Below are 57,200 nucleotides of genomic sequence, written 5' to 3'. Positions count from 1 at the left end.
TGCTGCTCGGTGCCTGAGTCGCGAATCGCCCGGACCGTACGCGCTATCGGATCGACGGCCCCCGCGGCGCTGCGCTCGACCGGACCGAGCAGCGAGGCTGCGGTCTTCCGGGCGCCGTTCAGCGGGGAGGTCTCGCCACCCTTGATGTCCACGGTGATCAGGGCGAAGGCGACGGCCACCAGCAGGACGAGCAGCAGGCGGCTCTCTTTGGTGTCCCTCACGGTGCTGCAGCTGCCCCTTCTGGAAGTCTGCGGTTTGGCGGGTCCGTCGGGCTTAACGACGCGGTTGGGCGTCCAGTACCTGCTGCAGTGCCTCGAACTCCTCGACGCAGCGGCCGGCGCCGAGCGCGACCGAGTCCAGCGGGTTCTCGGCGATGTGGATCGGCATGCCGGTCTCCCGGCGCAGCCGCTCGTCCAGCCCGCGCAGCAGCGCGCCGCCGCCGGTGAGCACCACGCCGCGGTCCATCACGTCGCCGGCGAGCTCGGGCGGGCACTGGTCCAGCGTGGTCTTGACGGCGTCGATGATCGAGTTGACCGGCTCGTCGATCGCCTCGCGGACCTCGGCGGCCGAGATCACCACGGTCTTCGGCAGGCCGCTGACCAGGTCGCGGCCACGGATCTCGGCGTGCTCGTCCTTCTCGCTCTCCGAGCCGTACGCGGAGCCGATGCTCATCTTGATCTGCTCGGCACTGCGCTCGCCGAGCAGCAGCGAGTACTCCTTCTTGATGTGCTGGACGATCGCGTTGTCCAGCTCGTCGCCGGCCACCCGGATGGACTGCGCGGTGACGATGCCGCCCAGCGAGATCACCGCGACCTCGGTGGTGCCGCCGCCGATGTCCACCACCATGTTGCCGGTAGCCTCGTGCACCGGGAGCCCGGCGCCGATCGCGGCGGCCATCGGCTCCTCGATGATGTGCACCTGGCGCGCGCCGGCCAGGTGGCTGGCCTCCACGACGGCGCGCCGCTCCACTCCGGTGATCCCGCTCGGCACGCAGACCACGACCCGCGGGCGGGCCAGGTAGCGGCGGCGGTGGATCTTCTGGATGAAGTAGCGCAGCATCCGCTGGGTGATCTCGAAGTCGGCGATCACACCGTCCTTGAGCGGGCGGATCGCGATGATGTTGCCGGGCGTGCGCCCGATCATCTTCTTCGCCTCGGACCCCACGGCGAGGATGCCGCCGGTGTTGGTGTTGACCGCCACGACTGACGGTTCGTTCAGGACGATGCCCTTGCCCCTGACGTACACCAGCGTGTTGGCAGTGCCGAGGTCGATCGCCAGGTCACGGCCGATGAACGACAGGTTGTTGGCCATGGGGTGTCGAATGCCTTCCCGAACTGGACGTCATGGGCGGGGAGTTGAGGCTCGCGCAGAAGCCCGCGCAGCGGCATAGGGACTGCACGGCGGGCTGGTGGGCCCGCGGGTCGCCTCCATCGTAGCCACGCCCGGCGAACTGGTCGGCGGGGTGTGCTCGGCGTCCATTCTCCGTCGGAGGATCGCTTCTCTCGGCATTGGGACGCCGTGTCGGCGCACCCAGTTCCATATTTGAGGATGATTCCCACGATTGGCTGAGCCGGCTTCTGCCCGCCGGGTCGACCGTGGACGGAGAGTCGGCTCAGCCAATGGACGGAGGTCGTTCCGCGCTCGGTGGATCAGGCCTGGCCGGGGAAGAAGATCTTGATCTCGCGCTCGGCCGAGGCCTCGGAGTCGGACGCGTGGATCAGGTTCTCCCGGGTGATCGTCGCGTAGTCGCCGCGGATCGTGCCGGCGCCGGCCTCCAGCGGGTTGGTCGCGCCGGCCAGCATCCGGATGCCCGGAACCACGTTCTCGCCCTCGACGATCAGCGCGATCGACGGACCGGCGGTCATGAAGGCCAGCAGTGGCTCGTAGAAGTCACGGCCGACGTGCTCGGCGTAGTGCTGCTCCAGCGTCTCCCGGTCGAACGTGCGCAGCTCGACGGCGGCCAGCTGCCAGCCCGCCTTGCGCTCGATCCGGCTGATGATCTCGCCGGCCAGACCGCGGCGGACGGCGTCGGGCTTGAGCAGGACGAGAGTGCGCTGCGTCACGGTGCGGCTCCAATGGGTTCGGGGCGGAATGGTGTATGCCACCGCCCCCGAGGTTACCTTGCGTGAGCGGCCGGTCAGGCCATGCCTTCGGCTTCGCCGACGGCCGCCTCGGCCTGTGCCTTGCTGCGCAGTTCCTTGATCACATCGATCTTGCGCCCGTAGTGCACCGAGCACCACCAGAGCCCGGCGAAGATGGCGCCGAGTGCGTACATGCTCGGCACCAGCAGGCCGCTGGCGATCAGCCCGATCTGGAGGGCCCAGCCGGCGGCGACCCCGCCCGGGCGGCTGAGCATGCCGCAGAGCAGCACGCAGAGCAGCATCGCCACACCACTGAGGATCCAGAGCGTGGCGGCCGAGACGTCGGTCATCCGGCTCGCGACACAGGCCGCGAGGAGGATCACCATGGCCTCGCCGATCAGCGTCGAGGAACAGAGCGTACGCATGGTCACTTCCTCCCGAGCAGCAGGCGGGCCTCGCCCACGGTGATGACCGAGCCGGTGACCAGCACCCCGGTGCCGCTGAGGTCACCGTCCTCCTCGGCCAGGGTGACGGCGGCCTCGATCGCGTCGTCCAGTCGCGGTTCGACGACCACCCGGTCCTCGCCGAAGATCTCGACGGCCTGGGCCGCCAGGGTGTCCACCGACATCGCGCGGTGGGTCGAGTTCTGGGTGACGACCACCTCGGCCAGCACCGGCTCGAACGCCTCCAGCATGCCGGTGACGTCCTTGTCGCCACTGGCGCCGATCACGCCGATCAGCCGGGTGAAGCCGAAGGACTCGCTGATCGCGGCGGCGGTCACCTCGGCGCCGGCCGGGTTGTGCGCGGCGTCCAGCAGGATCGTGGGGCTGCGCCGGACCACTTCGAGGCGGCCGGGCGAGGAGACGCCGGAGAACGCGAGGCGGACCTTGTCCAGGTCCAGCCCGCCCTCGCGGGCGCCGCCGACGCCGAAGAAGGCCTCGACCGCGGCGAGCGCCATCGAGGCGTTGTGCGCCTGGTGCTCGCCGTGCAGCGGGATGAAGACGTCGGGGTACTCGGTGCCGGCCAGGCCGCGCAGCGTGACCAGCTGGCCGCCGACCGCGAGCTCCCGGGCGAGCACGCCGAACTCCAGGCCCTCGCGGGCGACCGTCGCCTCGACCTCGACCGCGCGCGCCAGGATCGCCTGCGCGGCGTCCAGCGGCTGCTGGGCGACGACCGCGACCCCGTTCGGCTTGATGATCCCGGACTTCTCCTTGGCGATCTCACCGGTGGTGCCGCCGAGGTAGTTCGTGTGGTCGAGCGAGATCGGGGTGATCAGCGAGACGGCGGCGTCGATCACGTTCGTGGCGTCCCAGGTGCCGCCCATGCCGACCTCGACCACGGCGACGTCGATCGGCGCGTCCGCGAAGGCCGCGTAGGCCATGGCGGTCAGCACCTCGAAGAAGGAGAGGGCGACGGGCTGGGCCTCGTCGACCATCCGCAGGTACGGCTCGATGTCCTGGAACGTCTCGACGAACTTCTCGGGGCTGATCGGCTGGCCGTCCAGGCTGATCCGCTCGGTCACCGACTCGACGTGCGGGCTGGTGTAGCGGCCGGTGCGCAGGTCGAAGGTGTTGAGCAGCTGCTCCACCATCCGGGCTGTGGAGGTCTTGCCGTTGGTGCCGGTGATGTGGATCGAGGGGTAGGAGCGCTGCGGATCGCCCAGGATGTCCATCAGGGCCTGGATCCGGTCCAGCGAGGGTTCGAGCTTGGTCTCCGGCCAGCGCTTGGCCAGCTCGGCCTCGACGTCACGGAGCCCGAAGGGCTGGTCGGCCTGCTCCGCGCCGGGGCGGACGGTGTACGGGTTCTGCTCCGCGCTGCTGCTCACGCGCCCAGTCTACGGAGTGCGTGACGCACCGGCCGCACCGCTCCCGTCGCGCCGGGCCGCCCGGCCCCGGGCTCGCAACGGGCCCGCAGGTCGGCGCCGCTCAGCAGGCGGCCGGCACCGCCGCTTGACGCAGCCTCAGCTCCTCGACCACGTGGCCGACCTCCTCCTCGGGCACCAGCGGCAACAGCATCGCCACGCCCTGCAACAGACCGCCGACCAGGAAGGTGGTGTCGGCGGTCGCGGCGACCAGTTCCCGGACCGCCTCCACCTCACCGCGCTGGACGGCTTCGATCAGCCGCGCGGCGTCGGCCGACTCCTCGTCGATCGCCACCGGGATCTCGCCGTGCGGCGCCCGGCGGGCCAGCGAGCGCAGCACCTTGTCACCGACCTCGGGCGCGTAGGCCTTGCGCACCGCCTCGGCGGCGATCCAGGCCATCAGCGTCAGCACGACCCGCTCGTCGGCGTCCGCCAGCAGCCGGTCGAGCGCCCGGTCGAAGGCGAGCTGGTTGCCGTGCCGGAAGGCCAGGAGCAGGGTCGCGGCCCGGCCCTTGGCCTCCTCGACCCGCTGTGCGGGGAGTTCGCCGGCCAATGTCTGCGCTGCGCTCATGCCATGCCTTCCCGTCTCCGCCCCCGATACCGGAACTGCAGAACACCGTATACGGCGCACCATCAGAGGTCACCGGACATGGCCGCAGTAAGTACCGAAAGAATGCGGAAGCTGATCGGTTTTGGCTATCCGGGGAATTCACCGGCTTATCCGGTCGGCGGAGAATCCGCGGCCCGGAAGACGCGTGCGCCCCCTGGACCGGTTCGGTCCAGGGGGCGCATTCACTCGATCGCCGCACGGGCGGCGGCGGGCTCAGCCGGCGGGCAGCGCCGCCAGCTGGGCGGTGATCCGCGCGATGTCGGCCTCGGCGGCCTCCTGGCGCGCCCGGATCTTCACCACGACGTCGTCCGGCGCCTTGGCCAGGAAGCCCTCGTTGCCGAGCTTGGCGGCCGTCTGGGTCTTCTCCTTCTCCGCCACCGCGAGGTCCTTCTGCAGGCGCTTGCGCTCGGCGGCGACATCGATCGTGCCGGACAGGTCGAGCGCGACGACGGCGCCGGCCACCGGCAGCGAGGCGGTCGGCGCGAAGCCGTCCTCCGGCAGGGTCAGGCGCAGCAGCGAGCGGATCGCGTCCTCGTGCGCGGCCAGCACGGTGCCGGCCAGCTCCAGGCTCGCGGGCACCTTCTGGCCCGGCTTCAGGCCCTGGTCCGAGCGGAACCGGCGGACCTCGGTGACCACCTGCTGCAGCGTGGCGATCTCGGCCTCGGCCTCGGCGTCCCGGAACGAGCTGTCCTTCGGCCACTCGGCGATCACCAGCGACTCGGCGCCGGTCAGCGTGGTCCACAGCGCGTCGGTGACGAACGGGACGATCGGGTGCAGCAGCCGCAGCGTCACGTCCAGCACCTCGCCGAGCACCCGGCGGGCGGCGTCGGCCTGCGGGCCGCCCTTGGCCAGGGTGGTCTTGGAGAGCTCGACGTACCAGTCGAAGACCTCGTCCCAGGCGAAGTGGAAGAGCGTGTCGGAGGCCTTGGCGAACTGGTAGTCGTCGTAGAGCGCGTCCACCTGGGCGACGGTCGCGTTCAGCCGGGACAGGATCCAGCGGTCGGCGGCGGTCATCGCCTCGGGGGCCGGCAGCGGGCCCTCGACCGTCGCGCCGTTCATCAGCGCGAAGCGGGTGGCGTTCCAGATCTTGTTGCAGAAGTTGCGCGAGCCCTTGACCCAGTCCTCGCCGATCGGCACGTCGGCGCCGGGGTTGGCGCCGCTGGCCAGGGTGAAGCGGACGGCGTCGGCACCGTACTCGTCCATCCAGTCCAGCGGGTCCACCGCGTTCGGGTTCGACTTGGACATCTTCTTGCCGAACTGGTCACGGACCAGGCCGGTCAGCGCGATGGTGTGGAACGGCGCCTGACCGTCCATCGCGTACAGGCCGAACATCATCATCCGGGCGACCCAGAAGAAGATGATGTCGTGGCCGGTGAGCAGCACGTCGGTGGCGTAGAACTTCTCCAGGTCCGGGGTCTGCTCGGGCCAGCCCAGCGTGGAGAACGGCCACAGGCCGCTGGAGAACCAGGTGTCCAGCACGTCCTGGTCCTGGGTCCAGCCCTCGCCGGTGGGCGCCTCGTCGTTCGGGCCGACGCAGACCACCTCGCCGTCCGGGCCGTACCAGACCGGGATCCGGTGGCCCCACCAGAGCTGGCGGGAGATGCACCAGTCGTGCATGTTGTCGACCCAGGCGAAGTAGCGGCCTTCCATCTCCTTCGGGTGGATCTGCACCCGGCCGTCGCGCACCGCGTCGCCGGCGGCCTGGGCCAGCGGGTCGACCTTGACCCACCACTGGAGCGACAGCCGCGGCTCGACGATGGTGTGGCAGCGCGAGCAGTGGCCCACCGCGTGCATGTAGGGGCGCTTCTCCTCGACGATCCGCCCCTGCTCGCGCAGCTCGCCGACCACGGCCGAGCGCGCCTCCAGGCGGTCCAGGCCGAGGAACGGGCCGTGCACGGTGATCACGCCGTGCTCGTCCATCACGGTCAGGTTGGGCAGGTCGTGCCGCTGGCCGATCGCGAAGTCGTTGGGGTCGTGCGCCGGGGTCACCTTGACGGCGCCGGTGCCGAACTCCGGGTCGACGTGCGCGTCGGCGACGACCGGGATCCGACGGTCGGTCAGCGGCAGCGCGATGGTGCGGCCGATCAGGTGGGCGTAGCGCTCGTCGTCCGGGTGGACCGCGACCGCGGTGTCGCCGAGCAGCGTCTCGGCCCGGGTGGTCGCGACGACGATCGACTCGTCACCGTCGCCGTAGCGGATCGAGACCAGCTCGCCGGGGCTGTCCTCGTGCTCGACCTCGATGTCGGAGAGCGCGGTCAGGCAGCGCGGGCACCAGTTGATGATGCGCTCGGCGCGGTAGATCAGACCGTCGTCGAAGAGCTTCTTGAAGATGGTCTGGACGGCCTGCGAGAGGCCCTCGTCCATGGTGAAGCGCTCGCGGCTCCAGTCCACGCCGTCGCCGAGGCGGCGCATCTGACCCAGGATCTGGCCGCCGTAGTTCTCCTTCCACTCCCAGACCTTCTCGACGAAGGCCTCCCGGCCCAGGTCGTGGCGGGACAGGCCGGAGGCGGCGAGCTGCTGCTCGACCCGGTTCTGGGTGGCGATGCCGGCGTGGTCCATGCCGGGCAGCCAGAGCGCCTCGTAGCCCTGCATCCGCTTACGGCGGGTCAGGGCGTCCATCAGGGTGTGCTGGAAGGCGTGGCCCAGGTGCAGCGCACCGGTGACGTTCGGCGGCGGGATCACGATGGTGTAGGCGGGCTTGTCGCTCTTCGCGTCCGCGGTGAAGTAACCGCGCGATACCCAGCGCTCGTACAGCTCGCCCTCTACCTCGCCGGGGGCGTAGGTGGTCGGGAGGGCTGCTGCATTGTCCCCGGACGCGTGGTCGGTGGGGCGCTGGTTCGTCATGTCGGTCACGACACACAGTTTACGTAACTTGAGCGGCCGTTCCGCCCGCCGTCCACGGGTGGCGGCGGCACGCGCGAACGGCCCCGCACCGGGAGACCGGTGCGGGGCCGTTGGACGAGCGAGAAGGTCAGGCGCTCTTGTCGCGCCGCTCGCGCTTGATCATGTCGCGCGGGACCAGCGTCGGGATCGCGTGCTTGGAGACGACGTCCCCGGTGACCACGACGCGGGCGACGTCCTGACGCGAGGGAACCTCGTACATCACGGACATCAGCACCTCCTCCATGATCGCTCGCAGGCCGCGCGCTCCGGTGCCGCGCAGGATCGCCTGGTCGGCGATCGCCTCCAGCGCGTCCCGGCTGAACTCCAGCTCCACGCCGTCGAGTTCGAAGAGCTTGCGGTACTGCTTGACCAACGCGTTCTTCGGCTCGGTGAGGATCTGCAGCAGCGCCTCACGGTCCAGGTTGTGCACGCTGGTGATCACCGGCAGCCGGCCGATGAACTCGGGGATCATGCCGAACTTGACCAGGTCCTCCGGCATCACCTGACGGAAGTGGTCGCTCGCGTCCATCTCCCGCTTGGACCGGATGGTCGCGCCGAAGCCGATGCCCTTGGCGCCCGAGCGGCCCTCGATGATCCGCTCCAGGCCGGCGAACGCGCCGCCCACGATGAACAGCACGTTCGTCGTGTCGATCTGGATGAACTCCTGGTGCGGGTGCTTGCGCCCGCCCTGCGGCGGCACCGAGGCGGTGGTGCCCTCCAGGATCTTCAGCAGCGCCTGCTGGACGCCCTCGCCCGAGACGTCACGGGTGATCGACGGGTTCTCGCTCTTGCGGGCGACCTTGTCGATCTCATCGATGTAGATGATCCCGGTCTCGGCCTTCTTGACGTCGTAGTCGGCCGCCTGGATGAGCTTGAGCAGGATGTTCTCGACGTCCTCGCCGACGTAGCCGGCCTCGGTCAGCGCCGTGGCGTCCGCGATCGCGAACGGCACGTTCAGCATCCGGGCCAGGGTCTGCGCGAGCAGCGTCTTGCCGGAGCCGGTCGGGCCCAGCAGCAGGATGTTGGACTTGGCGAGCTCGATCGCGTCCTCGCGGCCGTTGCCACCGCTGCGCCCGGCCTCGCCGGCCTGCACCCGCTTGTAGTGGTTGTAGACCGCGACCGAGAGCGCCTTCTTCGCGAGGTCCTGGCCGACCACGTACTGGTCGAGGAACTCGTAGATCTCGCGCGGCTTCGGGAGCTCCTCGAAGCGGACCTCGGAGGTCTCGGCGAGTTCCTCCTCGATGATCTCGTTGCACAGGTCGATGCACTCGTCGCAGATGTACACGCCTGGGCCGGCGATCAGCTTCTTCACCTGCTTCTGCGACTTGCCGCAGAACGAGCACTTGAGCAGGTCGCCACCGTCTCCGATGCGTGCCACGAGGTGCTTCCCCTTCGCCAGGGGCCCCGCGGGGGTCCGGGGCCTGGTGCTGTGGACCGCGGCCGCCACTGTCAGCGGTCAGGTCTCGGTATCCGACGGTACTCTGCCAACTCGCAGAATCCGCCGCCTTCGACAGCTCTGCCGTACGCCCTGGGCGAATTGATACCGAACAGACGCCGGCGGTGCCCTCCAGGGTACGGGCCCGAGCCCGCGGAGCGGAGGCGTACCGACTGGTAGGCCCCCGCTCCGGTCACCCGGTGTTGCTCAGTTGTTGAACGAGGCCTTGCGGGAGGAGATGATCTGGTCGATCAGCCCGTACTCCAGCGCCTCCTCGGCGGTGAGGATCTTGTCGCGCTCGATGTCCTCGCGGACCTGCTCGACGTCCTTGTTCGAGTGCTTCGCCAGCATGGTCTCCAGCTGCTCGCGCATCCGGAAGATCTCCTTGGCCTGGATCTCCAGGTCGGAGACCTGGCCACGGCCGGTCTCGGTGTACGGCTGGTGGATCAGGATACGGGCGTTCGGCAGCGCCATCCGCTTGCCGGGGGTGCCGGCGGCCAGCAGGACGGCGGCGGCCGAGGCGGCCTGGCCCATGCAGACGGTCTGGATGTCGGGCTTCACGAACTGCATGGTGTCGTAGATCGCGGTCAGCGCCGTGAACGAACCGCCAGGCGAGTTGATGTACATCTGGATCTCGCGGTCCGGGTCCATCGACTCCAGGCAGAGCAGCTGGGCCATGATGTCGTTCGCCGAGACGTCGTCCACCTGGGAGCCCAGGAAGATGATCCGCTCCTCGAAGAGCTTCGCGTACGGGTCGTACTCACGGATGCCCTGCGAGGTGCGCTCGACGAAGCGCGGGACGATGTAACGGCCCTCAGCGCGGGCGCCGTAGTACTCGCCGCGGGGGGTGTTGGGAAGGTTCATTGCGGGTCTGTCCTCCGGGAAGCGTTCCGACGTGTCTGGGGTGCGGGGAGCGGCGCTCAGGCGCCGGTGCCACCGCCGCCGGGGACGTCCGCGGCGCTGTGCATGATGTCGTCGATCAGGCCGTACTCCTTGGCCTGCTCGGCGGTGAACCAGCGGTCCCGGTCGGAGTCCTTGGTGATCTGCTCGAAGGTCTGGCCGCTGTGGCTGGCGATCAGCTCGGACATCCGCTGCTTGGTGCGCAGCAGCTGCTCGGCCTGGATCCGGATGTCGGTGGCCGAGCCGCCGAGACCGGCGGACGGCTGGTGCATCAGGATGTTGGCGTTCGGCAGCGAGAAGCGCTTGCCCGGGGTGCCGGCGGTGAGCAGGAACTGGCCCATCGAGGCCGCCATGCCCATCGCGATGGTCACCACGTCGTTCTTGATGTACTGCATGGTGTCGTAGATCGCCATGCCGGCCGTGATCGAGCCGCCCGGGGAGTTGATGTACAGGTAGATGTCCTTCTCCGGCTCGGCGGCCAGGAGGAGGAGCTGGGCGGTGATCTTGTTGGCGATGTCGTCGTCGACCTGCTGGCCGAGGAAGATGATGCGCTCGTTGAGGAGCCGGTTGTAGACCTGGTCACCCAGACCGCCGAGCACGTCACCACCAGCCGCGCGCGGCGTCATCAGGCCAGGCATCTGCATCTGCGGGAACGTCACTTAGCCACCTGCTCAGTCGATTCGGACGGTCCGTCTGGTTCGACCGTCACTACGTCACGCTTGCTTCATTTGACCCTAACGCGCAGGCCCGGCCCGACCATCCCCCACGCAGAACTGTTCGCTGTGAGCGCAGGGTGCGCACTGTGCTCGGACGGGAACAGGCGGGACCGGGGGGGGGGGTTGGGTCCGGGGCCTCCCCGGAGGGTTTCACCCACCGATTCGCCGTGATGGCGCTCGGGCCCGCCCGGGAGTGTTCAACCGACGGGCTGTCAGGCCTCGGTGGTCTCCGCGGCCTCGGCGGCGGCCTCGTCCGTGGCGGCCTCGGCGGCGACGGTCTCGCCGGCCTCCTCGGTCTCGTCCTCGTCGAAGTCGATGACCTTGCCGGTGGTGTCCTTGACCGTGGCGGCCTCGACGACGGTGGCCAGCGCCTTGCCGCGGGCCACCTCACCGACGAGCAGCGGAACCTGGTTGCCCTCGACGATGCGCTGGGCGAACTGGTCCGGGCTCATGCCCGAGCCCGAGGCACGGCGGATCAGGTGCTCGGTCAGCTCCTGCTGGTCGACACCGATCTCCTCCTTCGCCACGATCTCGTCCAGGACGAACTGGGTCTTGATGCCCTTCTTCGCCTGGTCCGCGGTCTCCTCGTCGAAGGCCTCGCGGGTCTTGTCCTGGGTCGCCAGGTAGGCGTCCAGGTTCAGGCCCATCGGCTCCAGCTGGTGGTGCTCCAGGTTGTGCGTGCGGGTCTGGATCTCGTCCGCGAGCAGCTTCTCGGGGTACTCGATCTCGATCATGCCGAGCAGGGCGTCCAGCACGCGCTCCTGCGCCTGGGTGGCCTGGTCGAACTCCTTCATCCGCTCGAGGCGCTTGAGGGAGTCGGCCTTCAGCTCCTCCAGGGTGTCGAACTCGCTGGCCAGCTGGGCGAACTCGTCGTCCAGCTCGGGCAGCTCCTTCTCCTGGACGGCGGTGACGGTGACGGTCACCTCGGAGCTCTTGCCGGTCTGGGTGCCACCCTTGAGCTCGGTGGTGAAGGTCTTCGACTCGCCGGCGGACAGGCCGATGACGGCCTCGTCGATGCCGTCGAGGAGCCGGCCGGAGCCGATCTCGTAGCTCACGCCGGTGGCGGTGCCGTCCTCCGGGACCTCACCGTCGACCTTGGCTTCGAGGTCGATCACCACGATGTCGCTCGCGGTGGCCGCGCGCTCGACGTCCTTGACCGAGGAGAAGCGCTCGCGCAGCTGCTCCAGGGACTTCGCGACGTCCTCGTCGGTGACCTCGATCGGGTCGACCTCGACCTCGATGGTGGAGAAGTCCGGCAGGGTGATCTCCGGACGCACGTCCACCTCGGCGGTGAAGGTCAGGCCGGCGGCGGCGAGGTCCTCCACACCCTTGATGTCGGTGATGTCGGGCTGGCCGAGGACCTCGATCTTGCCCTCGTCGACGGCCTGCGTGTAGAAGCGCGGCAGGGCGTCGTTCACAGCCTCTTCGAGCACCGCGGCGCGGCCGAAGCGCTGGTCGATGACCCGCTGCGGGATCTTGCCCTTGCGGAAGCCGGGAACCGTGACCTGCTGGTTGATCTTCTTGTACGCCGCGTCGAGGCTGGGCTTGAGCTCCTCGAAGGGCACCTCGACGGTGAGTCGAACCCGGGTCGGGTTCAGAGTCTCGACGGCGCTCTTCACGGTTTGGTCTCCTATGGGGCTTGCGGTCGGCTTGTCTGACTCCGGACCGGCAGCCCTTGCGGGCAGCGGAACCGGGCAGACGGGTGATGAGCCACCTGTGTGCGGCATCTCCCGTATGGGGTGGACGGCGAGCGGCCCGTTCCTCGACTGGACTGCCGTTGAGGAGGGGCGGTGGCTCTTCCGCCAGCGGCCCATCCTACCGGGTACCACAAAGCCACATCGCAGGATGGCCGTGATGGTGATGGTCGGGGTGACCGGATTCGAACCGACGGCCTTCCGCTCCCAAAGCGGACGCGCTACCAAACTGCGCCACACCCCGCACTTCGCGAGAGGAAGCGTACACGGCTCGAATCGTCGGCTCGCCGGAATATCGCGGATTGATCACCCGGGCAGCCGTGGCGCGGCACGGCGGTGGCGCCGGCCCCGGCCACACACCCCGGCCCCGGCCGGAAGTCGCGTGCGAGCCGGCCGTCCGACCAGGTACGCTGTTCCCGTTCCGCACCGACCCGTGAGGTCGGCGGGGGGCATGTGCGGGCGTAGCTCAATGGTAGAGCCCTAGTCTTCCAAACTAGTCACGCGAGTTCGATTCTCGTCGCCCGCTCCGAAGGTACGGCCCCGGCTCAGCGAGCCGGGGCCGTACCGCGTTCCGGGGCCGAAGCGCCCCGCGGCGCCGTTCGACGCGCCGCCCGTTCGCCGTGCCGACCGTTCGCCGCGCCGGGCACTCGGCGCGCCGACCGCCGCCGTGCCACCCACCCGCTCGCTCGCTCGCCGGACCCGACCACCCGTCAGCGACGGGCGTGGTGGCTGACGACCCGGCAACCCCGATAGCCTCGAACGACGTTCGAAGAGGAGGGCAGTGTGGGTCCCGAGCAGCGGCTGGCGGTCATTCAGCGTGGGGTGGTCCGCGAAATGGCCCGTTACGGCCGGGAGTTCACCATCGACGGCGCCGTGGTGCGGGGGCCGGGCAGCACCGCCGTGGCGGTCCGCGAGCACGCCGGCCAGGACGGCGCGGCCGACCACGTGGACCTCGGCTTCGTGCTGCGGCTCGGCAGCGCGCAGGCGCCGGTGGTCTGGGACTGCACGGCGGGCCTGGGCACCACCGAGGAGGAGAAGCTGGACAGCGCGGTCCGGATGTGGGCCGCCACCACCGCCGCCACCGTGATCGAGCTGCTGGAGCACGAGGGCCGCTACGGCGACCACCGGCAGCCGGCCGCACTGCCCGGCTGGCACGCGGTGCAGAGCCCGGCGACGGTCTTCGGCTTCGGCAGCGCCGAGCTGTCCGGCTGGCTGGGCGAGCACGAGTTGCTGCCCGAGCTCGGCCCGGCACTGGCGCCGGTGCTCACCGACCCCCGGCTGAACGGCGTGAAGCTCTTCTTCGGCGGCCGGGCGGGCGACGAGGTGGCCGAGGTCCGGGTGAACGGCACGGTGGCGACCGAGGCCTCCCGGGCGCTGGCCGCGCTGGACTGGCCGCGCGGCCGGCGGTTCTGCTGGGCACGGCTGTTCGTCCTGCTGGCGGCCGAGGAGGGCGGTCTGACGGCGCTGCGGCAGGCCGAGGCCGCGCCGGTGGCGACAGTGGCCCCCGGGCCGCGGCAGCCGGAGCTGCTGGCGGCCCGGGGCGGGCGGATCAGCCGCTGGTGGCAGGCCCTTCGCGCCGGGCAGTGAGCCTGCTGGGCCAGGTCAGTTCGTCAGGTTGCCAATGGTCTTGGCCAGCGACGTGAGGAAGTCCTGGATGGGCTGGTGCAGTTGCGTCGACTGGTTCAGCATGAAGCCGAACAGCACGGCCACGATCGCGTGCGGCAGCTTGATCTGCTTGCCGCGGATGAAGATCAGCAGAACGACGCCGAACAGGACCAGCGCGGAGACGGAGAGTGCCACTCGGACTCACTTCCTCATGTCGTGGCGAAGCGGACCACGGCCTGCCCGAAGGTCCCCGGCGGCACCCGCCCCCCTCTTCCCCCGAGTCTCCCCCGAGTTCCGGCCAGTCCCGCCCCGGACTCAGTGTGGTCGACCGTGCTGACTGCGTAAAGGACTTGCCACTGACCCATGCCGAAGATTTGCGATGTGAGACGAGTTTCCGCCGACCGAGACCCTAGCCCAGGCCACCTGACGGACCGTCGGCGGGGGCGGTCAGCCGGGCCGTTCGCACACCATGCAGCCAACTGCCGCAGGAAGCGGATTTGGCCGAAGATCACTGTTGCGGAAAACCCGCGATTGACAGCGCTACTCGCGCCACACCAGCAGCACCGCGCGGTCGTCGTTGATGTCCTTGGCCACCGTCTCGATCAGCCGCACCGCCGCTCCCCCGGTGCTGCGGCCGAGTTGGGCGCCGGCCACCAGCCGGTCGGCCTCGCCCATCAGCCGGTCCATGCCCTCCGAGAGGTCCCGGCCGGGCTGCTCGACCATGCCGTCGGTGCAGAGCATCAGGACGTCGCCGGGGCCCAACCGCCCGCGCACGCCCTCGAACTTGGCGCCGTCGTAGAGACCGAGCAGCGGACCCTCGTCGGCCTCCTTGACCTCCCAGCGGCCGGCGCCGGCGAGCCGCTGCATGCCGGGCAGGTGGCCGGCCGAGAGCAGCTCGTACTCCCCGCTGTCCAGGTCGAGCGCGAGGTGCACGGCGCTGGCGAAGCCCTCCTCCCAGTCCTGGCGCAGCAGGTAGCCGTTGGCCGCGGGCAGGAACTCGTGCGGCGGCAGCGAGCCGAGCAGCCCGCCGAAGGCACCGGAGAGCAGCAGCGCGCGCGAGCCGGCGTCCATGCCCTTGCCCGAGACGTCGGCCAGCACGACTTCCAGCATCCGGCGGCCGGGCCCGGTGCGGGCGGCCACCACGAAGTCGCCGGAGAAGGACTGGCCGCCGGCCGGGCGCAGCCCCATGTCGGCGTGCCAGCCCGCGGGCAGCTCGGGCACCCGGCTCTGCACCTTGAGCCGCTCGCGCAGGTCGAAGAGCATCGAGCCGCCGCCGCGCCACGGCACGCCGACCCGGCTGCGGAACTGGGCCAGCAGCAGGCCGGCCACCCCGACCGCGCCGACCACCAGCGCGGCGCCCGGGGTGACGCCGAAGACGTAGGTGTCCGGGTGGTCGCTGGCCACCCGCTCGCCGGTGTGGATCACCGACTCGGTGGACAGGCCCAGCGCCGCCGTCGCGTACAGCAGCACCAGCGAGACCGGGCGCAGCAGCAGTGAGCCGGCCAGGATCGGCAGCACCAGCGCGGTCGGCGGGACCCAGGCCGGGATCCACACGTTCAGCGCGACCAGCAGCGGGACGAGCAGCAGCAGCACCGCGAAGGCGAGCCAGTCCGCGGCGTCGCCGCGGAAGTAGTCCACCCCGGTCCGGCGCAGCGTCCGGCGGGCCCGGTAGAGGCGCTTGCGCAACCGGGCCGTCAGGGGATCCGTGGCCGCCGTGGCGGCGGTCCCCGTCGCAGTCGTCTGGGGCGGTGTGCCCGGCATGCTGCCAGCCATGGGGGTTGACCCTATCCACCGGGAGCGTCCCGCGTCGACGGGCGTTCGGCGCCGGACCGTCCTGACGCTCGATTTCGGCCGGGCGGGCCGGCCGGCATCGAGCCCGCCGTCGAGCCCGGGAGCGGGCCCGGCCGAGCCGCCCAGGGGGCGCCCTGAAGCGGGCCAGGGCGCGGTAGGACGGGTGCGCGCGGGCCTGCGGCGGATCGCGCCGGGCGCGGCGAACTGCAGTTCGGTAGCCGGGTGCGCGCCCGGGTGATAGCTGTGGCACATGACACAGCCCGCGCTCCCCCACCGGGTGCTCGCCCTGCACGAGCTTGAGGCCGACTCCTGGGAGGCCTGGTACGACACGCTGGTCGTCTCCTTCGGCGGCGCCACGGAGTCCCCCGAGCGGCGCGAGCTGTGGCGCTCGCTGACCGAGCTGGACCGCTCGCTCAGCGTCTGGGACGAGGACGCGCCGGTCGGCGGCGCCGGCGCCTTCACGTTCCGGATGACAGTGCCCGGCGGCGCGGTGCTGCCGACCGCCGGCGTGACCATGGTCGGTGTGCTGCCGACCCACCGGCGGCGCGGCGTGCTGACCGCGCTGATGCGCCACCAGCTGGACGACATCCACGAGCGCGGCGAGTCGCTCGCCGTGCTGACCGCCTCCGAGCCGGCCATCTACGGGCGGTACGGCTACGGCCTGGGCAGCTGGCAGCTGGGGGTGCGGATCGAGCGAGCCCGGGTGACCGTGCGCCAGACCGGCCTGGGCGGCCCGGACAGTCCGGACGGCCGGGTCCGGCTGCGGCTGGCCGACCCGGTCGCCGGCCTGGCCGACTGCGAGCGGCTCTACGACACACAGGTGCCGCTGCGCCCGGCGATGCTCGCGCGGCGCCCCGGCTGGGAGCGCCGGGTGCTGCTGGACCCGCCGAGCGAGCGCAAGGGCCACTCACCCTTGCAGTGCGTGCTCGCCGAGGACCGGGAGAGCGGCGAGCTGCTCGGCTACGCGCGCTACTCGGTCGGCATGGAGTGGGAGCACGGCGGGGCGGCCGGCGAGGTGCTGGTCCGCGAGGTGACGGCGGCGGCGCCCGCCGCGCACGCGGCGCTCTGGGCGTTCCTGCTCGACCTGGACCTGACCGACACCGTGCTCGCGGAGAACCTGCCGGTGGACGATCCACTGCTGCACCTGGTCTCCGACCCGCGCCGGCTCCAGGCACGGATCCGCGACGCGCTCTTCGTGCGGCTGGTCGAGGTCGGTGACGCGCTCAGCTCGCGCGGCTACGCGGCGCCGCTGGACCTGGTGCTGGAGGTCACGGACGAGTTCTGTCCGTGGAACGCCGGGCGCTGGCACCTGCACAGCGCCGGCCCCGGGCACGGGGCGAGCTGCGAGCCGACCGAGGCGGCGGCCGACCTGGCGCTCTCGGCGCGCGAGCTGGGCTCGGCCTATCTGGGCGGCACCCGGCTGACCGCGCTGGCGGCGGCCGGGCTGGTCCGCGAGTTGCGGCCGGGGGCGCTCGCCGAGGCCGCGCACGCCTTCGGATGGCACACGGCGCCCTGGCTGCCGCACGGCTTCTGAGAGCCGTGCCGGGCGGCCGGGGCGCCGATCGGTCAGTACTGGTGGATCACTGCGGGCGGATCACTACCGGCGGACTGGTGCCGGCGGATCAGGCCTGCGGGTGGTGCGCCGGGATCGCCGGGAGCTCGCCGGTCGCCTCGTAGCGCTCCAGCATCTCGATCCGGCGGGTGTGCCGGGCCTCGCCGCTGTACGGGGTGGCGAGGAAGATCTCGACGAACCTGGTCGCCTCCTCGACGGTGTGCATCCGGCCGCCGATGCTGATCACGTTGGCGTTGTTGTGCTCGCGGCCCAGCTGAGCGGTCTGCTCGCTCCAGGCCAGCGCCGCGCGGACGCCCTTGACCTTGTTCGCGGCGATCTGCTCGCCGTTGCCCGAACCGCCGATCACGATGCCGAGTGCCTCGGCGTCGGCGGCGGTGCGCTCGGCCGCCCGCAGGCAGAACGGCGGGTAGTCGTCCTCGGCGTCGTAGATGTGCGGACCGCAGTCGATCGGCTCATGGCCGGCCTTCTGCAGCCACTCGACGAGGTGGTTCTTCAGTTCGTATCCGGCGTGGTCGGAGCCCAGGTAGACGCGCATGCGTATGAGTGTGGCATGCGCGCCTCCCAGGGTCGCCCAAGGGCCGGTACGTCGTCAGGTCCGGTGTCAGGGTGCGCGTCAGGCCCGCTGTCAGGTCCCGGCGTCAGGTCCGGTTGCCGAGCAGCTTCCAGGCCAGCGGCAGCGCGCCCATCGCGACCAGCAGCTTCAGGCCGTCGCCGACCAGGTACGGGTAGAGCCCCAGCTGGGCGGCCTTGGCGAGCGGCACGTGCACCGCGGCGGCCAGGTACGGAACGCCGACCGCGTAGATCGCCAGGTTGCCGAGCACCATCGCGCCCGCGGTGCGCAGCGGGCTGCGGTCGGCGCCGCGCCGGGCCAGCAGGCCGGTGAGCGCGGCGGCCAGCACGAAGCCGAGCACGTAGCCCAGGCTCGGCATCGCCCAGCCGGAGCTGCCGGCCGCGAACCACGGCATGCCGGCCACGCCGGCGAGGAGGTAGACGGCGAGCGAGGCGGCGCCGCGCCGGGCGCCGAGCGCGGTGCCGACCAGCAGCGCGGCGAAGGTCTGCCCGGTGACCGGGACCGGCGAGCCGGGCACGTTCACCGAGAGCTGGGCGGCCAGACCGGTCAGCCCGGCGCCGCCGAGCACCAGCGCGAGCTCGCGCGCTCCGGCACCGAGCCGGGTTCCGGCGGCGGGCAGCAGGTCGGCCAGGACGGCGCGGGACGGTATCGGTGTGGCGAAGGCCATCGGGTCCTCCATGATGATCAGTCGGATGTACGGGTGCGAACGTACCCCAGCACGGAGCGTCACGGCCCGTTCCGGATGGTGAGCGCAGCGGCCGAAGGCTTGGCGGTCTCAACTGACGCACCGGATAGTGAGACGGGTCGTCCGCACAACGAACGTCTGGATCACCCGCATGCCCACCCCCACCGCCCCACCGGTCCACTCCGGCACGGCTGCTTCGTCCACGACTGCTTCATCCACGGATGGCACCTCGGCGCCCGGCCCGCAGCTCGGCCACGGCCTCAAGCAGCGCCACCTGTCGATGATCGCGCTCGGCGGTGTGATCGGCGCCGGGCTCTTCGTCGGCTCGGGCGCGGGCATCGCGGCGGCCGGCCCGGCGATCATCCTGGCCTTCACGCTCTCCGGTCTGCTGGTGATGCTGGTGATGCGGATGCTCGGCGAGATGTCCGCCGCGCACCCGTCCTCCGGCTCCTTCTCGGTGCACGCCGAGCGCGAGATCGGCCCGTGGGCCGGTGTGACGGCCGGCTGGATGTACTGGGTGATGCTCTGCTGCGGCGTCGCGGCCGAGGCGACCGCGGCCGGCGCGATCATGAACTCCTGGCTGCCCGGGGTGCCCGGCTGGGCCTGGGTCGGCGTCTTCATGGCGTTCTTCTGTGCCAGCAACCTGACCGCGGTGAAGAACTTCGGCGAGTTCGAGTTCTGGTTCGCCGCGATCAAGATCGCCGCGATCGTCGCGTTCCTGGTGCTCGGCGTGCTCGCCGTGACCGGGGTGATCGGCTCGGCGCCCGGCACCACGAACCTGACCGGGCACGGCGGCTTCCTGCCGCACGGCACCAGCGGGCTGATCACCGGCCTGCTCGCCTCGGTCTTCGCCTACGGCGGCCTGGAGACGGTGACCATCGCCGCCGCCGAGTCGGACGACCCGCGGCGCAACGTGGCCAACGCGGTGCGCACCGCGGTGTGGCGGATCGCGATCTTCTACATCGGCTCGATGGCGCTGGTGGTCACGCTGGTGCCGTGGAACGACCCCGCTGTGGTGACGCAGGGCCCGTACGTGACGGTGCTCCAGCACCTGGCCGTGCCCGGCGCGGCCGTCGCGCTGAAGGCCGTGGTGCTGATCGCGCTGCTGAGCGCGATGAACGCCAACATCTACGGCTCCTCCCGGATGGCCTACTCGCTGGTCTCCCGCGGCCAGGGCCCCAAGGCACTGGCTCGGGTCAGCGGCGGCGTGCCGCGGCTCGCGGTGCTGGCCTCCTGCGGCTTCGGCTTCGCCGCGGTGCTGGCCGGCTACTGGTGGCCGGACACCGTCTTCACCTGGCTGATGAACACCACCGGGGTGGCGATCCTGGTGGTCTGGCTCTTCATCGGCGTCGCCCAGCTGCGGATGCGCCGGCGGCTGGAGCGCGAGGCGCCCGAGCAGCTGACCGTGCGGATGTGGGCCTTCCCGTACCTGACCTGGGTCGCCCTGGCCGGCGTGGTCGGCGTGCTGGCACTGATGACCACCACGGCGGGCGACCGCGACCAGCTGTACGCGGCCGGCGTCCTGGTCGCGGCGCTGAGCGCCGCCGGCTACTGGCGCCAGCGGCGCGCGGCGACCGGCCGGTAGACGTCCGGCCGTAGGTAAGGAGTGCTACCCCGGGGTGCCCGTGAAAAGATGCCCCGGGGCAGGTCCTGCCCCGTCACCTGCACAGAGCCGTGCGTGTCGGACAAAGGAGTACCGCAGTGCCGGGCAAGAACCTCAGCCGGGACGAAGCACAGCAGCGCGCCGGGATCCTCAGCGTGGACGGCTACGAGGTACACCTCGACGTCACCAGCGCGCCGGACACCTCCGCTGCGACCTTCCGTTCCAGCACCACGATCCGCTTCCGCTGCGCCGAACCCGGCGCCGCCTCGTTCGCGGACCTGCTGGCCCCCTCGGTGCGGGCCGTCACCCTGAACGGCCGGGCCCTCGACCCGGCGGCCGTCTTCGACGGCTCCCGCGTCGCGCTCGACGCACTCGCCGCCGAGAACGTCCTGGTGGTCGATGCCGACTGCGCGTACAGCCGGACCGGTGAGGGTCTGCACCGCTTCGTGGACCCGGTGGACGGCGAGACGTACCTCTACAGCCACTTCGAGCCCGCCGAAGCGCGCCGGATGTTCGCCAACTTCGAGCAGCCGGACCTGAAGGCGCCCTACGTCTTCACCGTGACCGCGCCGGCCGGCTGGGACGTCTACTCCAACTCGGCCGCGCAGCAGGTCGTCGAGGACGGCGCCGCGAAGACCTGGCACTTCCTGGCGACCCAGCCGATCTCCACCTACCTGACCGCGGTGGTGGCCGGGCCGTACCACGTCGAGCGTGACCGGTGGAGCCGCGAACTGGCCGACGGCAGCGTGCTGGAGATCCCGCTCGCCGCCACCTGCCGCAAGTCGCTGGCCCGTTACTTCGACGCGGACGAGATCTTCACGGTCACCAAGCAGGGCCTGGACTTCTTCCACGACGAGTTCGACTACCCGTACCCGTTCGGCAAGTACGACCAGTGCTTCGTGCCCGAGTACAACATCGGCGCGATGGAGAACCCGGGCTGTGTGACGTTCCGGGAGGACTTCGTCTTCCGCTCGAAGGTCACCGAGGCCGCGTACGAGAGCCGGGCCAACGTCATCCTGCACGAGATGGCGCACATGTGGTTCGGCGACCTGGTCACCATGAAGTGGTGGGACGACCTCTGGCTGAAGGAGTCGTTCGCCGACTTCATGGGCTCGTTCAGCCTGCAGGAGGCGACCAAGTACCAGTCCTCCTGGGTCACCTTCGCCAACCAGCGCAAGGCCTGGGCCTACCGGCAGGACCAGTACCCGACCACGCACCCGATCACCGCGGACATCCGCGACGTCGAGGACGCCAAGCTCAACTTCGACGGCATCACCTACGCCAAGGGCGCCTCGGTGCTCAAGCAGCTGGTCGCGTACGCCGGCCGGGACGCGTTCTTCGAGGGCGCCCGCCGCTACTTCAAGCAGCACGCCTTCGGGAACACCGTGCTCGGCGACCTGCTGGAGGTGCTCGCCGTCACCTCCGGGCGCGGCGAGCGGGCGATGGCCGACTGGTCGGCGGCCTGGCTGCAGACCGCCGGGGTCAACTCGCTCACCCCCGAGCTCACCGTGGACGCCGAGGGCCGGATCACCGAGCTGGCGGTCCGCCAGGACGGCGACACGCTGCGCCCGCACCGGATCGCGGTCGGCCTCTACGACCGCGAGGCGGACGGCTCGCTGGTGCGCACCGCCCGGGCCGAGCTGGACATCGCCGGCCCGCGGACCGTCGTCGAGGAGCTGGCCGGCCGGCCGCGCCCGGCGCTGGTGCTCGTCAACGACGACGACCTGACGTACTGCAAGATCCGCTTCGACGCCGACTCGCTGGCCACGCTGCGCGACTCGCTCGGCGACATCCAGGACACCCTGTCCCGCGCGCTGGCCTGGTCGGCCTGCTGGAACCTGACCCGCGACGGCCTGCTGCCGGCGCGCGACTACGTCGCCCTGGTGCTGCGGTTCGCCGGCCAGGAGTCCGAGATCGGCGTGCTGCAGTCGCTGCACGCGCAGGCCAAGGGCGCGGTGGACCTGTTCGCCGACCCGGCCTGGCGCGCCGAGGGCAGCGGGCTGCTCGCCGAGTGCGCGCTGACCGAGCTGCGCGCGGCGGCGCCCGGCAGCGACCAGCAGCTCGCCTGGGCCCGCTTCGCGGCCGCCACCGCGCAGACGGCCGAGCAGCTCCAGCTGCTGGAGGGCCTACTGGCCGGCACCGCCCGGATCGACGGCCTCGACGTGGACCAGGACCTGCGCTGGTCGTTCTGGATCGCGCTGGCCGCGGCCGGCCGGGCCACCGTCGAACAGCTGGACGCCGAGCTGAAGCGGGACAACACCGCGAGCGGCAGCCAGAAGGCCACCCAGGCGCTGGCCGCCCGGCCGACCGCCGAGGCCAAGGCTGCCGCCTGGTCGGCGGTCGCCGACTCCGACCTGCTGCCGAACGCGATGGTCGGCGCGCAGACCGCGGGCTTCTCCCAGCCCGGGCAGCGCGAGCTGACGGCGCCGTACACCGCGCGCTACTTCGAGCTGCTGGAGAGCATCTGGGCGGAGCGCAGCATCGAGATCGCGATGCGGTTCGTCGGCGGCTTCTTCCCGCGGCTGCAGACCGACGACGCGACGCTGGCGGCGACCGACGCGTGGCTGACGGCGCATCAGGACGCTGCGCCGGCGCTGCGCCGACTGGTGCTGGAGTGCCGCGACGAGCTGGCGCGAGCGCTGCGCGCCCAGGCGGCCGACCGGGGCTGACGGTACGTCGAACGGCCCGCTCCCCGACTGGGGGGCGGGCCGTTCGACGTACGTGGGACTGACACAGGCGGGACGGCCGCGGGCGGGACGGCCGCCCGGGCGTGGCTACTTGAGAGTGGCCGAGGTCAGACCCGCCTGCACCTGCTTCTGGAAGGACAGGTAGACCACCAGCACCGGCAGCATGGCGATCGTCATACCGGCGAACAGGCCGGGGAAGTCGCTCGCGTAACCGCTCTGCTGCGCCAGGTTGAGCAGGCCCTGGGCGAGCATCGAGCGGTCCGGGTCGCCGCCCCTCTGCTGCTGCATCAGGGTCACCGGGAGCAGGTACTGGTTCCACTGGCCGAGCACGTTGAAGATCCCGACGCTGATCAGGCCGGACTTCGCCATCGGCACCATGATCTGGAAGAACGCACGGCTGTGCGAGCAGCCGTCGATCATCGCCGCCTCGTGCACCGCGGTGGGCAGCGAGCGGAAGAACGAGTACATGAAGAAGACGGTGAACGGCAGCGAGTACGCCACGTACACCAGGATCAGGCCCGCGTACTGGTTCAGGCCGAGCCACGGGACGACCTGCCCGAGGTTCTTCACCATGAAGAAGAGCGGGACCAGGGCCAGGTAGACCGGGAACATCGCGCCGGCCACGAAGAAGTAGTAGATGACCCGGTTGCCCGGGAACTCGTAGCGGGCCAGCACGTAGGCCGCCATCGCGCCGAGCAGCATCGTCAGCGTCACCGAACCGACCAGCACGATCAGGGTGTTGGCGAAGAAGCTGCCGATCCCCTTGTCCCAGGCCCGGGTGAACGCGTCGAAGTGCCAGTGCGAGGGCCAGGTCCAGGCGCTGCCGCCGATCTGGCCGTCGGTCTTGAAGGAGCCGAGCACGATCCAGATCAGCGGTGCGATGATCATCAGCGCCCAGAGCGCCAGGAAGCCGTGCGAGAAGACGTTGAGGACGCCGCCGCCGTCCGCGAACCGCTGCTCCTTGCGGGGCTTTTGAACGGCCGGGGCACCGTCGCGCGGGGCCGGGACCTTGGTGGTCTGGTCAGTCTTGGTGGTCATCGCCGGCCCCGCTCAGTACTCGATCCGCTCGCGCCGGGTGACCCGCAGCGAGACGACGGACAGGATCATGGTGATGAAGAAGATCACCACACCCATGGCGCAGGCGTAGCCGGCCTTGCCGTAGGTGATGAAGTTGCGCATCAGCAAGGTCGCCATGATCTCGCTGTGGTGGTCGGGGCCACCGCCGTAGTACGCGCCGGGCGTCATGGTGGAGACCAGCGCGAACGCGTCCATGGCCGCGATCGCCAGGTAGACCCACGCGGTCTGCACGGTCTCCCAGAGCAGCGGCAGGGTGATCTTGAAGAAGGTCTGGGTGCGCGCGGCGCCGTCCAGCAGCGCGGCCTCGTAGATGTCCTTCGGGATCGACTGCATGGCAGCCGAGAAGAGCACCAGGTAGAAGCCGACACCCGACCAGACCAGCACGCCGACCACGCACCACAGGCCGATGTTCGGGTCGGCCAGCCACTGCCACGGGTTGGCCGCGTCCTCGATGCCGAGCTTGATCAGCACGCCGTTCAACAGGCCGCCCTGGTCGGTGCGGTAGACGGCCTGGAAGAGCACCGAGAGGATCGCGACCGAGAGCACCTGCGGGAAGAAGAAGATCACCTTGTAGAAGGCCGCGCCGCGCACGCCCTGCACGCCGCCGGTGCCGCCGCGGCCGCCGACGTTGAGCATGAAGGCGAAGAACAGCGCCAGCAGGATCGTGACGATCGGCAGCACGATCAGCAGGAGCATGTTGTGCTCCAGTGCCGTGATGAAGACGCTGTCGCCGAACAGCTGGGTGTAGTTGCGCAGTCCGACGAAGTTCATCGTCTGCGAGGCCCCGGACCAGTCGGTCAGGGAGTAGCCGAAGGTCTGCAGGTACGGCCAGATGACCAGCACCACGTACAGCACGACCGGGATGATGAGGAACCCCAGGATGAAGGGGTACTTGCGGTGACGCATGCGCCTGCTCCTGTCCGCCACAGCCTGCGTCAGACAGGCTTGCTGCTGCGGTATCGCGTGGAAGCACCGGGGCCCGAGACGGGCCCCGGTGTCCGAAGAGACCTGTCCTGCGAGCGGCCGTCAGACCTTCTTGGAGGTCGCGGCCTTGGCCCGGGCAATCCACTGCTGCGGAGTGATCCGGCTGTTGACCAGCTCGTTGGTGGCGTTCTGCAGCTCGGTGTCGAACGCGGTCTGCAGGTCCGGGTAGTTGAAGTTGAAGGTGTCGTTGCCGGCGGCGGTGACCGCGGCGGCCGAGGACTTGGTGCCCGGCTTGAGCACCACGTCGGGGCCGATGCCGTCCTTCAGCACGGTCAGCGAGTTGGCGGCTGCGGCGAACTTGCCGGAGCCCTCCTTCGTCAGCATGATCCGCAGGAACTCCAGGCCGCCGTTGCGGTTCTTCGCCTTCGACGGGACGATGAACGGCTCACCCGCGCCGGCCCGCACCGCGGTCTGCGGCAGCTTGTCGCCGGGGAGCGAGGGCACCGGCAGGAACGCCATGTCGAAGTCGGCCGGCGTGATCTTGATCATCTCGTTCTCCAGCCAGGAGCCGGACGGGATGAACGCGGCCTTGCCCTGGCACCACGCGGTCTGCGACTCGGTGTGGGTCATGCCGTTCGTACCGGGCAGCAGGTAGTCCTTCTGCATGATCTCGAAGAAGGCGGTGACACCGGCGAGCGCGGCCGGGTCGTCCCACGCCGTCGGGTCGCAGGCGTCGATCTTCGTGATCAGGTCGAGGCCGCCCTGCTTCCCGATCAGGTCCAGGATCAGGTAGTTGACGTAGTAGGGGTACTTGCCCTGGTGGGCGAAGGGCGCGATGCCGGCGGCCTTGATCGTGCCGCAGAGCGTGATGAAGTCGTCCCAGGTCTTCGGCGGGGCCCAGCCCTTGTCCTTGAACAGCTTGTTGGAGTACCAGAGGCCGTAGACGGTGTAGACGTAGTTCAGCGAGTACATCTTGCCGTCGATGGTGCCCTGTTCGATGGTGCCGGGCAGCAGGACGTCGCGGACCTTCTTCGACGGGTCGTCAAGGTACGGCGCGTCGAGCAGCACGGTGAGGTCGGTCAGCTGGTCGGCCTTCTCCAGCACGTCGATCTTCATCTGCTGGGCGCCCGAGTCGTCGATGACGTCCGGCGGGTTGCCCGCGTTGAACCGCGGCTGGAGCTTGCCGCTGATCTCCTGGGTGCCCAGGTGGGTGATGCTGGCGCCGGTGTACGTCTTCTTGTACATGTCCTCGAAGGCGCGGGCGTAGTCGTCGCCGTAGCCGCCCTTGAAGATGACCACGTCGAGCGGGTCACCGGACTTGACCCCGAACGGGTTGGTGGCGCTGCCGCTGCTTGACGGGCCGCTGTTGCTGCTGGAGCTGCCGGTGCCGCCGGCGCAGGCCGCGAGCAGCGAGGAGCCGCCGGCCGCCAGAACGGTGATGGCGGCCGCGCGCTTGAAGATGTCGCGGCGGTTGTACTGCGTTGCAGAGCCCATGAGTGCCCTAACCCCTCAGTGTCCAGATGGTGCCACGGTGCGGTGAACTCCGCGCCGAGCGCATGCAGTTGTGCAGTTGGCTCGCGCGGGCGGAAAAGTGCTGGGTCGACCGACGGTCCCGCAGATCACTGACGGACAGATCGCTGATGGGACGTCAACTGGCTTCCCTTGACCGTGCCTTAACCGTGCCTCGCGGCGAAGGTGCCGGTCAGAAGGGGTTTTGTCGATGCGCAAAGGTATAGTCCACTGTTCATCCGGCGGCAATAGTCTCCTCATCGGTTACAACCCGCAGCACTCAAAGCGTTGTCGGCGGTGCAGCATGTGCAATGTTCAGGAAGCCTGCGTATTTCAGCCGCTCCGCGCGGGCGCCGCCGCCCGGGCATCCCGGGGCACGCCTGGAGCGCGTCCTGGGCACTGCCTGGACGCCGCGTGAGCATCGCCCGTGGCTGGAGAATCTAGCGCGATTCTGCTCGGTTGAACATAGAAATGCGCAGCTTCGAGCACCCGGCTGAATGGGGCGTCAGTGCCTGGGCATCCGCCCGTTGAGCACGGAGACGCCGTCGCCGGTGAGCCCGTCCAGGCCCGCCGGGCGGCCGGTGATCGCCAGCAGCAGCCCGAGCAGCGGACCGCTCACCTCGGGGCCCTGCTCCCCCGCCGACCAGTCGGCGTCGGTCGCCTTCAGGCGCAGGCCGGCGACCCGCTTCTTGCCGCCGATCAGCAGGTTGGAGCCGCGGTAGAAGTCGGCGCAGGTGATCAGCGCCTCGACCGGGTACTCGTGGGCGATGCCGAGCGGGTGCCGGATGTCCTCGGCGTGCACCACGGTCTCGCCCAGCCAGCTCTCCACCGGGCCCGGTGGGTGCGCGACGGAGTCCAGCTGTTCGGCGAAGGCCTCCACCGTGGTCTGCGGCCGGCCCCGGGTCAGCTCGCGGATCTCGCGGTCGGTCATCACGTCGAAGCGGAAGCGGGCCTTGGCCAGCTTGCGGAAGAAGTCCGGCGGAGTCATCCGGGCGGTGGCGGTCATGTGCGCCAGGGTGTCGCGGACCGTGCGTCCCGCACTGAGCGAGAAGACGGTCCACTGCTCGGGGGCCAGCTGCTGCACGTCGGCGAGCAGTGCGCGCCGCTCGGCGTGGATCAGCGACCACGGATCGGAACGCGTCGCCATAACTCCGTAATAACACAGGCCGCGTAATAACACAGGCCGCGCCCCTCCACCGGAGGAGCGCGGCCTGCGCGTGTACTACTGGGTCGTGCCAGGTGCTACTAGCCGATCAGCGAGCGCAGCACGTACTGCAGGATGCCGCCGTTGCGGTAGTAGTCCGCCTCACCGGGGGTGTCGATGCGGACGACCGCGTCGAACTCGACGGTTCCGGCGGCGCCGACGGCCGTGACCTTGACGGTCTTCGGCGTGCGGCCCTCGTTCAGCTCGGTCACACCGGCGAAGGAGAAGGTCTCCTCGCCGGTCAGGCCCAGGCTGTCGGCGTTCTGGCCGGCCGGGAACTGCAGCGGCAGCACGCCCATGCCGATCAGGTTGGAGCGGTGGATGCGCTCGTAGGACTCGGCGATGACGGCCTTGACGCCGAGCAGCGCGGTGCCCTTGGCCGCCCAGTCACGGGACGAGCCCGAGCCGTACTCCTTGCCGGCCAGCACGACCAGCGGGGTGCCGGCGGCCTGGTAGTTCTGCGAGGCGTCGTAGATGAACGACACCGGCGCGTCGGCCTGGGTGAAGTCGCGGGTGTAGCCGCCCTCGGTGCCCGGCGCGATCTGGTTGCGCAGGCGGATGTTGGCGAAGGTGCCGCGGATCATCACCTCGTGGTTGCCACGGCGCGAGCCGTACGAGTTGAAGTCGCGCTTCTCCACGCCGTGCTCGGTGAGGTACTGAGCGGCGGGCGTACCGGCCTTGATGTTGCCGGCCGGGGAGATGTGGTCGGTGGTGACCGAGTCGCCCAGCTTGGCCAGCACCCGGGCGCCGGCGATGTCGGTCACCGGGCTCGGCGTCTTGGCCATGCCCTCGAAGTACGGGGGCTTGCGGACGTAGGTGGACTCGGTGTCCCACTCGAAGGTGTTGCCGGTCGGGATCGGCAGCGACTGCCAGCGGTGGTCACCGGCGAAGACGTCCGCGTAGTCCTTGGCGAACATCTCCTGGTCGATGGAGCTGGCGACCACATCGGCCACCTCCAGCTCGGACGGCCAGATGTCGGCGAGGAAGACGTCGTTGCCGTCGGCGTCCTGGCCCAGCGAGTCGCGGGTGATGTCGATGTTCATGTTGCCGGCCAGGGCGTAGGCGACCACCAGCGGCGGGGACGCCAGGTAGTTCATCTTCACGTCCGGGTTGATCCGGCCCTCGAAGTTGCGGTTGCCGGAGAGCACCGACACCACGGCGAGGTCGGCGTCGTTGACGGCCTTCGAGACCTCCTCGGGCAGCGGGCCCGAGTTGCCGATGCAGGTGACGCAGCCGTAGCCGACCAGGTTGAAGCCCAGCTTCTCCATGTACGGGAGCAGGCCGGCCTTCTCGTAGTAGTCCATGACGACCTTGGACCCGGGGGCCAGGGTGGTCTTGACCCACGGCTTGACGTGCAGGCCCTTCTCCACGGCCTTCTTCGCCAGCAGGGCGGCGCCCAGCATGACGGAGGGGTTGGAGGTGTTGGTGCAGGAGGTGATCGAGGCGATCACGACCGCGCCGTTGTCGATCTCGTACGACGAGCCGTCAGGGGCGGAGACGACGGTCGGCTTCGAGGCCTCGGCGGCGTAGGACGGCAGCACCTCGGCGAACTTCTGCGCGGCCTCGGCCAGGATGACGCGGTCCTGCGGGCGCTTCGGGCCGGCGATCGAGGGGACGACCGTGGCCAGGTCCAGCTCCAGGTACTCGGAGTAGACCGGCTCGACCGACGGGTCGTGCCACAGGCCCTGCTCCTTGGCGTACGCCTCGACCAGGGCGAGCTGCTGCTCGCTGCGGCCGGTCAGGCGCAGGTAGTGCAGGGTCTCGTCGTCGATCGGGAAGATCGCGCAGGTCGAGCCGAACTCCGGCGACATGTTGCCGATGGTGGCGCGGTTGGCCAGCGGGATCGCGGTGACGCCGGCGCCGTAGAACTCGACGAACTTGCCGACCACACCGTGCTTACGCAGCATCTCGGTGATGGTGAGCACCAGGTCGGTGGCGGTCGCGCCGGCCGGCAGCTGGCCGTTCAGCTTGAAGCCGACCACGCGCGGGATCAGCATGGAGACCGGCTGGCCGAGCATGGCCGCCTCGGCCTCGATGCCGCCGACGCCCCAGCCCAGCACGCCCAGGCCGTTGACCATGGTGGTGTGCGAGTCGGTGCCGACGCAGGTGTCGGGGTACGCCTGGCCGCCGCGGACCATGATGGTGCGGGCCAGGTGCTCGATGTTCACCTGGTGGACGATGCCGGTGCCCGGGGGGACGACCTTGAACTCGTCGAACGCGGTCTGGCCCCAGCGCAGGAACTGGTAGCGCTCCTTGTTGCGGCCGTACTCGATCTCGACGTTCTGGGTGAACGCGTCCTTGGTGCCGAACTTGTCGGCGATGACCGAGTGGTCGATGACCAGCTCGGCCGGGGCCAGCGGGTTGATCTTGGCCGGGTCGCCGCCCAGCTCCTTCACGGCCTCGCGCATGGTGGCGAGGTCCACCACGCACGGCACGCCGGTGAAGTCCTGCATGATCACGCGGGCCGGCGTGAACTGGATCTCCTGGCTCGGCTCGGCGTTCTGGTCCCAGCCGCCGAGGGCACGGATGTGGTCGGCGGTGATGTTCGCGCCGTCCTCCGTGCGAAGCAGGTTCTCCAGCAGCACCTTGAGGCTGTACGGCAGCCGCTCGGAACCCTCGACGGCGGAGAGCTTGAAGATCTCGTACGACTCGTCGCCCACCTGCAGCGAGCTGCGGGCGTCGAAGCTGTTCGCGGACACGACTGACTCCTTCTGGATCCACCCGGTGATAAGGTAAGCCTTGCCTAAGTTGGGCGAGACCCACCGCCGATGATGGAAGGCGTACGCCTCTCGGCAAGTATCTTGATATCGAGATACATCGTAGCGCGAAGTTATCTCGATGTCGAGATAAACCATAGTGCATGGGTGGACTGGGAGTGACGTCAGGCACCCCTGTGGCGCGTCCGCATGCCCGGCACCGCTGTGGGCCTCCCACGGACCCTCGCGCGGAGCTCCCGTGGACTCCCTGAGCTCCGCCTTGGACTCCTCTCTGAGCTCCGCCCTGAGCTCCTCCCGAAGAATCTCGATTCCGACCGTAACGCGCCTGCCGGGCTCAGGCGTCCAATCCCGTGCACGGACGATCGGACGGTGCGGACGCCTCGGGCGTCGAGGGCGGGAACGGGGAGAGCGAGTGATCGGGAAGCTGCGGGGCGGTGCGGCTCCAGCGGGGTTCGAGGAGTTCGCACTCACCAGAGGGCGCCACCTGTTCCGCACGGCGCTGTTGCTGTGCGGCGACTGGCACCTCGCCGAGGACCTCACCCAGATCGCCCTGGCGAAGATCTACGCCTCCTGGGGCCGGGTGCAGCGGGCGGACAGTCAGGACGCCTATACGCGCAGCGTGCTGGTCCGGACGTACCTGTCGCACCGTCGGCTGCGGCGCAGCGCGGAGCGGCCGGCGTACGGCGAGCTACCGGAGGACGTGGCGCCCGGCGGTGATCCGGCGCTGCGGATGACGCTGCTCGCCGCGCTGGGCGAGCTCTCGCCGCGGGACCGGGCGGTGCTGGTGCTGCGGTACTGGGAGGACCGCAGCGTCGAGGAGACCGCCGTCGAGCTGGGTCTCAGCGCGGGGGCGGTGCGCAGTCAGAGCCTGCGGGCGCTGGCGCGGCTGCGCACGACGCTCGGCTCGAAGGCGGACCTGCTGCAGGCGTAGCCGGGACCGACGACAGGGACGGCAGGGACGGCAGGGACGGCAGGGATGACATGAACGACGTGGACAACATGGACGGGGAGAGGGATACCGCATGGACGAGAAGGATCTCGAAGCGGATGGCGCCCGGCTCGCGCAGACCTTCGGGCGGGCCATGGGCGGGGTAGGGCCGGAGCTCGCGCCGCTGGTCAGCGGCGCGGCGGAGCGCGGGCGGGTGCTGCGGCGGCGCCGACGCCTCGGCACGGCCGCCTCCGCGGCGGCGGTGGTCGTGCTGGCGGTCGGCGTCGTGCAACTCGCCGGCGGCCGCGGACCGGGCAGCACGCAGACGGTGGTCGGAGCGATGGGCGCGAGTCGGTCTCCGGCGGCAGCGTCGCCGACCGACGCCGCCGACGCCCCGCGACCGCCCGGCACCCTGGCGATCACCGGGCAGGGCCTGCTGCTGGTCGCCGCCGACACGCTGCCGCCGGGCACGAAGCTGACCAATCCGCAGGGAAGCAGCATGATGGTCGAGCTGGCGGGCGGTGATACGACGTCGGTCGGTGCGAGCGGGACGGCGTTCACCGTGGTGGACCGGGTGTACGGTTCGCAGTCCCTCGACCTGAGCATCTCCAGCCACTTCGTGGAGCTCCTGTCCTCGAAGCGCGGGCCGGGCGGGCAGGGGGACACCCCGCTCGACTGTGGCAAGGCCTTGCCGGCAGCCCACCTGACGTCCTGCACCGACAGCACGCTGCCCGATGGGGGCCGCCTAGAGGTCTCCGAAGCCAGCACGTCGGGCGGCACCTCGCGCACCGTGTCCGTGCTGCGGGCGGACGGCATGCTGGTCACAGCCATCGCGCAGCACCTGCCCCCGAACAACGCCCCGGGCGTGACCGCGCCCCCCGGGCTGTCCGCCCCGACCCTGACGGCGGATCAGCTGAAGGCCGTGGCACTGAGTCCGGAACTCCAGCCCTGGGTCAGCGAGCAGTTCGCGGCGCGGGCGGCCTCGACGATCCGGCCGTACCGGGACGTGGGCAGCGGGGCATCGGCCTCGCCGTCCGCGAGCCCGACCAACACCTGGCGGCCGAGCGGGAGCCCGTTGGCACCGTCGCCGGGCAGCTCGGGTCGGCCGAGTGACTCGGGCGTGCCGAATGCCGCCGGCTCGCCGTCATAGGCGATGGGGAGTGGCTCGGCGGCGCCGAGCAGCGGCCGGGGGCGGGGTGCGGGGTGCGGCGGCAGGGTGAGGGCGGGCGGGCAGGGTGGGTGGCGCCTTGCGGGAGCCTGTCGCCGTCCGCCGCGGGCGGGAAGGCTAGCGTGGCGCACGGCCCGGACGGACGGGTCGTCACCTCGCACGCCCTGGGAGACCCGCCTGTGATCGTCGTCGATGCCTCCGCCCTCGTCCTCGCGCTCGCCGACCAGGGGGCCCGGGGGGACGCCGCCCGCGCCGCGCTGGCCGCGGACGCCGAGTGGGCGGCGCCGGAGCACCTGCTGATCGAGGTGATGCAGTCGCTGCGCGGGCGGTACCTGGCACGGGAGAACACCGCCGAGCAGGTCACGGCACTGGCGGCCGAGCTGCCCGGAATCGCGTTCCGGAAGGTGGAGCTGGCGCCGCTGCTCGGCCGGGTCTGGGAGCTGAAGGACAACCTGACCCCGGACGACGCCGCCTATGTCGCGGTCGCCGAGCAGCTCGGGGCGCCGCTGGTGACCGCGGACCTGCGACTGATGCGGGCCAGCGGGCCGCGCTGCGAGATCCGCGGGATCACCGGCGACCCGGCGTGACCCTGCCGGCGGGGTGACCGGCGGGGCAGGAGCGAGTCAGGAGCCGAGGGTGGCCACCAGTACCGCCTTGATGGTGTGCATCCGGTTCTCCGCCTGGTCGAAGACGATCGAGTGCGCGGACTCGAAGAGCTCGTCGGTGCACTCCAGCTCGGCCATGCCGGTGGTCGCGTACAGCTGCCGGGCGATCTCGGTCTCCAGGTTGTGGTAGGCGGGCAGGCAGTGCAGGAACTTGACGCCCGGGTTGCCGGTGGCGCGCACGGTGTCCATCGAGACCTGGTACGGCTTCAGCAGCTCGATCCGATCCGCCCAGACCTCCTTGGGCTCGCCCATCGAGACCCAGACGTCGGTGTAGAGGAAGTCGGCGCCGGCCACGCCGTCCGCGACGGACTCGGTGAGCGTGATCCGCGCCCCGCTGACAGCCGCGAGCTGCTCGGCGGCCGCGCGGACCTCCTCGGCCGGCCAGAGCTGCTCGGGGGCCACGATCCGGATGTCCAGACCGAGCAGCGCCCCGGTGACCAGCAGCGAGTTGCCCATGTTGTTCCGCGCGTCGCCGAGGTACGCGAGCGCGACGTCGGTCAGCGGCTTGTCGCTGTGCTCCTGGATGGTGAGGATGTCGGCCAGCATCTGGGTCGGGTGCCACTCGTCGGTGAGGCCGTTCCAGACCGGCACTCCGGCGAACGCCGCCAGCTCCTCGACGATCTCCTGGCCACGGCCGCGGTACTCGATCCCGTCGAACATCCGGCCGAGCACCCGGGCCGAGTCCTTGATGGACTCCTTGTGGCCGATCTGCGAGCCGGCCGGGTCCAGGTACGTGGTGCCGGCCCCCTGGTCGTGAGCGGCCACCTCGAAGGAGCAGCGGGTCCGGGTCGAGGTCTTCTCGAAGATCAGCGCGATGTTCTTGCCGCGCAGCCGGGGCTGCTCGGTGCCGGCGTACTTCTCGGCCTTGAGCTGCGCGGCGAGCTCGATCAGGGAGCGGAACTCCTCGGCCGTGAAGTCGAGCTCCTTGAGGAAGTGCCGGTTCCGAAGATTCGAGGCCATGCCGGGCTCCTGAAGACGAAAGCGAAGGGGCTGAGCGGCAATAGTATACGAGGAACTGAATTTCTATGCATTGAGTCTGCCGTCCGGCCGGCCTGCCACCGCGGTCAGGTGGTGGCAGGCCTGCATGGCGCGAGCCGGTGAGGCCCGGGCCCGCGCGAGGCGGGGCGACGCCCGGGCCCGAGCCTGCTAGAGCCGCGGGTCGACCGGCTCCGACTCCAGCGCCAGGACGGCGAACACCGGTTCGTGCACCCGCCAGAGCGGTTCGCCGCCGGCCAGCCGGTCCAGCGCCTCCAGGCCGAGCGCGTACTCGCGCAGCGCGAGTGAGCGCTTGTGGCCCAGGGTGCGCTGGCGCAGCGAGCCGAGGTGCTCGGTGTAGTCCGGGCCGTAGATGATCCGCAGGTACTCCCGGCCGCGGACCTTCAGACCCGGCTGGACCAGCCCGCCCGGGCGGCCCTCCCTGGCCTCACCGCGGACCAGCGAGGCGAGCGGCTTGACCACCATGCCCTCGCCGCCGGCTCCGGTGAGCTCCTCCCACCAGGCGGTACCGGCCGCGATCGAGGCCTCGTCCGCGGTGTCCACCACCACTCGGCCGGTGGACCGCAGCAGGGGTTCGGGCCGCGCCGATCCGGCGGCGGCCGCACCGCTGCCGGAGCAGGCCGCCTCGTCGGCGGCCACCAGGCGGTCGATCCAGCCGAGGTGCTGGTCGTGCGGGCGCACCGCGAGGTTGGCGCCCTCCGCGGCGAGCACCTGGAACGGCGCCAGCCGGATCCCGGCCAGCCCCTCCGTCGGCCAGCAGTAGCGCCGGTACGCCACCGTGAAGGCACCGGCGTCCGCCTCACGGCGGCGGTGGCGCTCGGTCAGCTCGGCCAGCCCCTCGATGCCCCGGGCCGTGGCGCGCTCCAGCGCGGCCAGCGCGTCGGGCAGCGCCGCGCGGGCGGCCGCGCCGACCGCCGCGTACTGACGGCGCAGCAGGTCCACAGCCTTGAGCGACCACGGCAGCAGCTCGGCGTCCAGCAGCAGCCAGTCGGTTGCCAGCTCGGTGAAGAGGCCGGCCTGCTCGGCGGCGGCCCGCACCCGGTCCAGGATCGCCCCGGTCAGGTCCTGATCGCCGAGGAAGGCACGGCCGGTCCTGGTCCAGATCGCACCGGGCCCGGCCAGGCCGAACCGGCTCTCCAGCGCGGCCGGATCCCGGGCGACCAGCAGCACGGCCCGCGAGCCCATGTGCTTCTCCTCGCAGACCACCTCGCGCACGCCGTCGGCGCGGTAGGCGAAGAAGGCCTCCTCGGGGTGCTCCAGGTAGCCGTCCCGGCGCGAGGTCGGGCTGGGCGCCATGGTCGGCGGGAGGTAGGCGAGCAGGCGCGGGTCCAGCGCGAAGCGGCTCATCACTTCGAGCGCGGCCGCGGCGTTCTCCTCCCGGACCGACACCCGGCCGGCCAGCGTGGTCTCCACCACCCGGCGCCCGGCGACGTCGGCGAGATCCAGCGGACGGCCCTCGCGGGCTCCCGGAGCGTCGGTGATCACCGGGCGGACCGGCGCGTACCACTCCTGCTCGGCCGGCACGCTCACCAGCTCGCGCTCGGGGTAGCGCAGCGCGGTGAGGCTACCGCCGAAGACGCAGCCGGTGTCCAGGCAGATGGTGTTGTTGAGGAAGCTCGCGGTCGGCACCGGGGTGTGGCCGTAGACCACCATCGCCTTGCCCCGGTACTCCTCGGCCCACGGGTAGCGCACCGGCAGGCCGTACTCGTCCGTCTCGCCGGTGGTCTCGCCGTACAGCGCGTGCGAGCGGACCCGGCCGGAGTTGCGGCCCTGGTACTTCTCCGGCAGGCCGGCGTGGCAGACCACCAGGTTGCCACCGTCCAGCAGGTAGTGGCTGACCAGGTCGCGCATGAAGGCGCGGACCTCGGTGCGGAACTCCTCCGGCTCGGCCGCCAGCTGCTCCAGCGACTCCTTGAGACCGTGCGAGACGGTGACCTGACGGCCCGACATCGCGCGGCCGAGCTTGTTCTCGTGGTTCCCGGGCACGCAGAGGGCGTGACCGGCCGCGACCATGCCCATCACCAGGCGCAGCACGCCCGGTGTGTCCGGGCCGCGGTCCACCAGGTCGCCGACGAAGACCGCGGTCCGGCCCTCGGGCGGCACGGCGTCGACCGGGCGGCCCTGCTCGTCCGGGGTCAGCCGGTAGCCGAGCCGGGTGAGCAGCGTCTCCAGCTCGGCGCGGCAGCCGTGGATGTCGCCGACGATGTCGAACGGACCGGTGCGCTCGCGCAGGTCGTTCCAGCGCTTCTCCAGAACAATCTCGGCCGCGTCCACCTCGGCCGTCCCGCGCAGGTGGTGCACCTTGCGGAAGCCCTCACGCTCCAGCGCACTGAGCGACCGGCGCAGCTCGCGGTGCTGACGCGGGATCACGTGGGCACCGAAGTCGCGGTCCGGCCGGGTGCGGTTGCGCTCGGCGCAGACGCCCGGCGGGACGTCCAGCACGATCGCGATCGGCAGCACGTCGTGCGCGCGGGCGAGCGCGACCAGCTGCTTGCGGGCCGCCTGCTGCACGTTGGTCGCGTCCACCACGGTGAGCCGGCCGGCCGCCAGCCGCTTGCCGACGATGTAGTGCAGCAGCTCGAAGGCGTCGGCGGAGGCCGACTGGTCGTTCTCGTCGTCCGACACCAGGCCGCGGCAGTAGTCGGAGGAGATCACCTGGGTGCCGGCGAAGTGCTTGCGCGCGAAACTGGACTTGCCCGAGCCGCTCACGCCGATCAGGACCACCAGTGAGAGGTCCGTGACGGGGAGGCGACGCGTGTGGTCCGGGGCAGCGAGGGTGCTCGCTGCCTGGGGCTCGTCGGTCATCGGGTCGCGCTCCTCTCGGGGGTGGTGGCTTCGGTGACGGTGGTGCCGGTGGTGCTGGTGGTGGCGGTGGTGGCGGTGCTGCTCTTCACAGTCGGCCTGCCCAGGCGGAAGAACGCGAGCTGGGTGGGCGGGCCGACCTCGGCGTCGTCCGGACCGACCGGGTGGATGCTGACGGTGTATCCGTAGTTCGCCGCCACCCGCTCCGCCCAGGAGCGGAACTCGGCGCGGTCCCACTCGAAGCGGTGGTCGGCGTGCCGGACGTGGCCCGCAGGGAGGGTCTCCCAGCGGACGTTGTACTCGGCGTTCGGCGTGGTGACGATCACGGTGGCCGGGCGGGCGGCGCCCAGCACCGCGTGCTCCAGCGCCGGGAGCCTGGGCAGGTCCAGGTGCTCGATGACCTCGGAGAGCACGGCCGCGTCGTAGCCCTTGAGCCGGGCGTCGGTGTAGGTCAGCGCGCCCTGCACCAGCCGCACCCGCTCGGCCTGACGCTCCGGCAGGCGGTCCAGCCGCAGCTTGCGGGTGGCAGCCGCCAGCGCGCCCGAGGAGACGTCAACACCGAGGATCTCGGTGAAGCGGCGCTGCTTCAGCAGAGCGCCGATCAGCTCGCCCTGTCCGCAGCCGAGGTCGAGCACCCGGGTCGCGCCGGCCTCGTCCAGCAGCCCGATGATCGCCTCACGGCGCTGCTGGGCGAGCGGGACCGGCTTGGGGTCGGCAGCCGCGCCCTCCAGGTCCAGGTCCAGGTCCGGGCCCGGCGCCGAATCCTCTCCGGGCCCGGCCGCATCCGGTCCGCCGGGGTCCACGGCGTTGTCCAGGTCCTCCGCCTCGTCGCCGTCGGCCTCGGCGAGCCGGGCCAGCTCCAGCCGGCGCATCGCCTCGTTCGCCAGCGACCAGCGGCGGTGCAGGTAACGACGGATGATCAGGTTGCGCTCCGGGTGGTCGGCGAGCCAGCCCTCCCCCGCGTCGAGCAGCTTGTCCACCTCGTCGGGGGCGACCCAGTAGTGCTTGGCGCCGTCGAGCACCGGGAGCAGCACGTAGAGCTGCTGCAGGGCGTCGGCCAACCGGAGCGTGCCGGTCAGTTCGAGTCGCAGGTAGCGCGAGGCGCCCCACTCCGGGATGGTCTCGTCCAGCGGGATCGTCTCGGCGCCGACCTGCCAGCCGAGCGGCTCGAAGAGCCGGTTGACCAGCGGCCGCTCGTCCAGCGGCTCCCCGGCCGGTCGGCCAGGGTGCGACCGGCCGCCCGCGGCCCGGGGCTCGCCACCGCCCACCGCGACCGCCGGCAGCCGCACGGTCAGCGGGCGCGCCTGCTCGGCCAGTCCCGGCCGCTGCTCGCAGACACCCTTCATCGCGGTACGGAAGACCGTGCGCAGCGCCACCGCGAGCAGCGAGGAGGCCGCGTACGGGCGATCGTTCACGTACTGCGCGAGAGCGAAGTCGGGCGAGCCGCCCCGGCCCCGGCCGTTGCCACGACCGCGCCGGACCAGCGCGATCGGGTCGACGTCCAGCAGCAGCGCGGCGGTGCACATCTGCTCGCTCGCCTCGGGATAGAAGACGTGCGCCTCGCCGTGCGACGTGCTGAAGCGCTGCGCCTTCCCGGGGTGCTTGTGCAGCAGAAAGCCCAGGTCGGTGGCCGGGTGGTCGATGGTTCCGGTGGTCGAGATCGAGATGAACACCCGGTCGAGTATTCCTCGCGCGCCCCGGTCGGAGCACGCCATTTTGTTCCGGCGGCAATGGCACGCGGCGAGCGAGGGAGGGTCGGACGAGCGACCGGATGATCAGCGGCCCGGACCGCCGGACCGCCGGTGGAACAGGGCGGGCCGCAGTCGTCCGCACCCTGGGCGCTTTCGGCAGGAGTGGCCGGAATTCGTTACCGTGCTCGATGTGACTGCTGAAACGACCTCCCCCGCCCTTCGTGGCGCCGTCGCCGCTGGTCTGGCCACCATCGCCGCCGACGGCACCGTGCTCGACACCTGGTACCCCGCCCCCGTCCTGGCCGCCGAGCCGGGCCCGTCCGGCACCGTCCGCCTGACGGCCGAGCAGGCCGAGGCCGAGCTCGGCACCGGCGCGACCGCCGCACTGCGCACCGACGCCCGCCGTGGCGTCGAGGTCGTCGCGGTGCGCACCGTGATCGGCTCGCTCGACGAGAAGCCGCTCGACGCCCACGACGCCTACCTGCGCCTGCACCTGCTGAGCCACCGGCTGGTCCAGCCGAACGGCCAGAGCCTGGACGGTGTCTTCGGTCTGCTCGCGAACGTCGCCTGGACCAGCATCGGCCCGGTGCCGGTGGAGCTGGTCGAGCAGGCCCGCCTCGCGGTCCGCGCGGAGGGCGGCCAGCTGGCCGTCTACGGGATCGACAAGTTCCCGCGGATGACGGACTACGTGGCCCCGCAGGGCGTCCGGATCGCGCACGCCGACCGGGTCCGCCTCGGCGCCCACCTGGCCGTCGGCACGACCGTGATGCACGAGGGCTTCGTGAACTTCAACGCCGGGACGCTGGGCACCTCGATGGTCGAGGGCCGGATCAGCGCGGGCGTCGTGGTCGGCGACCACAGCGACATCGGCGGCGGCGCCTCGATCATGGGCACCCTGTCGGGCGGCGGCAAGCAGGTCGTCTCCGTCGGCGAGCGCTGCCTGCTGGGTGCCAACGCGGGCATCGGCATCTCGCTCGGCAGCGACTGCGTCGTCGAGGCCGGCCTGTACGTCACGGCCGGCACCCGGGTCACGCTGCCGGACGGCACGGTCGCCAAGGCGGTCGAGCTCTCGGGCCAGGACAACCTGCTGTTCCGCCGCAACTCGCAGTCGGGCGCGGTCGAGGTGATCGCCCGCTCCGGGTCGTGGGGTGGACTGAACGCCGAGCTGCACGCTCACAACTGACCTCCTGTCAGATGGTGGGGATTCCTGGGAACCCCCGCTGTGCCGAGGCCCCGGCCGCGCTCCCGCGCCGCCGGGGCCTCGGCGTAGCGGGAGCGGAGTAGCGCGGGTGACGCGGGTGACGCGGCGGGGACGAGACGGCAGCGCATAGCCGAGTCGACGGGAGCCGGGCAAGCCCGGGTCACTCGGGGGACTGAGCCACCGGGACGGCTCGACCGCATCGGGTGGTCGCCGGTGACCCGGTGCGGCGGCGGCTCGTTGAGCCGACAGGGCCTCGCGCCCCCGCGGTGGCCGCCGGATGGGCTTCGCCGCCGTCCGACGCATCAGTCAGCACGACCGAGCTGGAGAGGTCCCCCATGCCCGAGCCCAGGTACGAGGCACCCGTCGCACCGCCACTGCCCACGGCCGCACCCGCCGGCTCGCCCAGGAGTCTGCTCGACCAGATGCAGGAGCTGCTCGCCTCGGTCAACGCCGATCTGGCCGGACTCGGCGCCGACCTCGAGTCGGCCGGTGCCCGGGCGGCCGAGCGGCCCGGCGCTCCCGAAGCCCCGGCGGGCTCCGGCGCCTGGTAGCAGCGCCGCAGTGCGGTCGGCACCCCGCCGGGCGGCGGCCCCTTCGCCAGGGACACCTTCTTCGCCGAGCACACCTTCGACGCGGGCGCCGGGGGCGGGGTCAGCGTGAGCACCAGGGTTGGCGGCTGCCTCGGCGACGCGGCCGCCGGGTCGCAGCCGTGCACCTCACCGCCCGCGTCGGTCGGCTCGCCCTGCTGCGCCGCGCCCGGCAGGCCGGGCGAGTCCGGCGGCTCCGGCGGCTTCCGCTCCGGCGTTGTCCCCGACGGATCGGGCGGCTCGGGCGGCCCCGGCAGCTCGGACGACTCCCCGTCGGACTGCCGCCCCTCCTGGTGGCCACGGCGGCGCAGAACCCGGAGCATTTCGACCACCAGCTCCCGGCACTCCGTGTTCGCGTCGATTCCGTCGATGGCCTGCCAGTAGACGCTCTCCGCCAGCGCGTCGCCCGCGATGGCCTCCAGCGCCTCGGACACCTCCACCAAGAGGTGCCGCAGCTGCTGCAGAGCGAGCTCCGGCTCGCCCAGGCTGCTCAGCCGAGCGGCGCGCCCGCTGGGCGCCCAGTCCCCGTGCTCCGGCCGGTCGGCGGCCGACTCCAGGCAGCCGACCGCGTGGCTGCCCGCGTGGGCGAGCAGCTGCGCCAGCGCGCCCAGCTCCGCCACCGGCTCCTCGGCGAGCCACCCCGCCAGCGTCTCGGTCAGCGTGGCCACCTGCCAGGCCTCGGACAGCACGTCCGGCACCGTCCTGGCCTCGGCGAGCGCGTGCCGGGCGGCCCTGATCAAACGCAGCGCATCCATGAGTCGGGACTCCTCTCACTCCTGACGGACCGGGCCGGCCTGACCGCCCGCCACGGAACGGTCCGTCAGGAGTAGAGAGTGCGCGCCGACCGGGGCTTGCGTCCGAACCGATCGCAAAGCTGTGGACAACCCCGGGGCTGTGGATAGTTTCGGCTCAATTGCCGGGCTGATCATCGTTCTGATCAGCCCGTTCGGGTGAGGCCGGCACCGGGAAGCGGTGCTCGTTGCGCTCGATCTTCGCGGCCAGCGCGGCCAGCGGATCGACACCGACCGTCGTACAGAACTGCACCAGGTACGCCAGCACATCGGCGACCTCGTCCCGCACCCGGTGCGCCCGATCCGGATCGTCCATGACGGCCGCGGACTGCTCGGGGGTCAGCCACTGGAAGATCTCCAGCAGCTCCGACGCCTCCACGCTGAGCGCCACGGCGAGGTTCTTCGGTGTGTGGAACGGCTGCCAGTGCCGGACGGCGGCGAAGTCCGCCAGCCGTTTCGCCAGTTCGTCCAAGGTGAAGGACGGCGAGCTGGGCAGGGACAGCGGCAGGGGCTCGGGTGGGGTGGCTCGTTCGGTCACCGCTCCAGGTTTACCGCATCCTCCGCCTCGCCCGGCCCGGGTTGGGCCGGCACCCGGGGCGCCTCCGGCAGCAGCACGCTGTGTCCGCTCATCGGGTCCCGACGGCACTCCACCAGGTCGACGCCCGCCACCAGCCGGGCCGCCGCCGGGTCCTGCAGCGCCGCCAGCAGCCGGACGTGGTCCTTGTCGCACATCTCGCGGGCCAGCCGGAGCAGCGAGCCGGTCTGCTCGTCCGAGAGCCCGGCCCCGAGATCCTGCGCGAGCACCGTCAACTGCCGCTGCGCCCAGGGCACTTCGATGGCTGGATCGACGTCCAGCACACCCGCGCCGGTCAGCAGGACGGCCGCGAAGGCGAGCAGCCGCAGCATCCCGTCCGAGGCCTGGTCGGCGCCGGTGCGCCCGAGTACGCCCTCGTCGAATACCGCGAGCACGCGCTCCTGCGGACTGTGGCCGCGCCGGGCCACGTCCAGGCCGAGCAGCGGGTGCGGGGCCGCCGACTGGACCGCCTTGAGCAGCCGCCCGTACCGGCGGGTGCACTCGCCCTGCAGCCGGGCCAGCACCGCGGAGAGGTTCGCGGCGCTGGGCAGCAGCCGGACCTGCGGGTCGGCCCGGACCCAGCCGCGCATCAGTGCCGGCACCGGGTGGACCGGGAAGACCTCGCGCAACGCGGTCAACACCTGCTCGGCGGCGGCCAGCACCTTGCGCTCGCCGGGCGAGGAGCCGGCCACCCGAAGCGGGATCTGCGTGGTGATCAGCGTGCCACTCGGGAACGGAGCTCGGATATCACCCTGACGGGTGTCGTTGTGCCAGCTCACGTTGACGCGGCCGCCCGGCACGTCCTGCTCACCGGTCTCCACCAGGGTCTGCCCGTCGCAGGCCAGCCACTCGCGGGCGATCCGGACCCGGCCGTCGGTGCGGATCACCAGCTCCAGACGGATCGGTCCCGCACCGGAGCTGACGGTGCAGCCCAGGATGATCGCGTTGCGACCGTGCGGCACGCAGCCCAGCAGTCCGCCGCGCACCGGCGCGGCCAACGGCCCGCTGGCACCGCCGATGCCGTCCAGCGAGGGGCCGATCTCCTCGCCGAGCGCCAGCCGGGCGAGCACTGCGAGCGCGTCCAGCGCGTTCGCCTTGCCGACGCCCGCCGGGCCGTGCAGCACGGTGATCGGCGACAGCGGCAGGGTGGCGCGGCGGTAGGACTTGAAGGAGGTGAGGCGGACCTCCTCGACCGTGGGCCGGAGCGCCGCGCGGGCGGCGCTGAGCGCCGGGGCGGGCGGCGGACCGACGGCTGGACGGCGGCCGGCGGCGGCTGTCGCAGTGGCGGCCGCAGCAGCGGCAGCGGGGCGGGCAGTAGTGGCGGCGGGGCGCGCGGCGGCTTCGCTGGTCACCGAGCCGACCCTACTGACGCGGGATCGGGCAGGCGGTCGCAGAAACGTGCCTGCGACACGGGATTCATCCCAACGGGGAGACGGGCCGGAGTGAGAAGTCAGGCAGACCGACGCCTGGCGCGCGGGCGCGGGCGGTGCCGGACAGCGGCAGGCGGCAGGCGCCGGAACGTCAGCGGTACGTCGCGACCTGCACCGAGCCGGTCACCGTCACCGGTTCGGGCAGCTCCGCGAGCGCGGCGGCGAGCGCGGCGGGGTCGGTGTGCCAGGCGTTCGGGCCCATGCCGACCACGGCGGCGACGTCCCGGTGGGTCAGGCTCAGCTCGAACTCCACCTCGGTCCGCTCCACCAGCGCGAACCAGGGGCTGAGCTTCTCGTCGATCCGCCGCTCCTTCTCCTCGTCGACCGAGAGCAGGCCGAGTCCGGCGACCAGTTCCCGCAGGTGCCGCGAGGTGGGCGCGACCAGCAACAGGCTGCCGCCGGGGCGCAGCACGCGACGGATCTCGGCGCCGTTGCGGGGGGCGAAGACGTTGAGCACCAGGTCCGCGCAGCCGTCCGTCAGCGGGAGCGGGCGCCAGGCGTCACAGACCACCGCACCAGCGCGCGGGTGCGCCTTGGCGGCCCGGCGCAGCGCGAACTTGGAGATGTCGAGCGCCGCTCCGGCCATGCCGACCGCGTCGAGGACGCGTGCGAGGTAGTAGCCGGTGCCGGCTCCGAGGTCGGCGACCAGCCCGGGCAGCGGCCCAGTGGCGGTGGCGGGGACGGTACCGGTGGCCGCGACGGCGGCCGCCGCGAGTGCCTCGGCGATCGGCGCATAGTGGCCGGCCGCGAGGAAGTCGCTGCGGGCGGCCACCATCTCGGCGGTGTCGCCGGTCCCGGTGTGCGCGTCGCCGGGCAGCAGGCTGACGTAGCCCTGCTTCGCGACGTCGAAGGAGTGGCCGCCGGCGCAGCGCACGGCGCGCCCAGCCGGGTCGAGGGCAACGCCCAGGCCGCAGAAGGGGCAGGTCAGATACCGTTCGATGTCCCGGAGCACCGCCCCACCCTAAGGCAACCGGCTGTCAGGAGTCGGAGTCCTCCTCGCCGTCCTCACCCGCCACGCCCTCGCCCTCGGCCTCGTCGACCACCCAGGCGTTCAGTCGCTCGGCCACGCCGTCCACGCCGAGCCTGCCTTCCCGGACGGCCCGGGCCAGACTTCGCACCTCGCGCGCGGTGGTGGCCACGTGGCAGCCGCTGGCGACCAGGTAGGCGTAGGCGACCGCGGTGGCGAAGAGCTCGTTGGTCCGTTCCAGTGCCGGCACCCGGATCAGCTGGTGCATCAGGGCGGCCGCGCGGTCCTGCGGTTCCGGGTACACCGCGATGTCGAAGATCTCCGCGTGGTGCCGGGCGACGGCGGCCAGCAGCGAGCCGTAGTCGGTCACCTGGGGGTCGCCAGGCGTGTACTGCTCCGCGGTCATGAGCAGCCAGGAGAGGTCGACCTCCAGCTTCAACGGCGTCCGCCCTGCCGGTCGTCGGCCGCTCCGCTGCTCGCGCCGAACTCCGCGAGGAACTCCTGCTCGAACTCCTTCATGAACTGGGCCGCCGCGTCGACGAAGGTCAGCCCAGCCTCGCCCATGTCCTGCTGGACGAGCCGTTCGATGTACTGGTTCATGCTGATCCCCTGCTGCTCCGCCCGCTCGCGGGCCATCTCGGCGGTGGTGGCGTCCACCCGCACGTTGAGCTGCTTCTTACCCATGTCTTCGAAGCTAGCGCTGTCCTGCTAGCACCACAAGGGCGCGCGCAGGGGCGCATCCGGGAAGCTGCGCGCTTCGCCGGAGCGAATACCCGGTGAACGCGGCACGGACCGGGACACCCGCCGCGGCGAGCCCGCGCGGATCCAGCAGCGCAGTGGCCTCAGTGGCTTCAGCGGCCTCAGTGGCCTCAGTGGTGATGCTTGCCGAGGAAGAAGAGCAGCATGACGAAGAAGGCGAAGAAGTGGGTTCCGGCGATGTAGATGGAGGCCCGGACCAGCGCCTGCTTGCGCTTGCTCTTCTCGTCGCGGACGGCGTCGCTCACGGGTGGAACTCCTTGTCGCGGAGGGAGGCGGCTCGGCGGCCGAGCAGCTCGCGGGCGGGCGGGTCCGACGCGCGCAGCTGCGCGAGCAGGTCCTCCTGGCCGGTGATCATCTCGGTGAGGATCCGACGGGCGGCGCGCAGCAGGTCGGCGACGTCCGGGGTGCTGAGCGCGTAGACCACGGTGTTGCCCTCGCGGGTCGCGGTGACCAGGTTGCTGCGGCGCAGCACGGCGAGCTGCTGGGACAGGCTGGACGGCTCGATCTCCATCTCGGCCAGCAGCTCGCGAACCGGGCGCGGGCCGTCCTGGAGGAGTTCGAGGACGCGGATCCGGGCGGGGTGGCCGAGCGTGCGGAAGAACTCGGCCTTGGCCTGGTAGAGCGGGACCGGCATGCGCAGGGGCTTCCATGGGTGGGCGGCAGACGAGGCGGCGGGGATCGCCGAAGCATCCTGCTATGAAGATGAAGAATTCTTCAAGTCGTGGCTGCCGCAGTGCGGCCGGCTCCTGGTGAGCCGACCGCACTGGTGCAGGTTTCAGGCGCCAGACGTCAGACGTGAGGCGTCAGGTCTCAGGCGTCACGCACGTCAGAGCTCAGAGTTCAGAGCTCAGACGTCCTGCGGCTCGAACGGCTCCAGGATCGCCACGCACTCGAAGTGGTGGGTCATCGGGAAGAGGTCGAAGGCCCGCAGCGAGACCGGCCGGTAGCCGCCCTCGGCGAAGAACGCGAGGTCGCGGGCGAGCGCCGCCGGGTCACACGCCACGTACGCGATCCGGCGCGCGCTCAGCCCGGCCAGGTGGCGCACGGTCTCCCGGCCGGCGCCGGCCCGCGGCGGGTCGAGGACGATCAGGTCGGTCGACTCGATGCCCGTGCGCGGCAGCAGCGTCTCCACCTTGTCGCACTCGATCCGGACGTTCTCCAGCTCGGCCAGGTTGTGCCGGGCGTCGGCGACGGCCTGCTTGCCCGACTCGATGCCGAGCACCGCGCCGTCCTCGCCGACCCGGTCGGCCAGCGCGCCGGCGAAGAGGCCGACACCGCAGTAGAGGTCCAGCGCGTTCTCGCCCCACTGCGGGTCCAGGCCGTCCAGCACGGCGTTCACGAGCATGTCGGGAGCCTCAGGGTGGATCTGCCAGAAGCCGCCGTTGCTGACCCGCCAGGTGCGCCCGGCCGCGCGCTCACGGACGAAGTTGCGCCCGTGCACGCGGTGGAACAGGTCCTGCTCGTCGATCCGGGAGATCGAGACCGGCTTGTCCAGCTCGACCAGCGGCAGCTGCTCACCCGGCAGCGGGCGAAGGATCAGCTGGCGGTCCGAGGAGCCGCTGGCCGCGATCGCCTCGACCGAGGCGAGACCGGTCCAGTCCCGCGCCTCGATGCCCAGCTCGGACACGCCCTCGGCCGCGATCAGGCAGCGGTCGATCGGCTGGACGTCGTGCGAGCGGTGCTTGCGCAGGCCGACCTCGCCGCTCTCCGGGTCCACGGCGTACTGCACCCGGGTGCGCCAGGCCGGCACCTCGCCGGCCGGCAGCTTGCCGCCGACGGGCTCGACGCTGCCGTCCCAGCAGGCCTCGGCCGGGGTGAGGCCGGCCAGCTTGGCCAGCTGCTCGGTCAGCACGGCCACCTTGAGCTTGCGCTGGCCGCCGGGGCTGACGTGCTGCCAGTCGCAGCCGCCGCACTTGCCGGGGCCGGCGAACCGGCACGGCGGCTCGATCCGGTCCTTGGCGGCTTCCAGGATCTCCACGGCGTCGGCGCGCAGGAAGCGGGACTTGGTGGTGCCCTCGGTGACCTCGGCGATCACCCGCTCGCCGGGCAGCGCGTGCCGGACGAAGAGGACCCGGCCCTCGTGGCGGGCCACGCAGTGGCCACCACCGTGCGCGACCGCGCCGACCTCGACCTCGTAGCGCTCGCCGACCAGCGGCTCGCCGCCCGGGCCCTTGGGGGCCGGCGGGGCCTTGGGCGCCCGCGGCGGCCGGGCCGCGCGCGGGGCGCCATCACCCTTGGCACCCTTGCCGGCCTGCGGGCCCCTGCCGGACTGGGCACCCTGCGGGCCCTTGCCAGGCTGGGCGGACTTGCCGGACTGAGCGGACTTGCCCGCCTGCGCCGACTGACCCGACTGGGTTCCCTGGGCGGGCTTGGCGATCTTGGTGCTCCGGTTCGGCCGCTGAGCGTCCTGCCAGGAAGCGGCCGGGGCGGCCTGCTCCCCCGGGGCCAGCGGCGCGGTCTGGGCCGTAAGGCCTTCCCGGTCGGTGGCGGCCGGGCGGGCCTGCTTGTTCGACCAGCGCGGCCGGGCGACCTGTCCGACCTTGCCGGCCTTCCCGGCCTGGGCACCCTTTCGGGGCTGACCAGACTTGCCGGAGGAGCGGGGCGGGGTGTTGCGACTCACGAAAGGGCGTCCTTGCTGGCATCTGCGGCGAATCCGACGGAACCCGACGGTACCGTGCGCGGCCCCGAATCGCCGCGCCCGAGCCGACTGCGGACCACGGCAGCGCGGACCGGACCATCACGGGAAGCGGCCCGGAACCACCGCGGGGAGGTGCCCCGCAGCACCGCGGGGAGGCGACCCGCAGCACCGCGAGCTGGTGGTCCGAGCACCCTGCGCGGTGTCCGGGACCCCGCCCGCTCGTCATCCTCCGGGCACCACCGACTCGGTGGCCGTCAACCGCCAGGAGGATGTCTCGTCGAGAGCCTGATCCGATGACCGGATAGCGTGTTGATTGACGAGCTTGCGGGCAACACTCCGGTTGCCGAGCCGCCGCCGACCACGGACGCGGCGCTGACAAGCCCCGCGAGACAGCGGGGCCGGAAGGACAAAAACGGTGTTTGCCCAGGTCAAGACCCCTACAGGACGGGTGAGGTAGCACCGTGCATATCGTCATCATGGGATGTGGGCGCGTAGGGTCCGCGCTGGCCAGAGCGCTCGAGAAGCAGAGCCACTCGGTGGCCGTCGTGGACCAGGACCCGACCGCCTTCCGCCGGCTCGGCTCCGGCTTCAACGGCCGCCGGGTGACCGGCGTCGGCTTCGACCAGGACACCCTGCGCGAGGCCGGCATCGAGGAGGCCGGCGCGTTCGCCGCCGTCAGCAGCGGCGACAACTCGAACATCATCGCGGCCCGGGTGGCCCGGGAGAACTTCGGCGTCGAGCACGTCGTCGCCCGGATCTACGACCCCCGCCGCGCGGAGGTCTATCAGCGCCTCGGCATCCCGACCGTGGCCACCGTCCGGTGGACGGCCGACCAGATGCTGCGCCGACTGCTGCCGGCCGGTGCCGAGCCGCTCTGGCAGGACCCGAGCGGAACCGTCCAGCTGGCCGAGGTCCCGTTCTCGTCCGCCTGGGTCGGACACCGCGTCTCCGTGCTGGAGGAGGCCTCCGGTGCCCGGGTGGCGTTCCTCACCCGGCTGGGCGAGGGCCTGCTGCCCACCCCGCAGACGGTGGTGCAGGAGGGCGACCTGGTGCAGGTGATGGTGCGCCGGACGGATCTGGCAGCGGTCGAGGCCGCGTTCGCCAAGGGCCCGGAGGAGGGTCACTGATGCGCGTAGCGATTGCGGGTGCGGGTGCGGTGGGCCGGTCGATCGCCGGCGAGCTGCTGGAGAACGGCCACGACGTGCTGCTCGTGGACAAGAACCCCGCCTCCATCTCGGTGGAGCGGGTGCCGATGGCGGAGTGGCTGCTGGCCGACGCCTGCGAGATCACCTCGCTGGACGAGGCGGCGCTGCAGCGCTGCCACGTGGTGATCGCGGCGACCGGTGACGACAAGGTCAACCTGGTCGTCTCACTGCTGGCGAAGACCGAGTACGGCGTGCCGCGGGTGGTCGCCCGGGTCAACAACCCGAAGAACGAGTGGCTCTTCAACGAGTCCTGGGGCGTGGACGTCGCGGTCTCCACGCCGCGCCTGATGTCAGCGCTGGTCGAGGAGGCGGTGAGCGTCGGCGACCTGGTCCGGCTGATGCGCTTCAGCCAGGGCAACGCCAACCTGGTCGAGCTCACCCTGGCGAGCGACGCCGAGCTGGTCGGCACCCGGGTGAGCGACGTGCAGTGGCCGGTGGACTCCGCGCTGGTGGCGATCATCCGCGGCGGCCGGGTGCTGGTCCCGGGCCCGGACGACACCCTGGAGGCGGGGGACGAGCTGCTCTTCGTCGCCGCGCAGGAGCGCGAGGAGGAGCTGGAGGCGCTGCTCTCGGCGGACGCCGGCGCGCAGTAAGCCCAGCAAGTGCGGTAAACGCGGAAGGGCCCGCAACCCCAGTGGGGTTGCGGGCCCCTCCGCGTCAGCTCAGGACTCCTCGGGCTGCTCCGCCTTGATCGGCGGCGGCGCGGTCAGCAGGATCCGCCAGGTGACGTACATCGCCAGCAGCATCGGCGGGATGCCGAGCGCCACCTTCAGCCAGCCGAGCAGGTTGACGTTGCCGGTGAAGTAGAGCGGGAACAGGATCAGCGGCTTGATGCCCATGATCAGTGCCCAGGCCCAGGTGGCCTTCGTGTACGCGGCCAGCCGGCCCGGGTTCTTGGTGCGCCAGGTGAACATCTCGCCGGTCACCGGGCCGAGCGTGAGGCCGATCAGCGGCCAGCGGACCAGCGCCGAGACGGCCAGGCCGAGCGCGTAGCCGACGTTCCACAGCAGCCCCGGCAGGTAGAAGTTCTCCGCCTTGCCGGTCTTCATCGAGATCCAGGCGCCGATCGCCACCCCGAAGACGCCGCTGAAGGCGTGCTGGATGGTCTCCCGGCGCAGCAGTCGCAGCACCACGAAGACCGCGCTCAGCCCGAGCGCCGCCCAGGCCGCGGTGGCCACCTGGTGGGTGATGTTGAACGTGACGATGAAGACCAGACCCGGCAGGGTCATGTCGATCATGCCGCGGACCCCGCCGAAGGCCTGCATGATCGAGTCGGCGGCCTCCTTCGCGGCGGCCGCCTCACGGGCGGCGGCCTGCTCGGCGGTCTCCGGTTCGGCCTCCTGCGGGCCTGCGCTCTGCGGCTGCCCCGGGAGCGGGCCGTAGCCCGAGTCGTGGCCCGAGCCGTAGACCGAGGCGTGGACCGCTGATTCCAGTGACGCGTTCAGCGCAGCGTCGACCGCGGGGCCGACGGGGGCGGATGTAGTCAGAACGGGCGGGGCGGCCGGATCGCCGCCGGGCTCATTGCTCACTGGTGGTCGCTCCCCTGTCCCACCGGTCCGACCGGTCGCAGCTCGTAACGAGGGTTGAAGAGCACGCGGCGGCCGCGTGCGTTGCCGATCCGGCCGCTCGCCTGCAGCCGGCGGCCGGGTTCTATGCCGGCGATCGAACGGCGGCCGAGCCAGACCACGTCCAGCGCGTCCGTGCCGTCGAAGAGCTCGGCCTCCAGCGCCGGCACACCCGCGCGGGGCCGGAGCGTCACCGTGCGCAGGGTGCCCGCGACGGTGACCACCTCGCGGTCGCCGGCCTCGGCGATCGGGGTGCAGCCGGACCCGACGCAATCCTGGCGGAGTTCCTCCGCCTGCAGTTCCTCCGGGCTCGACGTGAGCCGGCTGAACATGCGGCGCAGGCGGCCCTGGGGCTGGTCGCTGCTGTTACCACTCATGCCGGAAGGGTACCGGTTGCGACCCCCCTGACGACGGGTCAGGAACGGGATTCACCGGACCCTGGCCCGCTCGAACACATTCCGTCACAGCTCGAAGCGGTATCCCATGCCCGGTTCGGTGATGAAATGGCGCGGGTGCGAAGGATCCGCCTCCAGCTTGCGGCGCAGCTGGGCCAGGTAGACCCGCAGGTAGTTGGTCTCGGTGCGGTAGGCCGGGCCCCAGACCTCTTGGAGCAGCTGGGTCTGGCTGACCAGCCGCCCGGCGTTGCGGACCAGCACCTCCAGCAGGTGCCACTCGGTCGGGGTAAGCCGGACGTCGGTGCCGTCCCGGTTGACCTTCTTGGCCGCCAGGTCCACCGTGAACGCCTCGGTGACGACGGTCGAGTCGTCCTCGCCGGCCACCGGCTCGGCCCGGCGGACCGCCGCACGCATCCGGGCGAGCAGCTCGTCCATGCCGAACGGCTTGGTGACGTAGTCGTCGGCTCCGGCGTCCAGCGCCTCGACCTTCTCGTCGGAGGCGTGCCGGGCCGAGAGCACGATGATCGGGACCCGGGTCCAGCCGCGCAGGCCCTTGATCACCTCGACCCCGTCCATGTCCGGCAGGCCGAGGTCGAGCACCACCACGTCGGGGTGTCTGGCGGCGGCCAGCTCCAGCGCGCTGGCGCCGTCGTGCGCGGCGTCCACCTCGTACTTGCGGGCCTTGAGGTTGATCACCAGGGCGCGGACGATCTGAGGTTCGTCGTCCACGACGAGGACCCGGGTCATGCGTGCTCCGCCTTTCGGGGGGCGTGAGAGGTGGTCAGCAGCGACGTGTCGAGCGCGTCGGCGCCGGCTTCGGCATCGGGCTCCGGCTCGGGGCCGAGCCCGGGGCCGTATGGGTCGGGGCCGTGCTCGGGGTCAGGATCGGGTGGCCGGTCGACGGCGGGCAGCGAGACCACCATGGTCAGGCCGCCACCGGGGGTGTCCTCGGCCGCCAGGGTGCCGCCCATCGCCTCGACGAAGCCGCGGGCCACCGCGAGACCGAGCCCGACTCCGGCGCCGCGGGGCGCGTCGCCGTAGCGCTGGAACGGCGCGAAGATCTTCTCCTTCGCCTCCTCGGGCACCCCGGGCCCCCGGTCGACCACCCTCAGCTCGACCCGCCCGGCGCCGACGGCCGGCTCCAGCGAGTCGGCCTTGACCAGCACCTTCTCACCGTCCGGGCTGTACTTGACGGCGTTCTCGATCAGGTTGGCCAGCGCCCGCTCCAGCAGCCCGGCATCCGCCGGGACCATCGGCAGGTACTCCGGCACCTCCAGGCGCACCGACTCGGGCGGCACGCCGCCGAGCGCCACCGGCACCACCTCGTCCAGATCGACCTCCTGGATCAGCGGGGTGACCGTGCCGGTCTGCAGCCGGCTCATGTCGAGCAGGTTGTTGATCAGATGGTCCAACCGGTCGGCGCCGGCCTCTATCCCGGCGAGCAGCTCGCGCTCGTCCGCCTCGTCCCACTCGACGTCCTCCGCGCGCAGCGAGGAGACCGCGGCCTTGATCCCGGCCAGCGGGGTGCGCAGATCGTGCGAGACGGCGGCCAGCAGCGCGGTGCGGATCCGGTTGCCCTCGGCCTGCCGACGGGCGGCGGCCGCCTCCCGGGCCAGCCGGCGGCGCTCCAGCAGCACCGCCGCCTGGGCGGCGAACGCGCTCAGCAGCCGGCGGTCCTCGGCGGGCAGCACCCGGCCGCGCAGCACCAGCGCGACGTCCTCGCCGACCGGCACGTCCACGTCCGCCGCCTCCGGGCGGGTCGGCGCCCCGGGCCCGCTCTCGGCGGCCAGCTGCCACGGGCTGTGCTCGTCGGCCCGCTCCAGCAACGCGGCGGCGTCCTGCTGGAAGACCTCCCTGACCTGGTCCAGCAGCGCGGTCAGCATCCCCTCGCCGGTGCCGGTCGGCGAGCCGCGCAGCACGGTGCCGGCCAGCACGCTGAGCGCCTGCGCCTCGGCCTGGCTGCGGGCCGCCTCGTGGGTGCGGCGGGCGCCGACGTCCACCACGGTGGCGACCGCGACCCCGACGGCCGTGAATATCGCCACCGCCAGGATGTTCTGCGGATCGTTGATGGTCAGCGTGTGGATCGGCGGGGTGAAGTAGTAGTTCAGCGCGGTCGAGCCGACCAGCGCCGAGGCGATGGCCGGGAAGAGCCCGCCGACCAGCGCCGCGCAGACCGTCACCGAGAAGAAGAGCAGCATGTCGGTCGGCAGGCCCGGCCCGTGCCGCAGATGGGTGAGCAGCAGCGCGAGCAGCGGCGGCCCGGCCACCCCGATCAGCCAGCCGGCGATCGCCCGCGGCCGGCCCAGGTCGGTGACCTTGCGGATCGGCAGCTTGCGTCGGCCGTGCGCGGCGTGCTCGTGGGTGACGATGTGCACGTCGATGTCGCCCGAGTCACGGGCCACCGTCGCGCCGACCCCCGGGCCGTAGATGTACTGCCAGGCCTTGCGACGGCTGGAGCCGAGCACGACCTGGGTCGCGTTGACGCCGCGCGCGAAGTCCAGCAGCGCCTGCGCCGGGTCGTCACCGAGCACCGTGTGGAAGCTGCCGCCCAGGCTCTCGACCAGCGCGCGCTGCTCGATCAGCGCCTGCGGCGAGCCGCCGGTGGCCAGCCCGTCGGAGCGTGAGATGTGCACCGCGAGCAGCTCGCTGCCCGAGCCCTTGGCCGCGATCCGGGCCGCTCGGCGGATCAGTGTGCTGCCCTCGGGACCGCCGGTCAGGCCGACCACGATCCGCTCGCGGGCCTGCCAGGTGCTGTCGATGCCCTGCTCGGCCCGGTAGCTCAGGAGGTACTCGTCGACCCGGTCGGCCGTCCAGAGCAGCGCGAGTTCGCGCAGCGCGGTCAGGTTTCCGGGACGGAAGTAGTTGGAGAGCGCCGCGTCGATCTTCTCCGGGGTGTACACGTTGCCGTGCGCCAGCCGGCGGCGCAGCGCCTGCGGCGACATGTCGACCAGCTCTATCTGGTCCGCCCGGCGCACCACCTCGTCCGGCACGGTCTCGCGCTGGCGCACGCCGGTGATGCCCTCGACCACGTCGCCGAGCGACTCCAGGTGCTGGATGTTGACCGTGGAGATCACGTCGATCCCGGCCGCCAGCAGCTCCTCGACGTCCTGCCAGCGCTTGGCGTTGCGGCAGCCGGGCACGTTGGTGTGCGCCAGCTCGTCCACCAGTGCGACCTGGGGGCGGCGGGCCAGCAGTGCGTCCAGGTCCAGCTCGGTGAACTCGGCGCCGCGGTGTTCCATGCTCCGGCGCGGTACGGCCTCCAGGCCGTGCAGCAGTTCCGCGGTGTTGGACCGGTTGTGGTGCTCGACGAAGCCGATCACCACGTCCGTCCCGCGCGAGACCCGCCGGTGCGCCTCGCAGAGCATGGCGTACGTCTTCCCCACCCCGGGGGCAGCCCCGAGGTAGATCCGCAGCCTTCCGCGCGCCATGCGTCCCATTCTTGATCGAGCCACGCCCGAGGACCACCCCGGACACCTGTTCGCGCTGTCGAGACTACGGGGTGACGGGCAATTCGCCTTCGATGGGGCTGGTCAGGAGGCAGATTTAGCGGCATCTTGACGGGTCGTAGCGGGCCGTCGGGCCCGGTGTGCGGACGGCTCGATCCGCCGGGACCGTACGGCCTGCTCAGTCCACGATGTGCCCGTCCCGCAGCTCGACCACGCGGTCGGCCAGCTCCATCAGCTGCGGGTCGTGGGTGGCCACCAGCGCGGTGACACCCTCGCTGCGGACGACGGCGCGCAGCAGCTGCATGACCGCGCGGCCGGTCTCCGAGTCGAGCTGGCCGGTCGGCTCGTCGGCGATGATCACGGCGGGCTCGTTGGCCAGCGCGCGGGCGATCGCCACCCGCTGCTGCTGACCGCCGGACAGCTCGGTGGGGCGCTGCTCGGCGTGATCCGCCAGGCCGACCAGGGCCAGCAGATCGGCCACCCGCTGCTCGCGCCGGGCGGCCGGGACCTTGCGCAGCCGCATCGGGACGCCGACGTTCTCGGCGGCGGTGAGGATCGGGATCAGGCCGAAGGACTGGAAGACGAAGCCGATCCGGTCCCGGCGCAGCGCGAGCCGCCCGGCCTCGTCCAGACCGGCGAGGTCGGCACCGTCCAGCGTGATCCGGCCGGAGGTCGGCGCGTCCAGGCCGCCGACCAGGTTGAGCAGCGTGGTCTTGCCCGAGCCCGAACGGCCGCGGAGCGCGGTGAGCTCGCCGCGGCGGGCGCTGAACGACACACCGCGCAGCGCGTGCACGGCGGTGGGGCCGCTGCCGAAGCTGCGCCAGACGTCCTGGACCTCGATCATGGGGGCGAGGGTGGACGTGCGGGGCGGAGTCGCTTCCGATCGGTTCGTCGGCTGGGTCATCTGGGCGTTCCCCTTCGATCTGCGGCTGCGCGGCCCGGCGGGTGCCCGGCGCTGCGGCTGTGCGGCTGTGCGACCGCGGCTGGGCTGCGGCTTCGCACCAGTGACGCGCGCCGGGGCGGGGAGGTTGCATCGGCCACCCGTGCGGCGACCCGGGCCGTTGCCGAAGCCGCCTGCGCCGCTTCGACCGTCAACCGGTGGGTTCGACCGTCAACCGGTGGTGAGGCGGTCGGCGAGCACGCCGGCAGCGGCCCCGAAGTTGTTGTCGACGCTCACCGCCTGGCCGTAGCCCGGATCGCCCGGGTGGGAGAGCCTGCGCACCCCGAGCACGCCGACCCGCACGCCGCGCACCGCGACCGCGAACTCCTCCAGCGAGATCACCGGTCGCGCCGAGGCGTCCTGGTACTCCTCCCGCAGCACCGTCACGTCGCCGTCCCCCGCGGCCTTCGTGAGCGCGCCGTGACCGCCCTTGCAGCCGTAGACCCCGTCCAGGATCCGGCCGGCCCGCGCGGCCGCGGTGTCGTCCGGGAAGCTGAGCACGTACTGATACGCGGTCGCGGCGGGTGCGGGCGGCGTGGTCGTTGGGTCCCCGGTGTAGTCCTGACCGGCCGTTTCCTCGGCGCCCAGTGCGCTCAGCGACCCGGCCAGGCAGGCCGGCTGCTCGTCGGCCGGCAGCGCGGCACCGGCCGACAGGCCTCCGGGGGGCTGCGCCGACAGCTGCCACGGCCCGTACGTGCCGGCGAGTACCGGCAACTCGCTCAGGCCCAGCGGCATGCCGCCCTCGTTCCAGGGGCGCAGGGACGGCTCGGCCGGCAACGAAGGCGCGAGGTTCTCGGGCCAGCCGAACATGGTGGCGGAGGTCGGGCCCGGGAGGCCGGACATCGAGGTGCCCGTGGTGGTCCGGCCGAGCGGCGGCAGCAGCACGCCGAGCGACACCACCAGCGCTGCGGCACCGGCCGACACCAGCGCCCGACGACGACGGCGCTTACGGATCGCGCGCCGGACCACCGTGGCGACCGGCGGCGCGAACAGGCCGGAGGTCACGTCCAGCCGCAGGCCTTCGAACTGCGCATCGAGCTCGGCGGGCGCGATCGACTGACGCTTCGGCTCGGGGGGAGTCCCGACACGGGCAAGGCCGATGGATGCGGTAGCGGTAGCTGCGCCACCGAGGCCTGCCGTGCCGCTGGGGACGGCGCGGCGCGGCGCGGCGTCATCACGGTCGTGGTCAGACACGGCTGTTCGCCTTCGTCTTCGGTTTCGACTTCGGATCGGTCGGCGCGGGCGGTGACGACTGCTGCGCCTGGGGTTGGGACTGGGACTGGGGCTGCGGCTGGGGCTGCGTCTCAGGTGACTGTCGTGCCTGGCCGCTCTGTTGAAGCAGCGTCAGGTCCGACCCGTTGTCAGCCGAGCCGGGCACATTATCCTCCGGTTCGGGGTCGCCAAGGAGGCCGGCCAGCGCGGTCCGTCCACGGTGCAGCCTGGCCTTGATCGTGCCCAGGGCCACGCCCTCCTCGGCGGCGATCTCGGCGACGGTGAGCCCGCCCATGTGGTGCAGCACGACGGCTCGGCGCTGCGCCTCGGGCAGTCGGCGCAGCGCAGTGACGAGCGCGACCGACTCGGGCCCTGGGCCGGGCATCGGGTTCGCGGGTCCGTGCCTGGTCCAACTCCGCAACGCGGTGCGGGCGCGGCGCCACCGGCTGATCGCGATCCGCTGCCCCGTCAGCCGTACCCAGGCAACCGGATTGTCGTACCCACTGACTCGCGGCCAGTGGTTCCAGGCCCGGACGAACGCCTCCTGCGCCGCGTCCTGCGCCTCCCCCAGATCACCCGTCAGCGCATACAGGTGCGCGACGAGTTGACGGTGCGAGGCCTCGTAGAACGCCTGGAAGCCGTCGGTCTCCCCCGCGCCCTCGTCCGGCGGCTGGACATTGCCCAGCAGGCCGGGCCGGGGACTTCTCGCCATGCCCCCACCTCCCCCAGGCAACTCCGGCACACAGTCCGCCAAGTGTTCCGGAGGCCCGGCACCGCCCGCAAGAGTCCGTCCACGAGCGAAACGGGTTCGAAACGCAAAGAAGCCCCGATCCGTTATGGATCGGGGCTTCTTCGGAATGATTGTTCGGCGGCGTCCTACTCTCCCACAGGGTCCCCCCTGCAGTACCATCGGCGCTGTAAGGCTTAGCTTCCGGGTTCGGAATGTAACCGGGCGTTTCCCTCACGCTATGACCACCGAAACACTATGAAACTGTCAACCGCACCACACCCTGTACTGATGGTGTGGGGTCGTTGTTTCAGAACAACACAGTGGACGCGAGCAACTGAGGACAAGCCCTCGGCCTATTAGTACCGGTCAGCTCCACCCCTTACA

General features: G+C 71.5%; 49 protein-coding genes, 2 tRNA genes and 1 rRNA gene (1 of these 52 running past the window's edge). 11 read left to right on the top strand and 41 right to left on the bottom strand.

Features of this window, described 5'->3' with window-relative positions; translation table 11 throughout:
- The 12 genes from mreC to AC060L_RS12585 all read right to left on the bottom strand — a co-directional run.
- A protein-coding gene (gene mreC, locus AC060L_RS12640) for a rod shape-determining protein MreC (RefSeq protein WP_483798770.1) crosses the window boundary here: on the bottom strand, nt 1–221 show its start. Its footprint begins 811 nt before the window's first position; 221 of the gene's 1,032 nt are visible here — the first part of the coding sequence; its start codon is at nt 219–221; the stop codon falls past the left edge of the window.
- A gap of 52 nt (nt 222–273) precedes the next feature.
- Nucleotides 274–1,299: a rod shape-determining protein gene (locus AC060L_RS12635; protein ID WP_483798929.1), complete on the bottom strand. Its 1,026-nt coding sequence runs from the start codon at nt 1,297–1,299 to the stop codon at nt 274–276.
- A gap of 350 nt (nt 1,300–1,649) precedes the next feature.
- Nucleotides 1,650–2,063, bottom strand: a complete 414-nt coding sequence (gene ndk, locus AC060L_RS12630; protein ID WP_483798769.1) for a nucleoside-diphosphate kinase — start codon at nt 2,061–2,063, stop codon at nt 1,650–1,652.
- A gap of 74 nt (nt 2,064–2,137) precedes the next feature.
- Nucleotides 2,138–2,506: a DUF4233 domain-containing protein gene (locus tag AC060L_RS12625; RefSeq protein WP_483798768.1), complete on the bottom strand. Its 369-nt coding sequence runs from the start codon at nt 2,504–2,506 to the stop codon at nt 2,138–2,140.
- Between the two features lie 2 nt (nt 2,507–2,508).
- On the bottom strand, nt 2,509–3,906 hold the full coding sequence (gene folC / locus AC060L_RS12620; RefSeq protein ID WP_483798767.1) for a bifunctional tetrahydrofolate synthase/dihydrofolate synthase: 1,398 nt from the start codon (nt 3,904–3,906) through the stop codon (nt 2,509–2,511).
- A 100-nt stretch (nt 3,907–4,006) separates the two neighbouring features.
- Nucleotides 4,007–4,513: a hypothetical protein gene (locus AC060L_RS12615; RefSeq protein WP_483798766.1), complete on the bottom strand. Its 507-nt coding sequence runs from the start codon at nt 4,511–4,513 to the stop codon at nt 4,007–4,009.
- A gap of 252 nt (nt 4,514–4,765) precedes the next feature.
- On the bottom strand, nt 4,766–7,396 hold the full coding sequence (locus AC060L_RS12610) for a valine--tRNA ligase (protein ID WP_483798928.1): 2,631 nt from the start codon (nt 7,394–7,396) through the stop codon (nt 4,766–4,768).
- Between the two features lie 127 nt (nt 7,397–7,523).
- Nucleotides 7,524–8,813 (bottom strand): ATP-dependent Clp protease ATP-binding subunit ClpX, encoded by a 1,290-nt coding sequence (gene clpX, locus AC060L_RS12605; protein ID WP_483798765.1) that lies wholly within the window; start codon nt 8,811–8,813, stop codon nt 7,524–7,526.
- A gap of 264 nt (nt 8,814–9,077) precedes the next feature.
- Nucleotides 9,078–9,734, bottom strand: coding sequence for an ATP-dependent Clp protease proteolytic subunit (locus tag AC060L_RS12600; protein ID WP_483798764.1), 657 nt, complete (start codon nt 9,732–9,734; stop codon nt 9,078–9,080).
- 56 nt (nt 9,735–9,790) lie between these two features.
- Nucleotides 9,791–10,396 carry an ATP-dependent Clp protease proteolytic subunit gene (locus AC060L_RS12595; protein ID WP_483798927.1) on the bottom strand — a complete coding sequence of 202 codons (606 nt, stop codon included), beginning with the start codon at nt 10,394–10,396 and terminating at the stop codon, nt 9,791–9,793.
- A gap of 302 nt (nt 10,397–10,698) precedes the next feature.
- Nucleotides 10,699–12,105, bottom strand: coding sequence for a trigger factor (gene tig, locus AC060L_RS12590; RefSeq protein WP_483798763.1), 1,407 nt, complete (start codon nt 12,103–12,105; stop codon nt 10,699–10,701).
- Nucleotides 12,106–12,347: 242 nt separating this feature from the next.
- Nucleotides 12,348–12,424: transfer RNA gene (locus tag AC060L_RS12585), tRNA-Pro, on the bottom strand.
- 211 nt (nt 12,425–12,635) lie between these two features.
- On the opposite strand from AC060L_RS12585, the gene AC060L_RS12580 reads away from it, so the two are divergent.
- A tRNA-Gly gene (locus tag AC060L_RS12580) sits at nt 12,636–12,706 on the top strand.
- A 257-nt stretch (nt 12,707–12,963) separates the two neighbouring features.
- Nucleotides 12,964–13,767: a DUF6348 family protein gene (locus AC060L_RS12575; protein WP_483798762.1), complete on the top strand. Its 804-nt coding sequence runs from the start codon at nt 12,964–12,966 to the stop codon at nt 13,765–13,767.
- 15 nt (nt 13,768–13,782) lie between these two features.
- On the opposite strand, the gene AC060L_RS12570 is transcribed toward AC060L_RS12575, so the two are convergent.
- Together AC060L_RS12570 and AC060L_RS12565 are read right to left on the bottom strand one after the other, a co-directional pair.
- Entirely contained in the window at nt 13,783–13,980 is a 198-nt protein-coding gene (locus tag AC060L_RS12570; RefSeq protein WP_483798761.1) for a hypothetical protein, read from the bottom strand.
- A 345-nt stretch (nt 13,981–14,325) separates the two neighbouring features.
- Nucleotides 14,326–15,558: a PP2C family protein-serine/threonine phosphatase gene (locus tag AC060L_RS12565; protein WP_483798760.1), complete on the bottom strand. Its 1,233-nt coding sequence runs from the start codon at nt 15,556–15,558 to the stop codon at nt 14,326–14,328.
- Nucleotides 15,559–15,826: 268 nt separating this feature from the next.
- Between AC060L_RS12565 and AC060L_RS12560 the strand changes: the two genes are divergently transcribed.
- Entirely contained in the window at nt 15,827–17,110 is a 1,284-nt protein-coding gene (locus AC060L_RS12560; RefSeq protein ID WP_483798759.1) for a GNAT family N-acetyltransferase, read from the top strand.
- An 88-nt stretch (nt 17,111–17,198) separates the two neighbouring features.
- Here AC060L_RS12560 and AC060L_RS12555 read toward each other — a convergent pair whose 3' ends face one another.
- A complete protein-coding gene (locus tag AC060L_RS12555; protein ID WP_483798758.1) occupies nt 17,199–17,684 on the bottom strand; it encodes a ribose-5-phosphate isomerase in 486 nt (161 codons plus the stop codon).
- A 103-nt stretch (nt 17,685–17,787) separates the two neighbouring features.
- Entirely contained in the window at nt 17,788–18,387 is a 600-nt protein-coding gene (locus tag AC060L_RS12550) for a biotin transporter BioY (RefSeq protein WP_483798926.1), read from the bottom strand.
- Nucleotides 18,388–18,556: 169 nt separating this feature from the next.
- On the opposite strand from AC060L_RS12550, the gene AC060L_RS12545 reads away from it, so the two are divergent.
- Nucleotides 18,557–19,990: an amino acid permease gene (locus tag AC060L_RS12545; protein WP_483798757.1), complete on the top strand. Its 1,434-nt coding sequence runs from the start codon at nt 18,557–18,559 to the stop codon at nt 19,988–19,990.
- A gap of 116 nt (nt 19,991–20,106) precedes the next feature.
- Nucleotides 20,107–22,677 (top strand): aminopeptidase N, encoded by a 2,571-nt coding sequence (gene pepN, locus AC060L_RS12540; protein WP_483798756.1) that lies wholly within the window; start codon nt 20,107–20,109, stop codon nt 22,675–22,677.
- Between the two features lie 105 nt (nt 22,678–22,782).
- Here the strand turns inward: pepN and AC060L_RS12535 are convergent, their stop codons facing one another.
- The 5 genes from AC060L_RS12535 to acnA all read right to left on the bottom strand — a co-directional run bounded on the left by AC060L_RS12535 (nt 22,783) and on the right by acnA (nt 30,108).
- On the bottom strand, nt 22,783–23,733 hold the full coding sequence (locus AC060L_RS12535; protein WP_483798755.1) for a carbohydrate ABC transporter permease: 951 nt from the start codon (nt 23,731–23,733) through the stop codon (nt 22,783–22,785).
- 12 nt (nt 23,734–23,745) lie between these two features.
- Entirely contained in the window at nt 23,746–24,678 is a 933-nt protein-coding gene (locus tag AC060L_RS12530; protein WP_483798754.1) for a carbohydrate ABC transporter permease, read from the bottom strand.
- A gap of 120 nt (nt 24,679–24,798) precedes the next feature.
- A complete protein-coding gene (gene ngcE, locus AC060L_RS12525; protein ID WP_483798753.1) occupies nt 24,799–26,190 on the bottom strand; it encodes an N-acetylglucosamine/diacetylchitobiose ABC transporter substrate-binding protein in 1,392 nt (463 codons plus the stop codon).
- A 520-nt stretch (nt 26,191–26,710) separates the two neighbouring features.
- The gene (locus AC060L_RS12520; RefSeq protein WP_483798752.1) at nt 26,711–27,352 is read right to left on the bottom strand and encodes a maleylpyruvate isomerase family mycothiol-dependent enzyme; all 642 of its coding nucleotides are present in this window, start codon (nt 27,350–27,352) and stop codon (nt 26,711–26,713) included.
- A gap of 98 nt (nt 27,353–27,450) precedes the next feature.
- Nucleotides 27,451–30,108 carry an aconitate hydratase AcnA gene (gene acnA / locus AC060L_RS12515; protein WP_483798751.1) on the bottom strand — a complete coding sequence of 886 codons (2,658 nt, stop codon included), beginning with the start codon at nt 30,106–30,108 and terminating at the stop codon, nt 27,451–27,453.
- 430 nt (nt 30,109–30,538) lie between these two features.
- On the opposite strand from acnA, the gene AC060L_RS12510 reads away from it, so the two are divergent.
- The 3 genes from AC060L_RS12510 (at nt 30,539) to AC060L_RS12500 (ending at nt 32,809) form a co-directional block, all read left to right on the top strand.
- Nucleotides 30,539–31,057: a SigE family RNA polymerase sigma factor gene (locus AC060L_RS12510; protein ID WP_483798750.1), complete on the top strand. Its 519-nt coding sequence runs from the start codon at nt 30,539–30,541 to the stop codon at nt 31,055–31,057.
- A 91-nt stretch (nt 31,058–31,148) separates the two neighbouring features.
- On the top strand, nt 31,149–32,204 hold the full coding sequence (locus AC060L_RS12505; RefSeq protein ID WP_483798749.1) for a hypothetical protein: 1,056 nt from the start codon (nt 31,149–31,151) through the stop codon (nt 32,202–32,204).
- A gap of 140 nt (nt 32,205–32,344) precedes the next feature.
- Complete coding sequence (locus AC060L_RS12500) at nt 32,345–32,809, top strand: type II toxin-antitoxin system VapC family toxin (protein ID WP_483798748.1); 465 nt, start codon at nt 32,345–32,347, stop codon at nt 32,807–32,809.
- Between the two features lie 36 nt (nt 32,810–32,845).
- Here AC060L_RS12500 and argF read toward each other — a convergent pair whose 3' ends face one another.
- The 3 genes from argF to AC060L_RS12485 all read right to left on the bottom strand — a co-directional run bounded on the left by argF (nt 32,846) and on the right by AC060L_RS12485 (nt 38,358).
- Entirely contained in the window at nt 32,846–33,847 is a 1,002-nt protein-coding gene (gene argF / locus AC060L_RS12495; RefSeq protein ID WP_483798747.1) for an ornithine carbamoyltransferase, read from the bottom strand.
- A gap of 186 nt (nt 33,848–34,033) precedes the next feature.
- The gene (locus tag AC060L_RS12490; protein WP_483798746.1) at nt 34,034–36,688 is read right to left on the bottom strand and encodes a polynucleotide kinase-phosphatase; all 2,655 of its coding nucleotides are present in this window, start codon (nt 36,686–36,688) and stop codon (nt 34,034–34,036) included.
- Nucleotides 36,685–38,358: a 3' terminal RNA ribose 2'-O-methyltransferase Hen1 gene (locus AC060L_RS12485; protein ID WP_483798745.1), complete on the bottom strand. Its 1,674-nt coding sequence runs from the start codon at nt 38,356–38,358 to the stop codon at nt 36,685–36,687. Before AC060L_RS12485 ends, AC060L_RS12490 begins: the two co-directional genes overlap by 4 nt.
- 208 nt (nt 38,359–38,566) lie before the next feature.
- Between AC060L_RS12485 and dapD the strand changes: the two genes are divergently transcribed.
- Nucleotides 38,567–39,559 carry a 2,3,4,5-tetrahydropyridine-2,6-dicarboxylate N-succinyltransferase gene (dapD, locus tag AC060L_RS12480; protein ID WP_483798744.1) on the top strand — a complete coding sequence of 331 codons (993 nt, stop codon included), beginning with the start codon at nt 38,567–38,569 and terminating at the stop codon, nt 39,557–39,559.
- Nucleotides 39,560–39,737: 178 nt separating this feature from the next.
- On the opposite strand, the gene AC060L_RS12475 is transcribed toward dapD, so the two are convergent.
- The 9 genes from AC060L_RS12475 to AC060L_RS12435 all read right to left on the bottom strand — a co-directional run bounded on the left by AC060L_RS12475 (nt 39,738) and on the right by AC060L_RS12435 (nt 46,837).
- Nucleotides 39,738–40,919, bottom strand: coding sequence for a DUF6099 family protein (locus tag AC060L_RS12475; RefSeq protein ID WP_483798743.1), 1,182 nt, complete (start codon nt 40,917–40,919; stop codon nt 39,738–39,740).
- A gap of 154 nt (nt 40,920–41,073) precedes the next feature.
- Entirely contained in the window at nt 41,074–41,451 is a 378-nt protein-coding gene (locus AC060L_RS12470) for a nucleotide pyrophosphohydrolase (RefSeq protein ID WP_483798925.1), read from the bottom strand.
- A gap of 38 nt (nt 41,452–41,489) precedes the next feature.
- Nucleotides 41,490–42,881: an AAA family ATPase gene (locus AC060L_RS12465; RefSeq protein WP_483798742.1), complete on the bottom strand. Its 1,392-nt coding sequence runs from the start codon at nt 42,879–42,881 to the stop codon at nt 41,490–41,492.
- A 169-nt stretch (nt 42,882–43,050) separates the two neighbouring features.
- Nucleotides 43,051–43,911: a putative RNA methyltransferase gene (locus AC060L_RS12460; RefSeq protein WP_483798741.1), complete on the bottom strand. Its 861-nt coding sequence runs from the start codon at nt 43,909–43,911 to the stop codon at nt 43,051–43,053.
- A gap of 25 nt (nt 43,912–43,936) precedes the next feature.
- Entirely contained in the window at nt 43,937–44,365 is a 429-nt protein-coding gene (locus tag AC060L_RS12455) for a fic family toxin-antitoxin system, toxin component (RefSeq protein WP_483798740.1), read from the bottom strand.
- Nucleotides 44,362–44,610 (bottom strand): toxin-antitoxin system HicB family antitoxin, encoded by a 249-nt coding sequence (locus tag AC060L_RS12450; protein ID WP_483798739.1) that lies wholly within the window; start codon nt 44,608–44,610, stop codon nt 44,362–44,364. Before AC060L_RS12450 ends, AC060L_RS12455 begins: the two co-directional genes overlap by 4 nt.
- Nucleotides 44,611–44,795: 185 nt before the next feature.
- Nucleotides 44,796–44,930, bottom strand: coding sequence for a DUF6126 family protein (locus AC060L_RS12445; RefSeq protein ID WP_483798738.1), 135 nt, complete (start codon nt 44,928–44,930; stop codon nt 44,796–44,798).
- The gene (locus tag AC060L_RS12440) at nt 44,927–45,319 is read right to left on the bottom strand and encodes an ArsR/SmtB family transcription factor (protein WP_483798737.1); all 393 of its coding nucleotides are present in this window, start codon (nt 45,317–45,319) and stop codon (nt 44,927–44,929) included. Before AC060L_RS12440 ends, AC060L_RS12445 begins: the two co-directional genes overlap by 4 nt.
- A gap of 213 nt (nt 45,320–45,532) precedes the next feature.
- Nucleotides 45,533–46,837 (bottom strand): class I SAM-dependent RNA methyltransferase, encoded by a 1,305-nt coding sequence (locus AC060L_RS12435; RefSeq protein ID WP_483798924.1) that lies wholly within the window; start codon nt 46,835–46,837, stop codon nt 45,533–45,535.
- Nucleotides 46,838–47,784: 947 nt separating this feature from the next.
- Between AC060L_RS12435 and AC060L_RS12430 the strand changes: the two genes are divergently transcribed.
- Both AC060L_RS12430 and AC060L_RS12425 read left to right on the top strand, forming a co-directional pair.
- A complete protein-coding gene (locus AC060L_RS12430; protein ID WP_483798736.1) occupies nt 47,785–48,450 on the top strand; it encodes a potassium channel family protein in 666 nt (221 codons plus the stop codon).
- Nucleotides 48,450–49,121, top strand: coding sequence for a potassium channel family protein (locus AC060L_RS12425; protein WP_483798735.1), 672 nt, complete (start codon nt 48,450–48,452; stop codon nt 49,119–49,121). The genes AC060L_RS12430 and AC060L_RS12425 overlap by 1 nt, the downstream gene beginning before the upstream one ends.
- Nucleotides 49,122–49,190: 69 nt before the next feature.
- Here the strand turns inward: AC060L_RS12425 and AC060L_RS12420 are convergent, their stop codons facing one another.
- The 8 genes from AC060L_RS12420 to rrf form a co-directional block, all read right to left on the bottom strand.
- A complete protein-coding gene (locus tag AC060L_RS12420; RefSeq protein ID WP_483798734.1) occupies nt 49,191–50,057 on the bottom strand; it encodes a DUF3159 domain-containing protein in 867 nt (288 codons plus the stop codon).
- Entirely contained in the window at nt 50,054–50,470 is a 417-nt protein-coding gene (locus AC060L_RS12415) for an OB-fold nucleic acid binding domain-containing protein (protein WP_483798733.1), read from the bottom strand. The genes AC060L_RS12420 and AC060L_RS12415 overlap by 4 nt, the downstream gene beginning before the upstream one ends.
- Before the next feature lie 84 nt (nt 50,471–50,554).
- Complete coding sequence (locus AC060L_RS12410; RefSeq protein ID WP_483798732.1) at nt 50,555–51,235, bottom strand: response regulator; 681 nt, start codon at nt 51,233–51,235, stop codon at nt 50,555–50,557.
- Entirely contained in the window at nt 51,232–53,916 is a 2,685-nt protein-coding gene (locus AC060L_RS12405; protein WP_483798731.1) for a DUF4118 domain-containing protein, read from the bottom strand. Before AC060L_RS12405 ends, AC060L_RS12410 begins: the two co-directional genes overlap by 4 nt.
- A gap of 196 nt (nt 53,917–54,112) precedes the next feature.
- Nucleotides 54,113–54,778: an ABC transporter ATP-binding protein gene (locus tag AC060L_RS12400; RefSeq protein ID WP_483798730.1), complete on the bottom strand. Its 666-nt coding sequence runs from the start codon at nt 54,776–54,778 to the stop codon at nt 54,113–54,115.
- Nucleotides 54,779–55,045: 267 nt separating this feature from the next.
- Nucleotides 55,046–56,068 (bottom strand): hypothetical protein, encoded by a 1,023-nt coding sequence (locus AC060L_RS12395; RefSeq protein ID WP_483798729.1) that lies wholly within the window; start codon nt 56,066–56,068, stop codon nt 55,046–55,048.
- Complete coding sequence (locus AC060L_RS12390) at nt 56,061–56,798, bottom strand: SigE family RNA polymerase sigma factor (RefSeq protein ID WP_483798728.1); 738 nt, start codon at nt 56,796–56,798, stop codon at nt 56,061–56,063. Before AC060L_RS12390 ends, AC060L_RS12395 begins: the two co-directional genes overlap by 8 nt.
- Nucleotides 56,799–56,949: 151 nt before the next feature.
- Nucleotides 56,950–57,066 (bottom strand): 5S ribosomal RNA (rrf, locus tag AC060L_RS12385).
- Nucleotides 57,067–57,200: the final 134 nt, after the last annotated feature.

The organism is Kitasatospora sp. NEAU-69 (assembly GCF_057158765.1).
Note: the sequence above shows the minus strand (reverse complement) of the source record. Positions and strands in the feature narration are given on the sequence as shown.

Coding starts and splice junctions, on each gene's coding strand:
- AC060L_RS12625 (WP_483798768.1), bottom strand. CDS start 2,506: ATGCGTACGCTCTGTTCCTCGACGCTGATCGGCGAGGCCATGGTGATC.
- AC060L_RS12615 (WP_483798766.1), bottom strand. CDS start 4,513: ATGAGCGCAGCGCAGACATTGGCCGGCGAACTCCCCGCACAGCGGGTC.
- AC060L_RS12610 (WP_483798928.1), bottom strand. CDS start 7,396: ATGACGAACCAGCGCCCCACCGACCACGCGTCCGGGGACAATGCAGCA.
- AC060L_RS12600 (WP_483798764.1), bottom strand. CDS start 9,734: ATGAACCTTCCCAACACCCCCCGCGGCGAGTACTACGGCGCCCGCGCT.
- AC060L_RS12595 (WP_483798927.1), bottom strand. CDS start 10,396: ATGACGCCGCGCGCGGCTGGTGGTGACGTGCTCGGCGGTCTGGGTGAC.
- AC060L_RS12565 (WP_483798760.1), bottom strand. CDS start 15,558: ATGGCTGGCAGCATGCCGGGCACACCGCCCCAGACGACTGCGACGGGG.
- AC060L_RS12560 (WP_483798759.1), top strand. CDS start 15,827: ATGACACAGCCCGCGCTCCCCCACCGGGTGCTCGCCCTGCACGAGCTT.
- AC060L_RS12555 (WP_483798758.1), bottom strand. CDS start 17,684: ATGCGCGTCTACCTGGGCTCCGACCACGCCGGATACGAACTGAAGAAC.
- AC060L_RS12550 (WP_483798926.1), bottom strand. CDS start 18,387: ATGGCCTTCGCCACACCGATACCGTCCCGCGCCGTCCTGGCCGACCTG.
- AC060L_RS12545 (WP_483798757.1), top strand. CDS start 18,557: ATGCCCACCCCCACCGCCCCACCGGTCCACTCCGGCACGGCTGCTTCG.
- AC060L_RS12535 (WP_483798755.1), bottom strand. CDS start 23,733: ATGACCACCAAGACTGACCAGACCACCAAGGTCCCGGCCCCGCGCGAC.
- AC060L_RS12530 (WP_483798754.1), bottom strand. CDS start 24,678: ATGCGTCACCGCAAGTACCCCTTCATCCTGGGGTTCCTCATCATCCCG.
- ngcE (WP_483798753.1), bottom strand. CDS start 26,190: ATGGGCTCTGCAACGCAGTACAACCGCCGCGACATCTTCAAGCGCGCG.
- AC060L_RS12520 (WP_483798752.1), bottom strand. CDS start 27,352: ATGGCGACGCGTTCCGATCCGTGGTCGCTGATCCACGCCGAGCGGCGC.
- AC060L_RS12505 (WP_483798749.1), top strand. CDS start 31,149: ATGGACGAGAAGGATCTCGAAGCGGATGGCGCCCGGCTCGCGCAGACC.
- argF (WP_483798747.1), bottom strand. CDS start 33,847: ATGGCCTCGAATCTTCGGAACCGGCACTTCCTCAAGGAGCTCGACTTC.
- AC060L_RS12490 (WP_483798746.1), bottom strand. CDS start 36,688: ATGACCGACGAGCCCCAGGCAGCGAGCACCCTCGCTGCCCCGGACCAC.
- AC060L_RS12475 (WP_483798743.1), bottom strand. CDS start 40,919: ATGGATGCGCTGCGTTTGATCAGGGCCGCCCGGCACGCGCTCGCCGAG.
- AC060L_RS12450 (WP_483798739.1), bottom strand. CDS start 44,610: ATGGGTAAGAAGCAGCTCAACGTGCGGGTGGACGCCACCACCGCCGAG.
- AC060L_RS12440 (WP_483798737.1), bottom strand. CDS start 45,319: ATGCCGGTCCCGCTCTACCAGGCCAAGGCCGAGTTCTTCCGCACGCTC.
- AC060L_RS12425 (WP_483798735.1), top strand. CDS start 48,450: ATGCGCGTAGCGATTGCGGGTGCGGGTGCGGTGGGCCGGTCGATCGCC.
- AC060L_RS12415 (WP_483798733.1), bottom strand. CDS start 50,470: ATGAGTGGTAACAGCAGCGACCAGCCCCAGGGCCGCCTGCGCCGCATG.
- AC060L_RS12410 (WP_483798732.1), bottom strand. CDS start 51,235: ATGACCCGGGTCCTCGTCGTGGACGACGAACCTCAGATCGTCCGCGCC.
- AC060L_RS12405 (WP_483798731.1), bottom strand. CDS start 53,916: ATGGCGCGCGGAAGGCTGCGGATCTACCTCGGGGCTGCCCCCGGGGTG.
- AC060L_RS12400 (WP_483798730.1), bottom strand. CDS start 54,778: ATGATCGAGGTCCAGGACGTCTGGCGCAGCTTCGGCAGCGGCCCCACC.
- AC060L_RS12390 (WP_483798728.1), bottom strand. CDS start 56,798: ATGGCGAGAAGTCCCCGGCCCGGCCTGCTGGGCAATGTCCAGCCGCCG.